Source organism: Cryobacterium sp. TMT1-2-2 (assembly GCF_004403505.1).
Taxonomy (GTDB): Bacteria; Actinomycetota; Actinomycetes; order Actinomycetales; family Microbacteriaceae; genus Cryobacterium; species Cryobacterium flavum.
The window spans coordinates 170,195-227,865 of sequence record NZ_SOGS01000027.1 but is presented as its reverse complement, the minus strand read 5'-3'; the positions used below and the strand labels follow the sequence as shown (position 1 = coordinate 227,865).

44 protein-coding genes, 2 pseudogenes and 1 riboswitch (1 of these 47 cut by a window edge) are annotated in these 57,671 nt (G+C 64.5%); of the genes and pseudogenes, 19 read left to right on the top strand and 27 right to left on the bottom strand.

Going from position 1 to position 57,671, the window contains the following annotated elements:
• The 3 genes and pseudogenes from E3T35_RS18915 to E3T35_RS18905 form a co-directional block, all read right to left on the bottom strand.
• Positions 1-564, bottom strand: the beginning of a protein-coding gene (locus E3T35_RS18915) for an AMP-binding protein (protein WP_134344829.1). 1,083 nt of this gene lie to the left of the window's left edge; 564 of the gene's 1,647 nt are visible here — the first part of the coding sequence; its start codon is at positions 562-564; its stop codon lies beyond the left edge, outside the window.
• Between the two features lie 246 nt (positions 565-810).
• Positions 811-1,080: pseudogene (locus E3T35_RS18910) on the bottom strand (IS30 family transposase); the annotation flags it as partial.
• A complete protein-coding gene (locus E3T35_RS18905) occupies positions 1,068-2,600 on the bottom strand; it encodes a PucR family transcriptional regulator ligand-binding domain-containing protein (protein ID WP_166790012.1) in 1,533 nt (510 codons plus the stop codon). The pseudogene E3T35_RS18910 and the gene E3T35_RS18905, both read right to left, overlap by 13 nt.
• Before the next feature lie 118 nt (positions 2,601-2,718).
• Here E3T35_RS18905 and E3T35_RS18900 point away from each other — a divergent pair, with 118 nt between their 5' ends.
• A complete protein-coding gene (locus tag E3T35_RS18900) occupies positions 2,719-4,098 on the top strand; it encodes an aminotransferase class III-fold pyridoxal phosphate-dependent enzyme (RefSeq protein WP_134344832.1) in 1,380 nt (459 codons plus the stop codon).
• The gene (locus E3T35_RS18895) at positions 4,095-5,645 is read left to right on the top strand and encodes an aldehyde dehydrogenase family protein (protein ID WP_134380690.1); all 1,551 of its coding nucleotides are present in this window, start codon (positions 4,095-4,097) and stop codon (positions 5,643-5,645) included. Before E3T35_RS18900 ends, E3T35_RS18895 begins: the two co-directional genes overlap by 4 nt.
• 126 nt (positions 5,646-5,771) lie before the next feature.
• Here E3T35_RS18895 and E3T35_RS18890 read toward each other — a convergent pair whose 3' ends face one another.
• From E3T35_RS18890 to speB, 4 genes are all read right to left on the bottom strand, one after another.
• On the bottom strand, positions 5,772-6,356 hold the full coding sequence (locus E3T35_RS18890) for a helix-turn-helix domain-containing protein (RefSeq protein WP_134380687.1): 585 nt from the start codon (positions 6,354-6,356) through the stop codon (positions 5,772-5,774).
• A 133-nt stretch (positions 6,357-6,489) separates the two neighbouring features.
• Complete coding sequence (locus tag E3T35_RS18885) at positions 6,490-7,329, bottom strand: nitrilase-related carbon-nitrogen hydrolase (protein ID WP_174777115.1); 840 nt, start codon at positions 7,327-7,329, stop codon at positions 6,490-6,492.
• Between the two features lie 10 nt (positions 7,330-7,339).
• Complete coding sequence (locus E3T35_RS18880) at positions 7,340-8,797, bottom strand: cytosine permease (protein ID WP_198421052.1); 1,458 nt, start codon at positions 8,795-8,797, stop codon at positions 7,340-7,342.
• A 57-nt stretch (positions 8,798-8,854) separates the two neighbouring features.
• Positions 8,855-9,805, bottom strand: a complete 951-nt coding sequence (speB, locus tag E3T35_RS18875) for an agmatinase (protein ID WP_134344837.1) — start codon at positions 9,803-9,805, stop codon at positions 8,855-8,857.
• A gap of 303 nt (positions 9,806-10,108) precedes the next feature.
• On the opposite strand from speB, the gene E3T35_RS18870 reads away from it, so the two are divergent.
• From E3T35_RS18870 to E3T35_RS18855, 4 genes are all read left to right on the top strand, one after another.
• On the top strand, positions 10,109-11,281 hold the full coding sequence (locus E3T35_RS18870) for an extracellular solute-binding protein (protein ID WP_241987687.1): 1,173 nt from the start codon (positions 10,109-10,111) through the stop codon (positions 11,279-11,281).
• 125 nt (positions 11,282-11,406) lie between these two features.
• A complete protein-coding gene (locus E3T35_RS18865; RefSeq protein WP_241987688.1) occupies positions 11,407-12,195 on the top strand; it encodes an ABC transporter permease in 789 nt (262 codons plus the stop codon).
• A complete protein-coding gene (locus E3T35_RS18860; RefSeq protein ID WP_092338466.1) occupies positions 12,192-12,977 on the top strand; it encodes an ABC transporter permease in 786 nt (261 codons plus the stop codon). The genes E3T35_RS18865 and E3T35_RS18860 overlap by 4 nt, the downstream gene beginning before the upstream one ends.
• Positions 12,974-14,161 (top strand): ABC transporter ATP-binding protein, encoded by a 1,188-nt coding sequence (locus E3T35_RS18855; RefSeq protein WP_134344839.1) that lies wholly within the window; start codon positions 12,974-12,976, stop codon positions 14,159-14,161. The genes E3T35_RS18860 and E3T35_RS18855 overlap by 4 nt, the downstream gene beginning before the upstream one ends.
• Before the next feature lie 73 nt (positions 14,162-14,234).
• On the opposite strand, the gene E3T35_RS18850 is transcribed toward E3T35_RS18855, so the two are convergent.
• Both E3T35_RS18850 and E3T35_RS18845 read right to left on the bottom strand, forming a co-directional pair.
• Positions 14,235-15,527 carry an NAD(P)/FAD-dependent oxidoreductase gene (locus E3T35_RS18850; RefSeq protein ID WP_134344840.1) on the bottom strand — a complete coding sequence of 431 codons (1,293 nt, stop codon included), beginning with the start codon at positions 15,525-15,527 and terminating at the stop codon, positions 14,235-14,237.
• 11 nt (positions 15,528-15,538) lie between these two features.
• Positions 15,539-16,777, bottom strand: coding sequence for an NAD(P)/FAD-dependent oxidoreductase (locus tag E3T35_RS18845; RefSeq protein WP_134380681.1), 1,239 nt, complete (start codon positions 16,775-16,777; stop codon positions 15,539-15,541).
• 128 nt (positions 16,778-16,905) lie between these two features.
• Between E3T35_RS18845 and E3T35_RS20345 the strand changes: the two are divergent.
• Positions 16,906-17,094: pseudogene (locus E3T35_RS20345) on the top strand (hypothetical protein); the annotation flags it as partial.
• Here the strand turns inward: E3T35_RS20345 and E3T35_RS19985 are convergent.
• Positions 17,074-17,214: a hypothetical protein gene (locus E3T35_RS19985; RefSeq protein ID WP_241988920.1), complete on the bottom strand. Its 141-nt coding sequence runs from the start codon at positions 17,212-17,214 to the stop codon at positions 17,074-17,076. The pseudogene E3T35_RS20345 and the gene E3T35_RS19985 overlap by 21 nt on opposite strands.
• A 39-nt stretch (positions 17,215-17,253) precedes the next feature.
• Here E3T35_RS19985 and E3T35_RS18840 point away from each other — a divergent pair, with 39 nt between their 5' ends.
• From E3T35_RS18840 to E3T35_RS18830, 3 genes are all read left to right on the top strand, one after another.
• Positions 17,254-17,970 (top strand): Lrp/AsnC family transcriptional regulator, encoded by a 717-nt coding sequence (locus tag E3T35_RS18840; protein ID WP_241988919.1) that lies wholly within the window; start codon positions 17,254-17,256, stop codon positions 17,968-17,970.
• A gap of 78 nt (positions 17,971-18,048) precedes the next feature.
• On the top strand, positions 18,049-18,132 hold the full coding sequence (locus E3T35_RS18835) for a hypothetical protein (protein WP_370449359.1): 84 nt from the start codon (positions 18,049-18,051) through the stop codon (positions 18,130-18,132).
• Positions 18,133-18,303: 171 nt separating this feature from the next.
• Positions 18,304-19,248, top strand: coding sequence for a cytochrome b/b6 domain-containing protein (locus E3T35_RS18830; RefSeq protein WP_134380678.1), 945 nt, complete (start codon positions 18,304-18,306; stop codon positions 19,246-19,248).
• Here the strand turns inward: E3T35_RS18830 and E3T35_RS18825 are convergent.
• From E3T35_RS18825 to mmsB, 3 genes are read right to left on the bottom strand one after another with little or no spacing between them, the layout of a single operon-like run.
• Entirely contained in the window at positions 19,245-20,024 is a 780-nt protein-coding gene (locus E3T35_RS18825; RefSeq protein WP_198421051.1) for an EI24 domain-containing protein, read from the bottom strand. The genes E3T35_RS18830 and E3T35_RS18825 overlap by 4 nt on opposite strands.
• A gap of 56 nt (positions 20,025-20,080) precedes the next feature.
• On the bottom strand, positions 20,081-21,565 hold the full coding sequence (locus E3T35_RS18820; protein WP_134380675.1) for a CoA-acylating methylmalonate-semialdehyde dehydrogenase: 1,485 nt from the start codon (positions 21,563-21,565) through the stop codon (positions 20,081-20,083).
• 30 nt (positions 21,566-21,595) lie between these two features.
• Positions 21,596-22,492, bottom strand: coding sequence for a 3-hydroxyisobutyrate dehydrogenase (gene mmsB, locus E3T35_RS18815; protein WP_134380672.1), 897 nt, complete (start codon positions 22,490-22,492; stop codon positions 21,596-21,598).
• 105 nt (positions 22,493-22,597) lie between these two features.
• Between mmsB and E3T35_RS18810 the strand changes: the two genes are divergently transcribed.
• Positions 22,598-23,509 (top strand): LysR family transcriptional regulator, encoded by a 912-nt coding sequence (locus E3T35_RS18810; RefSeq protein WP_134380669.1) that lies wholly within the window; start codon positions 22,598-22,600, stop codon positions 23,507-23,509.
• Positions 23,510-23,580: 71 nt separating this feature from the next.
• Here the strand turns inward: E3T35_RS18810 and E3T35_RS18805 are convergent, their stop codons facing one another.
• A complete protein-coding gene (locus E3T35_RS18805) occupies positions 23,581-24,969 on the bottom strand; it encodes an MFS transporter (RefSeq protein WP_134344847.1) in 1,389 nt (462 codons plus the stop codon).
• 207 nt (positions 24,970-25,176) lie between these two features.
• Between E3T35_RS18805 and E3T35_RS18800 the strand changes: the two genes are divergently transcribed.
• The gene (locus tag E3T35_RS18800; RefSeq protein ID WP_134380666.1) at positions 25,177-25,812 is read left to right on the top strand and encodes a hypothetical protein; all 636 of its coding nucleotides are present in this window, start codon (positions 25,177-25,179) and stop codon (positions 25,810-25,812) included.
• Position 25,813: 1 nt separating this feature from the next.
• Here E3T35_RS18800 and E3T35_RS18795 read toward each other — a convergent pair whose 3' ends face one another.
• The 7 genes from E3T35_RS18795 to E3T35_RS18765 all read right to left on the bottom strand — a co-directional run bounded on the left by E3T35_RS18795 (position 25,814) and on the right by E3T35_RS18765 (position 36,399).
• On the bottom strand, positions 25,814-27,280 hold the full coding sequence (locus E3T35_RS18795; protein WP_134380663.1) for an MDR family MFS transporter: 1,467 nt from the start codon (positions 27,278-27,280) through the stop codon (positions 25,814-25,816).
• 176 nt (positions 27,281-27,456) lie between these two features.
• Entirely contained in the window at positions 27,457-29,946 is a 2,490-nt protein-coding gene (locus E3T35_RS18790; protein WP_134380660.1) for an excinuclease ABC subunit UvrA, read from the bottom strand.
• Positions 29,947-30,019: 73 nt separating this feature from the next.
• The gene (locus tag E3T35_RS18785; RefSeq protein WP_134380657.1) at positions 30,020-31,075 is read right to left on the bottom strand and encodes a hemolysin family protein; all 1,056 of its coding nucleotides are present in this window, start codon (positions 31,073-31,075) and stop codon (positions 30,020-30,022) included.
• Entirely contained in the window at positions 31,068-32,435 is a 1,368-nt protein-coding gene (locus tag E3T35_RS18780) for a hemolysin family protein (RefSeq protein WP_134380655.1), read from the bottom strand. The genes E3T35_RS18785 and E3T35_RS18780 overlap by 8 nt, the downstream gene beginning before the upstream one ends.
• Positions 32,436-32,706: 271 nt before the next feature.
• Entirely contained in the window at positions 32,707-34,350 is a 1,644-nt protein-coding gene (locus E3T35_RS18775; RefSeq protein ID WP_134380652.1) for an AMP-binding protein, read from the bottom strand.
• Between the two features lie 55 nt (positions 34,351-34,405).
• Complete coding sequence (locus tag E3T35_RS18770) at positions 34,406-35,590, bottom strand: acyl-CoA dehydrogenase family protein (RefSeq protein ID WP_134380649.1); 1,185 nt, start codon at positions 35,588-35,590, stop codon at positions 34,406-34,408.
• 71 nt (positions 35,591-35,661) lie between these two features.
• On the bottom strand, positions 35,662-36,399 hold the full coding sequence (locus E3T35_RS18765) for a TetR/AcrR family transcriptional regulator (RefSeq protein WP_134380646.1): 738 nt from the start codon (positions 36,397-36,399) through the stop codon (positions 35,662-35,664).
• Positions 36,400-36,563: 164 nt separating this feature from the next.
• Here E3T35_RS18765 and E3T35_RS18760 point away from each other — a divergent pair, with 164 nt between their 5' ends.
• From E3T35_RS18760 to E3T35_RS18745, 4 genes are all read left to right on the top strand, one after another.
• Positions 36,564-42,419 (top strand): peroxidase family protein, encoded by a 5,856-nt coding sequence (locus E3T35_RS18760; RefSeq protein WP_134380644.1) that lies wholly within the window; start codon positions 36,564-36,566, stop codon positions 42,417-42,419.
• Between the two features lie 223 nt (positions 42,420-42,642).
• Positions 42,643-45,327 carry an Ig-like domain-containing protein gene (locus tag E3T35_RS18755; protein ID WP_134380641.1) on the top strand — a complete coding sequence of 895 codons (2,685 nt, stop codon included), beginning with the start codon at positions 42,643-42,645 and terminating at the stop codon, positions 45,325-45,327.
• Between the two features lie 106 nt (positions 45,328-45,433).
• Positions 45,434-47,122, top strand: coding sequence for a multicopper oxidase family protein (locus E3T35_RS18750; protein ID WP_134344858.1), 1,689 nt, complete (start codon positions 45,434-45,436; stop codon positions 47,120-47,122).
• Positions 47,123-47,301: 179 nt separating this feature from the next.
• Positions 47,302-48,087 (top strand): hypothetical protein, encoded by a 786-nt coding sequence (locus tag E3T35_RS18745; RefSeq protein ID WP_134380638.1) that lies wholly within the window; start codon positions 47,302-47,304, stop codon positions 48,085-48,087.
• On the opposite strand, the gene E3T35_RS18740 is transcribed toward E3T35_RS18745, so the two are convergent.
• From E3T35_RS18740 to E3T35_RS18715, 6 genes are all read right to left on the bottom strand, one after another.
• Positions 48,044-49,399 carry a sensor histidine kinase gene (locus tag E3T35_RS18740; protein ID WP_134344860.1) on the bottom strand — a complete coding sequence of 452 codons (1,356 nt, stop codon included), beginning with the start codon at positions 49,397-49,399 and terminating at the stop codon, positions 48,044-48,046. The two genes, E3T35_RS18745 and E3T35_RS18740, sit on opposite strands and share 44 nt — an antisense overlap.
• The gene (locus tag E3T35_RS18735; protein ID WP_134344861.1) at positions 49,392-50,135 is read right to left on the bottom strand and encodes a response regulator transcription factor; all 744 of its coding nucleotides are present in this window, start codon (positions 50,133-50,135) and stop codon (positions 49,392-49,394) included. The genes E3T35_RS18740 and E3T35_RS18735 overlap by 8 nt, the downstream gene beginning before the upstream one ends.
• A 153-nt stretch (positions 50,136-50,288) precedes the next feature.
• Positions 50,289-51,281, bottom strand: coding sequence for a BTAD domain-containing putative transcriptional regulator (locus tag E3T35_RS18730; protein WP_241987691.1), 993 nt, complete (start codon positions 51,279-51,281; stop codon positions 50,289-50,291).
• 157 nt (positions 51,282-51,438) lie between these two features.
• Positions 51,439-51,627 carry a hypothetical protein gene (locus E3T35_RS19435; RefSeq protein WP_166790011.1) on the bottom strand — a complete coding sequence of 63 codons (189 nt, stop codon included), beginning with the start codon at positions 51,625-51,627 and terminating at the stop codon, positions 51,439-51,441.
• A gap of 359 nt (positions 51,628-51,986) precedes the next feature.
• Positions 51,987-53,657 carry a phosphomethylpyrimidine synthase ThiC gene (gene thiC / locus E3T35_RS18720; RefSeq protein ID WP_134344863.1) on the bottom strand — a complete coding sequence of 557 codons (1,671 nt, stop codon included), beginning with the start codon at positions 53,655-53,657 and terminating at the stop codon, positions 51,987-51,989.
• Positions 53,651-53,759: riboswitch (TPP riboswitch) on the bottom strand. Its footprint overlaps the gene before it by 7 nt.
• A 79-nt stretch (positions 53,760-53,838) precedes the next feature.
• Positions 53,839-54,666 (bottom strand): LuxR C-terminal-related transcriptional regulator, encoded by an 828-nt coding sequence (locus E3T35_RS18715; protein WP_134344864.1) that lies wholly within the window; start codon positions 54,664-54,666, stop codon positions 53,839-53,841.
• A 113-nt stretch (positions 54,667-54,779) separates the two neighbouring features.
• On the opposite strand from E3T35_RS18715, the gene hxlB reads away from it, so the two are divergent.
• The 3 genes from hxlB (at position 54,780) to E3T35_RS18700 (ending at position 57,667) form a co-directional block, all read left to right on the top strand.
• Positions 54,780-55,367 (top strand): 6-phospho-3-hexuloisomerase, encoded by a 588-nt coding sequence (hxlB, locus tag E3T35_RS18710; RefSeq protein ID WP_092338519.1) that lies wholly within the window; start codon positions 54,780-54,782, stop codon positions 55,365-55,367.
• Between the two features lie 70 nt (positions 55,368-55,437).
• Complete coding sequence (gene hxlA, locus E3T35_RS18705; RefSeq protein ID WP_092338521.1) at positions 55,438-56,061, top strand: 3-hexulose-6-phosphate synthase; 624 nt, start codon at positions 55,438-55,440, stop codon at positions 56,059-56,061.
• 175 nt (positions 56,062-56,236) lie between these two features.
• The gene (locus tag E3T35_RS18700; protein WP_134380635.1) at positions 56,237-57,667 is read left to right on the top strand and encodes an FAD-binding oxidoreductase; all 1,431 of its coding nucleotides are present in this window, start codon (positions 56,237-56,239) and stop codon (positions 57,665-57,667) included.
• The last annotated feature ends 4 nt before the right edge of the window (positions 57,668-57,671 follow it).

Genomic DNA, 57,671 nt, shown 5'->3' with positions numbered 1-57,671 from the left:
CGCTGTCAGTTCGTTCATACGGTGGCGCAGGTCCAGGAGTGACACGGTATGGCCGGCTGTGATGAGGGCGGTGTAGTCGAATTCGCCCGATCGGGTCGGGTCGGTATCGGTGCCGATAAAGACGAGTTCGTGCAGATCTGAACAGCTGATGAAGGCGTCTCGGGCCATGGCTGTATAGTCACTGTTTTTGTCGGATGGGGCGGAGATGAGCATCCGCATTCCGCACTGCCTGATAACGTATTCCAACTCAGAGATGCGAAACGCGGGATTCACGTTCACTAAAATCGCACCGATCTTGGCCGTGGCGTATTGAACGATCGTCCATTCGGCGCAGTTGGGCGACCAGATACCGACTCGGTCTCCGCGTTCGACGCCCAAGCCCATAAGGCCGAGCGCAAAGTCGTCGATTGCTGAATTGAGTTCTGAATAGGACCAGTGTCGTCCGGTTGCTACCTCGATCAGGGCGTCACGGTGGGCGAATCGTTCAACGATTCCCTCAAAATGATCACCGATGGTGCATTCCAGCAGGGGCAGGTCTGAGGACACTTGTGTGTACGACGACATGGCTGATCTCCTTTGATCGCTACTCGTGCACGGTATCACCCACAGTGCTCGACGAGCCAATTTTCACCAGTCGACCGTCCGCCCGACTCTCCATGTCACTTATGCGGCGTCATCATCGCCAATTCCCTGACTGGTCAGGGCTCCGCGTTTACTGAACGTGACTTGATTCGCGAACGCATCCTCGTCGGCTTCACTACCGCCCGAGGCGTGGGCGAGTGTCGGTGGCCATGACAAGCTGGGTGTTTTCTAGCCAACCTCGCAACACTCGATCAAATGTGGGCTGTTTCCTTGTCGAGCGTTGATCTTGGTCGCGACTTCAGCCAGTCGTTCGGGGCTGTGGAGATTCAGGTTGGTGCCCTTGGGGAAGTACTGGCGAATGAGCCCGTTTGTGTTCTCATTCGAGCCTCGTTGCCACGGCGAATGTGGATCGCAGAAGTAGACCGAGATCGTCGTTTCCTCCTTGAACTGAAGGTACTCGACCATCTCCGATCCTTGGTCCCACGTCAGCGATTTCCGGCCCCGACTCTGCGGAGCTCTAGCCAGAGATTCGCCGACACGTCAGGGTCGTCGAGATCGGCGTCCAGTAGTTTCGCTGCAATGCCGATTCGGTGCCGCAGGGAATTGCGATGGAGCTTCAACTCCCGGGCAGCGACCTCCCACTGGCCCTGATTCCGAATGTAACTTTTCACGGTTGCCACGAGATCGGCCCGGGAGTATGCCGTGAGCCGGGCCACCCACTCGACGGCACGAGGATCAGGTAGGCCCGGGCCCGTGGAGATCTGTCCCACCCTTGCGAGCAGGCAAGACCGACGCAGGTCGTCGGCGCTGCCGGGTAACTGGCTGAGCGGCATGGGCCGGCTGAGCGCCGCCGCGAACGGAACAGGTTGGGCGCGTCGGCGCGACACTGCTGCCTCAACCGGGTTCCCGGATTCTTCGGCAGGGTCAGGGTCTGTCCGGGTCTCCAGAATGAGGAAACAGACGCCGTCTTCCATTGAGCGAAGGCGGCATCGGCGGATGCTGTCGCCTAATCGCATCGCTGGCTCACCAGACAGCATGGCTGAGACCTGATCGGCGAGTTCTGAGGTGGTGAGCGCCTCAAGGTTGTCTCCCCGGATGGCCAGGAGCCGGACCCGTTCAGCCAGCGGGGAACCGATCAGATCTCCAGCTACAAGACGCGCAGCATCGACAAAACCGTTCAACGCCAGCGTCGTTGCCGTGGTGCCGAGAACCGAGTTCGCCCGAGTGAGCTGCCACTCTCGCTGGGCAGCCACGGCGAGGAGCATGCATCCCGTGAGCATCAACTGCCGATCCGCCTTTCGCAGGGGCCGACCCGCACAGACAGCCAGGAAACCCGCCGTGCGCCGGTCAGCAATAATGGAGTACTCAACGACGTCCATCCCGTCCAGCGGGAAGGTGGCCGCCGAGTGCGTTCCGGCGAGGCCGAGGCGGGCCGTTTCTTCCCGGAGCTGAGGCAGGACGCGGTTCTCCTCCGGTGGCCAGTACGTTTCCGCTGAACCATCGGCGGGAAGATACACGGCCCAGCCGCCCAGGGCATTGCTCAGAACCTTCACCACCGCGGCGACGGCCTCGGGCCGTGTCGCAGCCTGCGTCAGTGAAGTCTGAAGAGTGAGGCTGGCCGCGAGGTCGGCCTGTTCTGTTTTGCCCACCAGGTCCCAGTAGGTGCGGGAAATGTGCATAAACGGGATGCTCGCAGGCACGATGAGGAGTGTTACTCCGGCTCCCGCACACGCACTTTCAAGTTGGGCGGGCACATCGTCAGTACCAGCACCGAGGCCTAGCCCCAGGGCAAGTACGCCACGAGACGCGAGCCGAGTCACGTAGTCGCGAAGGCTGTCGGGCTCACCGGCCAGAGGAATGCCTGTGGTCAGCAGGAGTTCCCCGCCTTCCAAATACGGTGTCGGGTCTGTGAGCTCGGAGATATGCACGCCGGTGAGGTTGATCCTGGCGACCGGATCTCCGTCGACCGTGCGGAGGGCATTGCCCAACTTCTCACAGAGCTGAGTCAGGCTGATCACGAGGCAAGATCCGTTCTTACGGAGTAGGCGACAATTGTTGGATATTCTAACCAAGAAATGACAATAATTGGGCAATCCATCTGATGTTTCAGAGTCTGCGCGTTGCTAATTTGAGCCCATGACATCAGTACCCGTTCCCCAGTCCCGTCTTCTCGCCACGGCAATTCCTGGCCCGCGCTCTGTTGAACTGCATGCCGAGCGGCTGAAGCACGTCACGAGCGGATTCGGTATTACCCTGCCGGTATTCATCGACCGCGCTGACGGTGCAATCCTCCAGGACGTGGACGGCAACCGCATCATCGACTTCGCCTCGGGGATCGCGGTGACGAGCGTGGGCGCCAGCAACCCGAACGTGCAGGCGCATGTCGGGGATCAGCTGACCAGATTCACCCACACCTGCTTCATGGTGACCGAATACGACTCGTTCACCGCTGTCTGCCGGTGGTTGAACGAGCACACTCCCGGTGAGTTCGAGAAGCGCACGGCGCTGTTCTCCACGGGAGCGGAGGCCATTGAGAATGCCATCAAAATTGCCCGGTCGGCCACCGGTCGACAGAAGGTTCTCGTTTTCGACGACGCCTATCACGGTCGGTCGCTGCTGACGATGGCGATGACAGCCAAGGAGAATCCCTACAAGCTCAACTTCGGGCCATTCCCGACCGAGGTGATTCGAGCCCCGTTCGCAGCGCCGCTGCGCTGGCCGACCGGGGCAGAGAACGCCACTGCGGAAGCGCTCGCCGCCGTGGAGCGCATTCTGGACGCCGAAGGGCCGCAGACGTTTGCCGCCATGGTGATCGAGCCGATCCAAGGTGAGGGCGGCTTCATCGTTGCGTCGCCTGGCTTCCTTCCCGGGCTACGCGAAATTGCGACCCGGCACGGCATCGTGTTCGTGCTCGATGAAATTCAGGCTGGCATGGGACGCACGGGCCTGCTCTTCGCGAGCAACCACGAACAGGTCGCGGGAGACCTCACCGTGACCGCTAAGGCCCTAGCTGGCGGCCTGCCGTTGAGCGCGGTCACCGGCCGTGTCGAACTAATGAACGCGGTGCACGCCGGCGGTCTCGGCGGCACCTACGCGGGAAACCCGCTCGCCTGCGCGGCGGCGCTTGGGGTCTTCGAGGCGTTTGAAGACGGTGCACTCGTTGCCAATGCCTGCCGCATCGAGGCCGTCGCCCGCGAAATGCTGGACCCGCTGCTCTCCGCTGCGGGCATTGTTGTTGATGTTCGCGGCCGGGGAGCGATGCTGGCCGTGGAATTCGCCGACCGGGACACCTTGGCGCCCCGTGCCGAGCTTGCCAAAGAGATCGCTGCCCGGTGTCACGCGCAAGGGCTGCTGGTGCTGGTCTGCGGAACCTATTCGAACGTGATTCGCCTGCTGCCCCCGCTCGTGATTGAGGAAGCGTTGCTACGTGACGGCCTCACGGTTCTTCGGGACGTTGTCGTACAGGTGGATGCCGCCGCGCGCGAGACCGCAACCCGGGAAGATGTCGCCGCGTGAGCACGACTGCGCCGCATGCTGTTGCCGGCGTTGACGCCAGCTTCGACCCGCACACCGGACTGCAGCGCGGGAGCGTTAAACACACGTCGCCGAGCATGGTCGACCGCGTGCTGCTGCGCGCCGTGAATGCGGCCCCCTTGCTCGCAGCGACCGCCCCGGCAGTCCGTGCCCGCTGGCTGGCTGCCGTGGCCGATGCGCTGAGTGCACACCAGGAAGAACTCGCCGTTCTCGGTGACGAGGAGACCGGGCTCGGTCTGTCGCGCCTTCGGGGCGAGATCGCGGGAGCGGGGCGGAGCCTGCTCTTCTATGCCAGTGTCGCGGTCGAGGGTAGCTACCTCGCCGCGAGTATGGACGTGGTTAGCGACACGGTCACCCTGGCGCGCTGGAATGTTCCGGTCGGACCGGTCGCCGTGTTCGGTGCGAGCAACTTTCCCTTTGGTTTCGGGGTGTTCGGTCACGACGTTGCATCCGCGCTCGCGGCTGGCTGTCCCGTCATTGTGAAGGCCCATCCCGCGCACCCACGCTTGAGTGTCAAGGTTGCCTCGATTGCCCGGGACGCACTCCGCGCAGCGGGCGCCCCTGAAGGAACGTATGACTGCGTTACTGGCTTCAACGCTGGACTGCAACTCGTCGATTCCCTCGCTGTAAAGACAATTTCGTTCACCGGAAGCCAGCGCGGCGGAATGGCCCTGCGGGACCGTGCGGCGGCGCGGGGGGTGCCTGTGTTTGCCGAGATGGGCACCATAAACCCTGCGTTCGTTACGTCCGCGGCCGCCGCATCACCGGCCGCGGCCGAAAACATCGCTGCTGGGTTCGTTGCCTCATTCACACTTGGGGCAGGCCAGTTCTGCACGAAACCAGGCCTTATTTTCGTTCCGGCCGGCTCCGGCATGTTCGACGCCGTAGCCCGCCTGGTGGGGGAGGTTGCGCCCGCGCCGCTGCTGACGGCGGGCATCGAAGCCGGATTCACAAGCGGGATTGCTGAGCTTTCGGCTGTCGCCGGGGTGATGGTCGCGGCGCCGTCCGACGACGGCGACGGTTATGCCGCTGCTGCACACGTCTTCCGCGTGGCTCTGGCCGATCTCATGCCAGGGTCGCGGCTGCTCGAGGAATGCTTCGGCCCTGTAGCTCTTGTTTGTGAATATGACTATGCCGGCGAGGTAATGGATGTTCTGGCCGGCCTGCAGGGCTCCCTTGCGGCATCCGTCTTCACTGGCGGCCCCGATGACTCGGAAACAGCCACTGTGGTAGCACGAATGCTCCCGAACGTCGGACGGGTCGCGCTCAACGCCTGGCCCACCGGGGTGGCCAACACGTGGTCCCAGCAACACGGCGGCCCCTGGCCTGCCACGAGTCGGCCCGAGGCCACCAGCGTGGGCGCGGGAGCCCTAGCCCGGTTCGTGCGCCCCGTCGCGCTACAAAACCCGGACCTGCAAACCCTCCCAGTGTTCCTTGCCACAGAAAACCCGTGGAAGATTCCCTGCCGCATTGATGGTGTTCTTCTCCTTCCGGTTTCTTCCTCCCTCGCCCCCAAGGACCGCTCATGACCTACAAATCCGACCTCATCGACTTCGACTACCTGCTCACCGCTGATGAGATCGTGAAGAAGCGCTTGGCATCGCATTCGCTTAATGCGATGCAACCCCGCCCCGAGCCGATGGAGGCCACAGATGCTAGACCGTGCCCTCCCAGGCGGCCGGCGCCAGGATCCACAGGAGCTCGGTCTCGACCTCGAGGTCGGCCTGCCAATTATGGGGCTCGCGGCCGTCGAAAGTGAGCGAATCACCCGCAGCGAGGGTCAACGTGCGGTCGCTGAATTGCACCGTTATGGAACCGGCCAACACGTGCACGACGTCGACGGGCGAGTTGATCGTGTAGAGCTTTCCCCCACCGGACCCCCCCGGGCTCACGGTGGAACGAACGACCTGCAGACGACTCTCGCGCCGGGGGGTGAGCAGCCTCTCGTTGGCACCCTCACCTCCGAGGTTGATGCGCGGCGCGCCCGCGGCGGTCACAAGTTCAACATCAGACGATGCGAACAGGTCGCCGATATCGACATGGAGCACCTCACAGAGGGCAACCAGCGTCGAGACGCTCGGCGAGGTCATGTCGCGTTCGATGCGACTGATGAAGCCTTTGGTGAGGTCGGTGACCGTGGCCAACTGATCAATGGTGAGCTGCTGAGAACGCCGAGCGGCGCGCAATCTGCTGCCGATCGCCGCCCGCTGGTTCGTGGGATCGACAGGCATCGGGCGCATGATCACTCCAGTGGAACGTGGGCGGAACAGGTCACCATTCTGTCAGGGTTGGCAACACCGTCTTGTGTGCAGCAGCGAGACATGCCCGCCGGGCAGCCATTCGCCAGCGCGTCAGCGAGGCGATGGGCGGGGCTCAGCTATCGGTAACCCGGGTGTAGAGCGACGGGCGCCGATCGGCATGCACGTCGTTGCGCGCGCTGATTCCCTTGGCGCGAGCTTTGGCGAGGTTGATATCTGCCAGCAGCATCGTTTCATCGCCGAGTGTGATGCGCGTGAGGGGAAACCCATCGGCGTCGACGATGACGCTGCCACCGAGCCAGTGCTGCCCGCGTTCTAGCCCGGTGCGGTCGGCGACGGCGATGAACATGCGGTTGACTGCAGCATTGGCCTGCACCTTGACGATTTCGCTCGGACGCTCACCAGCCGGGCGCGGATACAGCGGCCAGTTGACGGGGCAGCAGAGCAGCTCGGCACCATCGAGGGCTGCTGAGCGCACCCACTCCGGAAATTCGAGGTCGTAGCAGATGGCCACACCGATGCGACCCCACGCGGTATCAACGACCGGCGGTGCGGCAGATCCGGCGGTGAACAGGTTGCCTTTTTCATGGTCCCACAGGTGAACCTTGCGGTACACGGCACGAAGCCCGGTCTGGTCGACCAGCACCGCGGAGTTGTAGATCAGACCGTCGTCGCCGGCCTCGGCGAAACCGGCCACGATCACCAGATCGCGCTCCTGGGCCAGCAGCTCCCATTCCCGAACGGATGGCCCGGTCGCGGATTCCGCCACGGTTCGCAGCTCCGCCAGATTGGCGAACATGTAGCCCGAGTTCGCCAGCTCCGGCAGCACGATGATGCGCGCTCCAGCATTCGCCGCCGCCTCGATGGCAGCCCGCACCCTGGCGCGGTTGCCGAGAGTCTCGCCCACGGTCACGGAGATTTGGCAGCAGCCCACGCGCACCGGGGAACCAGCCACTGTGGTGTCGCTAATCGGCGGCTCCTTCCAGCTCGAGTTCGCTGCGGACGCGAGCTTCGGCCTCGGCCGCGTGGTCGAGGTTTCGTGAGAATAACAGATAGAGCCCGCCGGAGACGACCAGGCCAACGACGAAGGAGATGTCAGCCCCGCCCAGCACCGCTGAGACCGGTCCGACGTAGAACGACGTGTAGAAGAACGGGATCATGGCAACGAAACCGATAAGGTAGGCGACCATTCCCCGCCAGGCCCAGCGACCGTAGATGCCTCTCGGGTTGAAGATCTCGGCGATTGCGTACTTGCCGCGTCGCACGAGGTAGAAGTCGACCAGGTTGACGGCGGTCCACGGCACGAGGAAGTACAGCATGAGAAGCACGAAGTCGTTGAAGCTGCTCAGGTAGTCGTCGGGGATGAGCAGGGCGATCGCGAGGGTGACCAGACCGACAACGGTGAGCCCGATCACGCGAAGACGCACGGTCGCTGAGACTTTACGAAACCCGTCGACGGCGGTTGTTCCGGTCAGCATCGCCCCATAGGCATTGACGCCCATGATCGAAATCAAGGCCACCGTTGAGACCAGCACGGCAAAGGTGCCGAACCCGGGGAAGAGCATGTCGCCGACGGTCTTGATGGCGCCGATCGCGTCGGCGTCGGGAATATGGCTGCCGAGGAGGGCACCGAGCGACATGAGCCAGGATGCCGACAGCGCCGCGCCGAGGTAGGTCCAACCGATGAGTTTGGGGGCCGAAGCGTTCTGCGGGAGGTAGCGGCTGTAGTCGGAGACATAAATCGCGTAGCTGATGTTGTAACCGGCGGCCAGCGAGAACATCACCAGAAAGGACGCTCCATCCCAGCCCGCGGTGCTCGCGGTTTCGGTGACCGTCGTGGAGTCGAAGTGAACGATGGCCAGCACCGTGATGATGACGAAGACGACGACGAGCAGGCCGGTGAGCCAGCGCTGGATGAAGTGGAGCAGATCGTGGCCCACGACGGCGATCAGGATCGAGAGCGCAATCAGGAACGGATACCAGAACAGCTTGTCGCCCGGAAAGGCCAGCAGGAGGCCCTGGGTGGCCAGGATCGTGTCGAAAACCATGAAGCCGATGTAGACGAAGACGCTCGCCGCGAACGGCACGATGGCACCGCGGCTGCCGAACTGGGCGCGGGACTGGATCATCTGCGGCAGGCCGGTGCGTGGCCCCTGATTGGCATGAAAGGCCATGAAGAAGGTTCCGAAGCAGGCGCCGGTGATGACAGCAAGAACGGTCCACCAGACGCTGAGCCCGATGACCGGTCCGATGAAGCCGATCACCATGGTCGGCAGCACGAAGTTGCCGGTGAACCAGAACGGCCCCTGATGCCATACTTTTCCGTGCCGCTCGGACCTCGGCACGTAGTCGATCGAGCGCTGCTCGATGACAGTACCCCGCCGCTCGGAGTCAGTGCTGGGAGGCGATGCGGGGTTCGTCATGTTGGTCGACATCATTGTCCTTTTGGTGTGCTGAGGCTGCGGGAGGTAGGGCGAGTGCTACGCGGAAGGAGTCATGGCTGAGATGATCTCGTAGGCCACGTGCGAGGCAGCCACGGCCGTGATCTGCGCGTGGTCGTAGGCCGGGGCAACTTCAACCACATCGGCCCCGACCAGGTTCACGGCTCGCAGGGCACGAATCATGGCCAGCAGTTCCCGGCTGGTCATTCCGCCGGCTTCGGGGGTGCCGGTGCCGGGAGCGTGGGCGGGATCGAGCACGTCGATGTCGACGGAGAGATACACGGGGCGGTCACCGAGCCTGGCGAGCATCCGCTCGATTGCGCGGGCCAGTCCCTCGGTTTCGAACTCATGACTGGCGATGATCGCGAAGCCGAGACGTTCATCGTCGCGGAGATCGTCGCGGGAATAGAGCGGGCCGCGGATGCCCACGTGCATGCTGGCCTGCATATCGATCAGGCCTTCCTCCGAGGCACGCCGAAACGGCGTACCGTGCGTGACCGGCGCCCCGAAATATGTGTCCCAGGTGTCGAGATGGGCATCGAAGTGCAGCACGGCGACGGGGCCGTGGCGCTCGGCAACAACCCGAAGCAGGGGAAGCGCGATGGTGTGGTCACCGCCGATGACGACCAGACGTTTGCCGTCGGCCGACAGCTCGGAGGCTGCTTGCTGAATTTGGGCCACAGCCTCGGTCAGGTTGAACGGGTTCGCGGCGATGTCTCCGGCGTCAACAACCTGCTGAGTGGAGAACGGTTCCACGTCCTGCACGGGGTTGTACGGACGGAGCAGTCGGGAGGCCTCGCGCACGTGAGCCGGGCCGAAGCGGGCGCCGGGGCGGTAGCTCACCCCGCTGTCGAAGGGCACGCCCACAACGGCGATATCGGCCTGACGAACATCCTCGAGCCGCGGCAGGCGGGCGAAGGTGGCGATTCCGGCGTAGCGCGGAGTCAGGCTGGCGTCCAGGGGGCCGATTGGCTGCTCATCGTTGGACATCAGCATCCTGCTTTCGTGTGAATCGGTATTTAGTTTTACTAATATGCAACAAAACTTGCCTTTTGTCCAACTATGGGGCGAGCGGTGGCCCACTCGGCCTGCACCGCAATTCGGGCGTGCAGTGCATCGAACTCGCGCATATTTCGTCACAAATGCGTAACGAATTGCCAATTTGAGTGTTCAATACCGGGAACCATTCAAATATTCGCAAATAAATTGCTCAATTATGGAGAATTAGTCGCGCTTGCGGATTTGAATTGCTACCTTGGGGGCTATCGATTCCAGGAGCGTGCGGTGCAGCCAGTGGCTGTGTTGGTCTCTGGGGGTTCACAACGGAGTGAAGAAAGAAGGATGACCATGCGAAATCCGAAATTTAAGCGCCAGCTGGGCGCTCTCGCGTTGGGTGGAGTAGTGACTCTGCTCATCGCCGGCTGCGCGGGGGGCGGTGCGGCTGCACCAGTGGTCGAGCGAGACCTCGGCACGCCGGTGGCGGGCGTTGTTCCCGAAGGAGTCTTTGACGGTGTGACGTTGACCTATGCGGCTTCCGGTGGAATTTTTCAGGATGGTCAACGAGACGCTGCGTGGGATCCGTTTGCGAAGATCTCGGGCGCGACCTTCCTGCAGGACGCATTCGACGCCGGCAAGCTCAAGGCAATGGTCGACAGCGGCAACGTGACCTGGGATGTCACCAACGCGACGCAATTCGACACGGCGCGCGGCTGCGGAACGCTGTACGAGGAGTACGACTACTCGCAGGTGGATATTTCCAAGGTTCCCGAGGGAACGATCACGGACAAGTGCATGGTGCCCAATATTCTTTACGGTCTCGTTGTGGCGTACAACACTGATGCGTTCGGTGACAATCCACCAACGAGCGCCGCTGACTTCTTCGACACCGAGAAGTTTCCGGGCAAGCGCACGGTCAGCCAGTCTCCATACGTCGATCCTCAGACGGTGGAGTTCGCCCTGGCCGCTGACGGAAAAGACATCAATGATGTGAAAGTTTCCGACATCGAGACCGCCTTCGACAAGTACCGTGCCTTGGGCGACGACGTGATCGGCTGGACCTCCGGTGCTCAAGCACAGCAGCAGCTCGAATCCGGCGAAGCCGTCATGGGGCTGGTTTGGTCAGGTCGCGGATACGGTGCGGCTGCGGCTGGTGCCCCGATCGCACCCATGTGGGACGAGTGGATGATCATGGTCGATTCGACTGCGATTCCCAAGGGCGTGAAGGACCCGCAGGCGGCGTTCGCCGCGGTCAATTTCTACCTCGGCGCAGACCAGCAGTCACGCATGACGGAGCTGACCTCGTACGGGCCGGTCAACGTCGACGCGATGCCCAAGGTTGACGCGTTGTTGAACACGTGGCTCACCACGGAACACCTCAAGTCCGGTCACGCTCCGAACATCGATTTCTGGGTGGAGAACTACGATGCTCTGTCGGCGGCATGGGCCGGCTGGGTCACCGGTAGCTAACCCGCATGGTTCATGCAACGTCCACTCACAATCGGGGCAAGCGCTCTGGTGATGGCGGTGACCCGGCGAGACTGGCTCGAGAGCCAAAGAACTGGCGCCCGTTTCTCCTTCTGATCCCCGCCTTCGTGATCGTCTCGTTCTTCTTTCTCGCGCCGCTCGTTGATGTCTTTATCCGAAGCATCAGCGATCCGGTGTTGGGAATCCAGAACTACGTCTGGCTGTTCACCACGCCCACCAACATGGTGGTTGCCCTGCGTACATTCGGAACATCCTTCCTCGTGACGATCGTCTGCTTGCTTATCGCGTACCCGTACGCATATTTGATGACGATCGTGAGTGATCGCACTCGCAACATGTTGCAGTTGTTCATCATGCTGCCGCTATGGACGAGTATTCTGGTGCGCACCCTCGCCTGGTTGGTGCTGCTGCAGGACACCGGCCCGATCAACGGTCTTCTCCAGTCGTTGTTCGGCATCGGCCCGCTGCCCTTGATCCGCAGCACCTTTGGCGTGGCGCTCGGGATGTCCCAGGTGCTGCTCCCGTTCATGGTCTTGCCGATCTACTCGGCGCTGGCCAAGATTGACAAGCGGTTACTGCCCGCTGCGGCCAATCTAGGGGCGCGACCGGTGACGGCATTCTTCACGGTTTATCTGCCGCTGTCTCGACCAGGGATATTTGCAGGTTCCGTGACGGTCTTCATCCTGGGACTCGGCTTCTACATCATTCCCGCGCTGCTGGGCTCGTCAAAGGAAATCATGATGTCTGCCCTGATGTACCAGCAGATCAGCGGGTTCCTCATGTGGGGCCAGGGCACGGCGCTCGGGATCTTCATGCTGACCGCGACAATCGTGGTGCTTGTAGTCGTCGGCCGTTTGGCCAAGGGTACGAGCCTGTTTGCGGGGAGGGTGAAATGACGCTGAAACGTGCACTGGGCGCACTGGCCGCTCTCATCATTCTGTGGTTGCTGCTGCCAACTCTGGTCATCATTCCCATGTCGTTCAACTCCGCGGCGTCGTTCAACTTTCCGCCGCAGGGATTTTCCCTGCAGTGGTACGAGAACTTCTTCACCGACCCGGCCTGGTTGCGCGCCTTGGGCTCATCGCTGCAGGTGGCGCTGGTCACGATGGTGGTCGCGACCTCAGTGGGGATCATGGCGGCGATCGGACTGTCCAAAGTCAGATTCCGCGGAAAGGCCCTGCTGGAGAGCTACTTCCTGACACCCTTGATCGTCCCGGGCATTGTTATCGCTATCGGGCTCTACTCGCTCTTCCTGCGATTCAATCTGCTCGGTACATTGCCCGGATTCGTGCTGGCGCACACGGTCGTGGCACTGCCGCTCGTGATCATCAACGTGACCGCCTCGTTGCAAGGCGTGGACCCGCGATTGGAGCAGGCCTCGGCGACTCTGGGCGCCGGACGGCTGCGCACCTTCTTTAGCATCACGCTCCCGCTGATAATGCCCGGAGTGACCGCGGGAGCACTGTTCGCTTTCGTCACGTCTTTTGACGAAATCATTCTGTCGCTCTTTATTCAGAGTCCGCAGTTGCAGACACTGCCGGTGAAGATCTACAACAGCGTCACACAGGCGAGTGATCCCACGGTCGCAGCTGTCGCCGTGATAGCGATGTTCACATCTGTGCTGGTCATGCTCACCGCACAATTTGCTACCCGCAAGAGAAAGCGAGTTTCGGCATGAAACCGGAAACAACTGCGTCCACACTGGATCACAACGAACGAGAACTCCGGCAATTGCACCTCAACACCGAAGTCATCAGTGTGATCAACGATGCGGGGATCAGCCTGCGCGATGTAACGAAGCGCTATGGCAAGAAGGCCGTCGTCGATGCGATCAACCTCGTGATCGAACCGGGCGAATTCATGACCTTTCTCGGCCCGTCCGGATCGGGCAAGACGACGACACTCAACATGATCGCCGGGTTTGTTACCGCCACGGAGGGGCTGCTCCATATCTATGGCAAACCCGTCGCCAAGCTGCCGGCACATAAACGAGACATCGGAATGGTGTTTCAAAACTACGCATTGTTCCCGCACAAGACCGTTGCCGAGAACATCGCCTATCCGTTGGAGCGACGCAAGATCGGAAAGGCCGAACAAAAAACGATGATCGCGGGCGCGCTCGATATGGTGCGCATGGGAGAGTTCGGTGATCGTTACCCCGCCGACCTGTCGGGCGGTCAGCAGCAGCGCGTGGCGCTCGCTCGCGCGCTCGTCTACAAGCCCCGTGTTTTGCTCATGGACGAGCCGCTCGGCGCACTCGATAAGAAATTGCGCGAATGGCTTCAGAAGGAGATAAAACGAATCCACCGAGAGGTTGGATCAACCTTCGTGTATGTGACACACGACCAGGAGGAGGCGTTGTCGCTTTCTGACCGGATCGCGGTGTTCAACAACGGTCGGATCGAGCAGGTCGGCAGCCCGGCCGAACTCTACCAAAAACCGGAAACACTGTTTGTGGGCCGGTTTCTCGGTGAATCCACGGTGTTGTCCGGCTCGATGGTCGGCACGGTCGATGGAATATCGACACTGGATATTTCCGGACATGCAATCCGCGTTCCCGGCCAGAAGAAGTCGAGTTCTCTGGCAATTCTCATTCGCCCGGAGAACATCACCCTCTACGAAGAGGGAACCGAGCCGGGCTCGTCAGACATGAATACGCTGCCGGTCACCGTTCTGGACGCCAATTATCTCGGTTCGGCCTGGCGCTGTGAGGTGGAATTGCCCGACGGCAGCGTCGGAACCGTTCGCGAAGCACACTCCGCCGCGGTGCGTGAGCCGGGCACTCGTGCCCTGATGCGGTGGAATATCGATGCGGGTGTGCTCCTCGAGGACACCGGCGACGAGGGAGTGTCGCTCACCTAGCCCTTCACCGAGCGCGCGACGCGCGGGTGAACGAGGTGGAAGCGGCCGGGCCCCGATTGGGCGCCCGGCCGCTTCAGCCTGCCAAAGCGGCCGATACCAGTCGGGCCTCGCGCAAGCCGCTCTCGATGGCGCCGTCGATGAACCCGCCCCAGAGATCGGCAGTGTCGCAACCCGCGAAGTGAAGCACACCATCCGCCAGCTGCAATTGCGGGAGGTCGCGAGTGAGCTGTCCGGGGCGGTGGGTCATCCACGTATTCTGCGACAGGGGATCCTTCATCCAATCATGGGCAGCAACACCGAGTACTTCAAGGTCGTCGCGCCACACGCTCAGGGCGGCCTGAACCTGTTCGATACTGGTCACATCGATGGCCGCGTGATCCGGGCCGAAGCCGACCAGAATCGAATGATCCTCCTCGATGAATTCGCTCTTGAGAACCGAGATGGGGTGATGTTGAGACGCGTAGGCGAAAAACCGCGGCAAGCGACCACGCACCTTGATCCAGACCTTGATTCCCTGCGAGGCCACCCGCTCACGGTTGGCTTGCCGCCAAACACCGGGGAGTGCCGGTGTCACCGCAATGGTGTCGACTGCGTTGACGGGCAGGGTCATGACCACGCGCCGTGCCCGAATTTCACCGCCATCGGAAAGAGTGACGGTGGCACCATTCTTCTGGTGGTCGATGGCGGTGACCGTCGAATTCAGGCGGATGTCGCCGCTCACGTCGGCCGCAATGGCCGCGCTGAACGCGGACATGCCTCCCGCCACGCGATAGGTCGCCGAGGCTTCGTGCATCAGCGGCCAGTGGCCGCCGGTCGCACTCGCCCAGCGCAGGGCACTGGAGAGCCCAACCGACTTCAGCGGTGCGTTCACGTGCCCGACCCACACGGATTCGTTTGCCGAGCGGGCCTCATCGTCTAGGTTCAAGTCGTCTATTCGCTGCTGCAGTGACTGGCCGTCGAGCTCAGTGATCGAGCCGACCGTTGGATCGATCGCGCGCGGAATCGCGGTGAGGGCATCCTCAACTATTCGTCGTTGACCGTCGTCGATGAGTGACAGAAAATCGTTGAGCGTGCCCTTTCTGGGCGCGTCCCCGGCACCGAGCCAGTACGCTTCCTCAGCGACCGGGCTACGAACGATGCGCCGGCCGTATCGGGCTATTTCTGCCCACACGTGGGGTTGTATCCAGTGCACCCATGTTCCACCGAGTTCGAGGTCGTGTCCGAGGACATGGTCGGTCCAGGTGCGACCCCCCACCCGGTCTCGCGCTTCGAGCACGATCACTGCGTGACCCGAGCGGCCAAGCTCTCGAGCGGCCACCAGCCCGGCGAATCCCGCGCCGATGACGATAACGTCTGTTGTTTCCACGCTGCCGCCTCTCACAGGTCCCGTTGTCGGGCCAGGTCCACGATGGCGTGGGCTGCCCGGTAGCCCGACACGACAGCACCGTTCAGGGACTGCTGGAGCCCGGTATGCTCACCGGCAATTGCGACCAACCCCGCAGCGGAGTCGAAGGCAGACGCGTCCTCCGGCCTCCAATCGAGGGCCGGTGCGGAGTAGGACCCCCTGGTCCACTCGTCGTTGGTCCAGTCAGTGAGCATGACGTCTCCGTCGATGACCAGTTCCGGACGCATCCTCTTGAGCTGGGTAATCCAACGTTCGGGCCCGTTTGCCGTATCGAGTGCAGCCAGGGCGACGGATCCTCCCGCGAAGCAGGAGAGGGCCGGAATGCGATTCTCCCCGTCGACCGACATTGAACGCCACGACCACCAGGTCTGGTCAGCGTTCTGAAGTGCCACGTCGCCATCGACAGCCGACAGGGGGACGCCCAGCTTCGCCGCCGTGCCCATCGAACGATGGTCAAGAGCAGATTGCTGTGCAACAGGAAGTGTGAACCCGAGAGTGATCTCGCGCAGAATCGGGAGCGGTACGGCGAGTACAGCCGCGTGGGCATCGACCGTGGTGCCATCGCGAAGGGTCACCTGCACGCCGGAGGCAGACTGATCGATGGCGGCGATGGGGGACTCCAGCCTGATGGCCGCGCCCAGTAATCGGGCCACTTCAACGGCGAGTGACTGGTTGCCCCTCAGGAATCGTCCCCCGTCCTCGACGTAGCCTCCGGCGGCGGAAGACTCGTGCATCAGCGCAGCTTCTGCACTGATGCACTGGGGGTCTCCGGCCAGCGACGTTGCAATTCGCCGATATGCCGGGTGGCGCTGAAAATCCACTCCCAAGGTCGCCTGGAACACGGTGTCGACTGAGATTCGGTCCATACCGGATGCGAGCATCGCCGTGAGCGTGGCGTTCAGTCGTTCCCCCACGGCATTGAGCTCAGCGACGGTCAAGTGTGCGCCGTCGACCGTTCGTCGGGCGTAGCGCACGTTGTGCGTGAGGATGGGCACCTCGACCTCCGCCGCTAGACGTCGAATGGCGAACTCAGTCGGAAAGACGTACTCGCCGCCGCGCTCGGTGAGCTGACCGTTGCTGAGCGTCTGGGACCAGGTGCGCCCACCGACCCTGTTGCGGGCCTCAAGAACCACTGGATCATGACCTTGCCGGCGCAGTTTCCATGCGGCGGTGAGGCCCGCGAGCCCAGCGCCGATTACTATAACCTTCACGATTCCCCATCAGTTTGTGGCACGAGGCCCAGCTTCTGCGCTGAGTGACGTTCAACTTCATCGTTGATACTGTTTGCACCTTTACGGCGTCAATAATGAAAAAGAGTATCTGAAACCGGTTGAAGTGTGTGCATATTCCCAAGAATCCCCGATCTGATCGCGAAATTGTGCGTCGGTGTGGCAGTATTCGAGAGACCCGACAGGGAGATGAGGTGACAGTGTCGAACAGTGACGGACCTTCCGTTGAAGAGGATCGTGTCGTCGACTGCCTACGACGAGACGGTCGTGCATCGTACTCATCCATTGCGGAAGAACTCGGTCTCACCAGAAATCGTGTTTCTGAAATCGCGAAATCGGTGGTTGATCGCGGTCAACTGCGATTCACAGCCAGCGCCAATCCACGCATGTTCGGTTTTCGGCTTGAGGGTCATCTGCACGTTGCGCTCCGCGGAGACGCGTCATCGCTCTATGAAGAGATGATCGCCTCATCCTTGACAACGTACGTCTCCACGACGACCGGAGACGCCGGGCTGTGCATTCAGGTGCGCTGTCGCGTCGACACGGAACTCGTCGAGCTGCTGGCCGGAATCCGCGAACACCCGGAGGTGCTGTCCATCCAGGTGCACCATTATCAAGCCATCACCCACAACGTTTATGCGCCCACCCTGCAGACGGAAGACGAATACGCTCTTGATGAGACGGACATTCAGTTGGTCGAGACGCTTGAACGCGACGGCCGCGCTCCGGTGAGGGTGCTCGCTGAGGCCCTCGGTCTTCCCGAAAGCTCCGTGCGCCACCGGATGACACGGCTCATCGAGGGGGAGATCATCCGTGTCGTCGCTGTTCCGCGGCGCGAGTTCGGGCGCGCGCACACGCTGGCTCTCGGACTGGGAATCCGGCACTCCGGCGGTTCCCGCACGGGTCTGGACGCCCTGCGCCGACTCGGCGTGGAGTTCATGGCCTCAACGACCGGCGATTTCGGAATCATCGCCACGGCGGTGTTCAGCACGGTGCGAGAGGCGAACGATTTCGTGGAGGTGCTTCGTCGTGAGCCCTGGGTGACTTCCCTCTCAACATGGCTCCATCTGCAGATTCTTAAAGAGGACTACAGCGTGGCTGCCTACCGCCACGCTCGACAACGTATCGACACTCTCGAGCGCAGTTCTGACGACGCTGTCACGGGCACGGCCTAGGGGCTGGCAGCAAAGGGGTCTCGGACGTCACTCCGGCATGAGGTCACGAGGGGGGCGGGGAGCTGGTCGAGGTTGGATGTGTCCAGCGGCGTCGAGTCGAGCCGTGGGGTCAAAGATCCTGTCCTCCTGCGAGCCTTCGTCGATGCGGTTCGAGCCGCTTGATCGCCTACCGAGACAGATGAAGACAGAGTGAATGCGCAAAGCATCCTGACCCGCGATAAGACAGGGCCGGCTATGTGACCTGCCGCGTCAGCTGCCGCCACCCGGGTCGGGGCCGGGCCAGTATTCTTACGAAGACGCTGCGGCACTCTGCCATCGCGGGAACGGATAACGATGACGACGGGTGGCTCCCGGCCGGGAAAAACTCGGCCGAAACGGCGGCTCCGACTGGCCTGGATCGTTCCCGCCGGTCTCATCGTCGTGGCCCTGATCGTGCTGGCGGCGAACGGGGTGCGCGCCCTGCCGGCGGTCGAGTCCTTCCTGCGCAGCTACCCCGGCGTCTCCACCCACGCGGCAGCCACGCCGGTAGGAGTTCCGGCCTGGCTGGCTTGGCAACACGGGCTCAACGCCTTCTTCATTCTGTTCGTCATTCGCACCGGATGGCAGGTGCGCACGACCAAACGCCCGTCCATTTTCTGGACGCGCAAGAACACCGGGCTGCTCCGCACCAAAAATCCCCCGATTCGGATCACCCTCGACCTCTGGCAGCACATCGTTTTCGACACCCTGTGGGTGATCAACGGCATCCTCTTCTACGTTTTGTTGTTCGTGACCGGTCAATGGCTGCGCGTCGTGCCCACGAACTGGGACATTTTTCCCAACGCGATCTCGGCCGGGCTGCAGTATGCCTCGCTCGACTGGCCGACCGACTCCGGCTGGGTGCACTACAACGCCCTGCAACTGCTCAGCTACTTCGTCGTGGTCTTCATCGCGGCACCGATCGCACTGGTGACCGGCCTGCGCATGTCACCGGGCCTGTCTGCGCGGTTTCGCAGGCTCGACCACGTCTTTCCCCTGCCCGTGGCTCGCAAGCTGCACTTCGCGGTGTTGATCTTCTTCGTGGCATTCATTGTCGTGCACGTGACCCTCGTGCTCACCACCGGCGCTCGCGCCAACCTCAACCACATGTATGCGGCGCGCAACGACACGGGCTGGCTCGGCGTCTGGATCTTCGTCGGCGCACTGCTGGTCACGGCCGCAATCTGGGTCGGCGCGCGTCCCGCCGTCGTGCGTGCGATCGCGGCCCGCAGTGGACGCATCATTCACCGCAAGCGCTAAACCGGTTCCACTCTCGACGCGAGTACGTCTCGGCTGAGCATGGCTGCGCCAGCCACAGCCGCCGGCATGACGATGACGGCCGCGCCCGGAATCAGGAACAACAGGTAGGTGAGCACGCCGAAACCTAGGCTGCGCGGGCGGCGCGTGCGCAGCCTCCGCTTGCGTTGGGTGAGCGTGAAGCCGCGGGCGTCGAAAGCGAAGCCGGTGAGTTCGAGAGTGAGAATCCAGCCGCCGAACAGCGCGCCGAGGACGAGGGCGAGCAGCTGGCCGAGGCCGGGTATCAGGCCGCAGACCAGAAGCAGCAGAGCGACCCCGACGGCCAGGCCAACCAGGCGCAGGGCGTCGGCCACCGCGCGCAGAATGCTGCGCAGCAGGCCGCGTGCGGGTTCGACGGGCGCGTCGCCGAGGCTGGTCTCGACCTCGCGCCAGATTCGCTCATAGAAGGGGTCGCCGACAGTGAGCGTTACCGCCACGAAGGTATATGCCAAGAGGAGAATGCCGGCAGCCGCGACGGCAGCACCGGCCACGACCCGCATGCCGGTGCGCCAGGGCTCCCCCCAGCCGCTCGCGAACGGACTGATCGCCACGGCGATGGCCTGGAGATTGACGAGGAGCAGCACGATGCCGGCGAGGTAGACGATGCCGACGATGAAGGCCGGCAGGGCGCCGAGCAGCATGAGGCGCGGTGAGGTTCCCCACATTCTGAGGCCGCGGGCGAGAAAACCGGCCCCGACGAAGAACTCGCGGGTGGCGGTGGGACGGGTTGAAGGCGGCACCCCCACACCCTAACCCGCCGGTGTCGGGTCCCCGCGAAACCGGGGACCCGCCTCACTCAGGCCATCTGCGGAAAACCGAGGTCGATCTCCGAGGTGGCCGGGTCGGGCCAGCGGGTCGTGACGACCTTGCCGCGGGTATAGAAACGGATGCTGTCCGGTCCATACATATGCGCGTCACCGAACAGCGAGTTCTTCCAGCCGCCGAACGAAAACGATCCGACCGGTACCGGAATGGGCACGTTGATGCCGACCATGCCGGCTTCGATCTCGAACTCGAACTGCCGAGCAGCCCCGCCGTCCCGCGTAAACAGGGCCACACCGTTGCCGAACTCGTGCTCGTTGACGAGTTTCACGGCCTCGTCGAAGGTGTCAACGCGCACGATCGACAGCACCGGGCCGAAGATCTCATCGTCGTAGACCTTCATCCCGGGCGTGACGTGGTCGATCAGGCTGACACCGAGAAAGAACCCGTCACTGTCGAACTTCTGCGCCCGACCGTCGACGACCATGGTGGCGCCGGCCGCCTCGGCGCCGGCCAGGTAGGACGCGACCCGATCGCGGTGTTCTCCGGTGATCAGCGGGCCCATCTGCGAGGTCGGATCGGTTCCCGGGCCGACCCGGAGTGTCGTCATGCGCGACTTGATCGCGGCGACGAGGTCGTCGGCGATGCCGCCGACGGCCACGAGCACGCTCACGGCCATGCAACGCTCCCCGGCAGATCCGTACGCGGCGTTGATTGCGGCATCCGCTGCCATCTCCAGGTCGGCGTCCGGCAGCACGACCATGTGGTTCTTGGCGCCGCCGAGTGCCTGTACCCGCTTGCCGTTGCTGGCAGCCCGGTTGTAGATGGACTTGGCGATCGGGGTGGAGCCGACGAAGCTGATGGCCTTGACCGCCGGGTTGTCGAGCAGTTCGTCAACGGCCTCCTTGTCGCCCTGCACGACGTTGAGCACGCCGGCCGGCAAGCCGGCCTCCGTGAAGATCTCGGCGATGAAAATAGCCGATGACGGGTCTTTTTCACTGGGCTTGAGGAGCACCGTGTTGCCGCAGGCGAGGGCGCTGCCGATCATCCACAGCGGCACCATGGCCGGAAAGTTGAACGGGGTGACGCAGGCGACGACGCCGACGGCCTGGCGCACCGAGTGCACGTCGATTCCGTGGGAGACCTGCTGGGAGAAGTCGCCCTTGAGCATGTGCGCGAGGCCGGTGGCGAATTCGATGTTCTCGAGCCCGCGGGTGATCTCGCCGGCCGCGTCGGAGAGTACCTTGCCGTGCTCACTCGTCAGAATTGCGGCGAGCTCGCTCGTGCGCTCGGCGAGCAGCTCGCGCACCTTGAAGAAGATGGCCGTGCGCTTGGCTAGCGTGCTCGTGCGCCACTCGGGCAGGGCCGCCTGGGCCGATTCGATGGCGTCGATCACGACCGCGCGAGAAGCCAGCACGACCTGTTTCTCCTGCACGCCGGTCGCCGGATTGAATACGGGGCCAAATCGTTCGGACGACTCGACGCGCTGCCCGTTGATGTAGTGGGGAATTGTTTGCATGGAAGAGCTCTCTCTGGTGGATGACATGGTTCAGGCGTGCAGGGAGCCGTCGACGAGTTTGACGATCATGGAGCAGTCCTTGCCGCCCTCGCCCTCATCGATCAGGCGCTGAAAGAGTTCGGCGACGTGTTCGCCGATCTCGAGCGGCGTGTCGGTGGCGCGGGCGGCGGCGATCGCCAGCCCGATGTCCTTGCTCGCGAGCGTTGCGGTGAAGGTCGGGGCGAAATCCCGGTTGGACGCGGCCGTCGCGACGACATCCTTGATCGGATACCAGGTGCGCAGCGCCCAGCTGTCACCCGACGAAACGGATGCGATATCCCAGAACACCTGCTTGTCCAGTCCCAGCCGCTCGGCCAGAACAGCGCCCTCCGCCGTTGCGGCGAGGTTGATGAACAGCATGAGATTGTTGCAGATTTTCGCGGCCTGGCCGGTCGTGGCGCCGCCAGTCGGAATGATGTTCGCCGCCATCGGCTCGATGAACCTGCTGGCGTCAGCGACGGCATCCGCAACGCCTCCGATCATGAAGGTGAGGGTTCCGGCGGTGGCGCCGCTCATGCCGCCAGAGACCGGGGCGTCGACGAAGCGAAAGCCGGCCGCCGCTGCGGTATCGTGCAGGGCCTGGGCGGTCTCGATGTCGATCGTCGACGAGTCCACCAGCAGGGTGGCCGGATCGGCCGTGGCCAGCACGCCGTCGTCGCCGAAGTACACAGCACGGGCGTGTTCACCCTTGGGCAGCATGGTGAAGACGACGTCGGCGCCCGCGACGGCTTCGCTGATGCTCGCGGCGGCTGTGACGCCCGCTGTGACGGCCGTGGCGACGGCATCCGGATTCAAATCGAACCCGCGCACCTCATGGCCGGCGGCCACCATATTGGCGGACATGGGCCCGCCCATGTTGCCCAACCCGATCCATGCGACTACTGACATTCGAAGCTCCTTTGCTTTGTGTCCCTCCACCCTCGCAGCCGGATAGAGTGCAATCAAGGCAATATTTCACAGGGGGTATGTGCGCAGATGCACACGCTCGAAAGGATGCGATCCGTGAGTTCACACCAGCTTCCGAGCCCGAACGATCTGCTCGTGCTGCTCACCGTGGCCAGGCTGGGGCGCTTCAACGCGGTCGCCGAGGCGCTCGGCACCACCCACACGACCATCTCGCGGCGCATCCTCGCACTCGATGCGGAGCTGGGCGGCCGCACGCTCGAGCGCAGCCCGCATGGCTGGGAGCTCACCGAGCTGGGCCGGCACGCGGTCAGTGCTGCCGAGGCGATCGAAGACCGGCTGGGCGCGCTCGCCACGGCTATCAGCCAGACCGACCCGCTCTCCGGGCTGCTGCGCATCAGCACCATCGACGGATTCGGGGCGGAGGTCGTCACGCCAGCCCTCGTGAAACTGCAGCAGAGCCACCCGCGCATCAATATCGAGATGTTCAGCGCCACCCGCAAGGTAAGCCAGAACCGGTCGGGCGTCGACCTGGAGATCGTGGCCGGCCGCAACGATGTCAACAACGCGCAGGCGATGTTTCTCACCAACTACTTTCTACGGCTGTACGCCAGCCGCGAGTATCTGCTTGGCCGCGGCGCGCCCCGCACGCTCGACGACGTTGCGTTGCACAGTTTCGTGTCGTACGTCGAGAGCGCCCTGCTCGTGACCGACCTGGGCTATCGCTCCTCCGAGCTGCCGGAACCGGCCACGACCTTTCAGGCCACCAGCCTGTTCGCCCAGTTGGAGGCGGTGCAGGCCGGCGCCGGAATCGGACTCCTGCCGAACTTTCTCGTGCACGACCGGCCGGAATTCGTGCCCGTGTTGCGCGCAGACTTTCAGCGTCAACTGCCCATCTGGGCCGTCGTGCGGGCCGAATCGCTGCGTTCGCCCGTGGTGCGCGCCGCCATCGAGGCAATCACGCTGGAGATCGCGAATCGACCGACCGCCTTCAGCGAGTGACTTACAAGCGGATGCCCCGCCGGCGCGAAAAAGGGCGGCCCGATCCGTGGGATCGGACCGCCCGCGACGCGCTACCGGCGACCGACCTCGGCGAGGTCGGCCTGGGCGGCGCGATCGGCTGAGTCGGCGGCATCCGCTGCGTCAATGTCGTGCAGGGAGAGCCCGCGCGTTTCCTTGAGGGTGAGCACCACGAGGGCCGTGATCAGGCACGCGGCTGCGAGGTAGATGGCTACCGGCACCGAGGACTCGAAGGTGGAGAGCAGGCTCACGGCGATGATCGGGGCGATCGAGCCCGCGATGACCGAGGTGACCTGGTAGCCGAGGGAGACGCCGGAGTAGCGCATCCGGGTGGGGAACATTTCGGCCATGATCGCGGGCTGGCCGGCGTACATGAGGGCGTGGAAGAGCAGGCCCATCATGATCGCGACAATGATGATGAAGTCGTTCGCGGTGTCCATCATGGGGAAGGCGAAGAATCCCCAGGTGCCCGCGAGCAGGGCGCCCAGGAAGTACACCGGGCGCCGGCCGACCCGGTCGGAGAGGTGTCCGACCAAGGGAATGACAATAAAGTGCAGGGCGTGGGCGAGGAGTAGAAGCAGCAGCACCCGCGCGGTGTCCATCTGCACGATGATCTTCAGGTAGGTGATCGAGAAGACGACGACGAGGTAGTACAGGATATTCTCGGCAAAGCGAAGGCCCATCGCCGTGAAGACGCCGCGCGGGTAGCGGCGGAAGACCTCGACAATGCCGTAGCGTTTGTCACCGGCAATGACTTCTTGCTGCGCCTTGAGGAAGATCGGTGCGTCGCTGACCTTGGTGCGGATGTAGTAGCCGACGAGCACAATGACGGCGGAGAGCCAGAAGGCGACGCGCCAGCCCCAGCTGAGGAAGGCCTCATCGGAGAGGGTGGTCGAGAGCACGAAGAGCACGGCGGTGGCGAGCAGGTTTCCACCGGGCACGGCGGCCTGGGGCCAGCTGGCCCAGAATCCGCGCGACTTCGCGGGGCTGTGCTCGGCGACGAGAAGAACCGCTCCACCCCATTCGCCGCCGACGGCGAAGCCCTGAATGAAGCGCAGGAGGATGAGGAGAACCGGTGCGAGGTAGCCGATCTGCTGGAAGGTCGGCAGGCAGCCCATCAGGAAGGTGGCGACGCCGACGAGAACGAGGCTGAACTGGAGCAGGCGTTTGCGGCCGAACTTGTCGCCGAAGTGTCCGAAGACGATGCCGCCGATGGGGCGGGCCAGGAAGCCGACGGCGTAGGTGGCGAAGGCCGCGATGATGCCCTCGAGTTCGGTGCCGGCGTTCGGAAAGAACAGGGTGCCGAAGACCAGGGTGGCGGCGGAGGCGTAGAGAAAGAATTCGTACCATTCGACGACCGTGCCGGCCATGGAGGCCGCGACGACCTTTTTCAGTCCGGACGTCTGCACGTCGTTTCGGGTATCGGATCTGGTCGTGCTCATAGGATTTCCCCTGGTGTCGTCATTGACACAACGTGCGCCGGTCCCAAGCGGGCGCGCACGTCGTCTGGCTCGTCTTAGCTTGCGCTTCGCGTTGGTGGCTGTCAAAGACGATTCGCACAGGGGCGACGTGCAGAAATGCACACGGTGGCGCGGCGAACGAACGCGGCACGGTTATTCTCGAAGGAACAACAGTGAGGTGGGGCAACAGTGACGCACGCGCATCCGCTGCACGTCGATGTTGAAGTAGCGTGCCTGTGCTGCCTCGCGCCGCAGCCGTTTCACTTCACGTCGCTGAGCGACCACGTGGTCTGCTCGCTCTGCGTGCACCACATCGGGGCCGAGAAATCCGAGCGCCGGGACCTTGAGCACGTGAAGCTGTGGGCTTCTCGCTGGGCTTTGGCTGAGACCGCCCACGCCGACTACATCGCCGAAACGGATGCTTTACTCTTCGGCCGGGACAAGGACCTGACCGCCCTTCGCGACCAGGTCGCCGAGCTCAGCGCCATCGTTGCCGGCCAGTTCACGGCCGGGATCGAGGGGGTGCGGAGCCTGTTGCAGAATGACCTGGTCAAGCGTGCTGAACGCAACACCGAACTGGCCCGGCGGCAGATCGACTGGGCCATGGCCGGCATCTGGCGCATCGAAGCGCTGCACCACGACGCGGCGGCGCAGAAGTGTTCCTGCGGCCGCATGGCGGGCAGCTGCGACGAGAGCGCCGCGATCGACCCGCTCCGGCAGGCGCTGCTCGACTGGGAGAAGAAGAACGTGGCGCTGCTGCAGGGCGGCCGGCGGCACGGACTGCCGGCGGATCATCCCGCGGTGCTGGCCCAGCGCATCCGCTGAATCAGTGAGCGCTGACCGAAGCGCTCTCGACCGCGTCGCCGAGCGGCGGGCGCCGCACAAGGAATGCAGCTGGAATGGCGAACAGCGAGATGATCGCGCCGCACAGGAACGCACCGCGAATTCCGGAGGCCGTCGCCGAGATCTCGGAGACGCCCTGAGCCATGAGGGCGGCCGACTGCGCGGTCATCACGGCGATGAACAGTGCCGTTCCGACGGCGCCGGCGAGTTGCTGGATGGTACCGACGACCGCGCTGCCGTGCGAGTACAGGCTCGGCTTGAGAGAGCCGAGGCCCGACGTGAACAGCGGCGTGAAGAGCAGCGAGAGGCCGGCGCTCATGCCGACGTGGGCGATCAGCAGCATCCACGGCGGGGTGGTCTGCCCCATCATGGTCATCGCCCAGAACGCGGCGCTGACGATAATCGAGCCGGGAACCAGCAGGATGGTCGGGCCCCGCCGGTCGTAGATGCGGCCGACGAACGGCGCGAGGAGCCCCATGGTCAGGCCTCCCGGGAGCAGAAGCAGGCCGGTTTCGAGGGCCGTCAGGCCGAGCACGTTCTGCATGTACAGCGGCAGCAGAATGATGGTGCCGAACAGGGCGAGCATGCTGATGCTGAGCAGGGAGATCGAGAGGGTGAAGGTACGCGAGCTGAACACGCGCAGGTCGAGCAGGGCCCGATCGGTGCGCTGCAGCTGAAGCTGGCGCAGCACGAACACGGCCAGGGCGACCAGGCCGATGCCGAGCGGAATCCAGCCGGCAGCGGATGCCCCACCCAGGTTGCTGAGGCCGTAGACGAACCCGCCGAAGCCGAAGGCCGAGAGGATGACGGAGAGCACGTCGAGCGGCACCTTGCGCGGCGTCGTCACGTTCTGGATGCGCGAGGCACCGAGAATGAGGGCGCCGATGGCGATCGGCAGCACGAGAATGAACATCCATCGCCAGTCGAGCACGCTAAGGATGACGCCGGAGATGGTCGGGCCGATGGCCGGGGCGACCGAGATGACGATGGAGATGTTACCCATGGTCTTGCCACGAGAGGCCGGTGCGACGAGCGTCATCACGGTGGTCATGAGCAGCGGCATCATGATGGCCGTTCCACTGGCCTGCACGATGCGGCCGACCAGCAGCACCTCGAAGCCGGGCGCGAGCGCGGCGATCAGGGTGCCGGTGCTGAACAGTGTCATCGCGGCGATGAAGACCGGCCGGGTGTGGAAGCGCTGGATGAGAAAACCGGTGATCGGAATGACCACGGCCATGGTGAGCATGAACGCCGTCGTCAGCCACTGGGCGGCGGTGGCCGTGATACTGAGGTCCTTCATGAGGTGCGGCAGTGCCACGCCCATGATGGTCTCGTTCAAAATGACGACGAATGCCGAGGCCAGCAGCAGCCGAATCACGAGCTGGTTGCGCCTGGCGTCGGGGTGTTGTGCGGCCTCGGTGATCGTGTCGGTGGCGGCTGGTGCGGTCATTACTGGTCCTGACGGTCGTGCGAAAAGGGGATGTGCCACAAACGGCACGCTAAAATGAGCGGCCGCCCGCCCCGTAGGTCCCCCGGGCCAGCTCGCTGTGTGCGCCTCTAACTGCAGCGTTTTGCAGGGTGTGAATTATTCCGGTGTTGCCGAAGTTCGCTTTCGCGTCACGGGAGTCAGGGGAGGCGGAGCCTCAGATAGGGGGCGGTGCGGCTCGTGGGGTGGGCGGCCACTGTCGCCGGGGTGCCGGCGGCGATGATCTGGCCGCCCTGGTCGCCACCGGAAGGGCCGAGGTCGATCACCCAGTCGGCGGCGGCGACCACGTCCATCTCGTGTTCGACCACAACGACCGTGTTTCCGGCATCGACGAGGCGCCCGAGCTGCTGCATGAGCAGCTCGACGTCGGCCGGGTGCAGGCCGGTCGTCGGCTCATCGAGCAGGTAGAGGGTGTGGCCGCGGCGGGCCCGTTGCAACTCCGTGGCGAGCTTGATGCGCTGCGCCTCCCCGCCGGAGAGCTCGGTGGCCGGCTGCCCGAGGCGCAGATAGCCAAGGCCCACCTCACGCAGGGTGTCGAGGCTGCGTGCGGCGACGGTGACGTCTTCGAGAAAGAGGAGTGCGGCATCCACTGTGAGGCCGAGAACTTCGGCCACGTTCTTGCCGCGGTAGCTGACCTCGAGGGTCTCGGGGTTATAGCGCGACCCACCGCAGTCGGGGCAGGGCGCGTAACTGCCCGGCAGAAAGAGCAATCCGACCGCCACGAAACCCTCGCCGAGGCAGGTTTCACAGCGGCCGCCAGCCACGTTAAACGAGAACCGGGAGGTGGTGAAGCCGCGAGAACGGGCCTCGTCGGTGGCGGCGAAGGTAGCCCGCACAGCGTCGAACAGGCCGGTGTAGGTGGCGAGGTTGGAGCGCGGCGTGCGCCCGATCGGCTTCTGGTCCACCTGCACCAGCCGGTCCACGGCGTCGAGCCCGGTGACCGTGGGCAGGTCGGAGCGCTCGGCCAGCTCGATCTCAGCGTCGGGGTCGTCGAGGTCCAGCACCGGCACATCGTCGGGGTCTGGGTGCAGGTGACGACCGACGGCTTCGGCGAGCACCTGGCTGACCAGGGTCGACTTGCCAGACCCGCTGACGCCGGTGACCGCCGTCAACACCCCGAGCGGAATCTGCGCGTCGATACCCTTGAGGTTATGCCGGGTCACGTCGGTCAGTCCCAACCAGCCAAGCGGATGCCGCAGCGCGCCGCGCGCCACCGGCTCGCGTTCCGCAGCAAACAGGTATTCGCGGGTGACTGACATCTCGACTTCGGCCAGTCCGCCTGTCGGCCCGCTGTAGAGCACCTCACCACCGCCCTCGCCGGCTCGGGGGCCGACGTCGACGACCCAGTCGGCGCTCCGTACGACATCCATATTGTGTTCGACCACGAAGACCGAGTTGCCCGAGAGTTTGAGCTGCTCGAGCACGAGCAGCAGCGGCTCGGCATCTGCCGGGTGCAGGCCGGCCGAGGGCTCGTCCAGCACGTAGATGACCCCGAACAAGCCAGAGCGCAGCTGGGTGGCGATGCGCAGCCGCTGCATTTCGCCCGGAGACAGTGTGGGGGTGGAGCGGCCGAGGGCCAGATAGCCGAGGCCGAGTTCAAGCAGCACGTCGATGCGGCGCAGCAGGTCGCCGGCCAGGGTGACGGCTACCTCTGTCGACGCGGCGTCAGCAACGATCGGCCGCAGCACCTCGGCGAGAGCCGTCATCGGCAGCGCGTTGAGCGCGGCAATCGACTGCCCGGCCACGGTCACGGCGAGGGCTTCGGGCTTGAGGCCGCTGCCGGCGCAGTCCGGGCAGGGGCCGGTATCGACATACCGCAGCACCCGCTGCCTTACGTTCGCGCTTTTGCTGTCGGCCAGGGTGTGCAGCACGAAACTCTTCGCGCTCCAGAATCGGCCCTGATACGGCTTGGCGATGCGGTCACGCTGCGGCACGACCTCCACCACCGGTTGTTCTTCGGTGAACAGAATCCAGTCGCGGTCGGCGCGGGACAGTTCCTGCCAGGGACGGTCAATGTCGTAGCCGAGCACGGCGACGATGTCGCGCAGGTTCTTGCCCTGCCAAGCGCCGGGCCAGGCGGCGATAGCGCCGTCCCGAATGCTGAGGGTGGCGTCCTGCACCATCGACGCCTCGCTCACGGTGTGCGCCATACCGAGGCCGTGGCAGCGCGGGCAGGCGCCCATCGCGGTGTTCGGGCTGAAGGAGTCCGATTCGAGGCGACCGGCGGCATCCGCTGGGTATATGCCGGCACGGGAATACATCATGCGCAGCGAGTTCGAGAGGGTGGTGACCGTACCCACACTCGACCGGGAACTCGGTGTTCCGCGGCGCTGCTGCAGGGCAACGGCCGGCGGCAGCCCGGTGATCTCGTCGACGTGCGGGGTGTGTCCCTGCTGAATGAGGCGGCGGGCGTAGGGCGCGACCGATTCGAAGAATCGTCGTTGGGCCTCAGCGAAGATGGTGCCGAAAGCCAGCGAGGACTTGCCAGAACCAGACACCCCGGTGAAAGCGACGATGGCGTCCCGGGGCACGTCGACGTCGACATTGCGCAGGTTGTTTTCGCGGGCACCGCGCACCCGCACGAACCCATCACCGGGTGCGGCGGGGGTGTCTGGCTGGTCTGAGGTCATCTGATTGGAATCGTCGCTAAGCACCCAAACAACAGTACGTTGCTTGCGTGTGCGGTGCCCGGTTTCCGGCGGGTCAGATCGAGGTGGCGTCCTCGACCTGACCGACGAGCTCCTCGATGATGTCCTCGAGAAAGAGCACTCCGGTCACGGTGCCGTTCGCATCGAACGCGGTAGCGACGTGGGCGCCCAGGCGGCGCATCGAGGCGAGCGCGTCTTCGAGTTCGCTGTCACACGAAACGGAAGCGAGGCGGCGCAACCGTTTTCCCGGCACCGGCTCGGTGAAGCTGTCGCCGCCGGTGAGGTCCAGGACGTCTTTCAGGTGCAGGTAACCGCTTGGCTGCCCGTCGTCGTCGGTCAGAATGTAGCGGGAGAAGCCGTGGCGGCCGACCGCCTGCTGGATGTCGGCCGGGGAGGCGGTCGATGGCAGGCAGACCATGGATTCGATGGTCACCTGCACGTCGGTCACCTTCTTCGACGTGAACTCAAACGCTGCGCTGAGTGTGCCCGATGCATCCTGCAGCATGCCCTCGCGGGTGGACTGCTCCACGATGCTCGCGACCTCGTCGAGGGTGAACGCGCTCGTCGCCTCGTTCTTGGGCTCGACCTTGCACAGGCGCAACACCCCGTTGGCCAGCCAGTTGAGGCTGAAGATGATTGGGTTGAAGACGCGGGCGACGAACACGAGCGGCGGCGCCAAAATCAGGGCGGCCCTTTCGGGAACGGAGAACGAGATATTCTTCGGAATCATTTCGCCGAAGACCACGTGCAAAAAGGTCACCAGGACGAGCGCGAAAGTGAACGCGATCGTGCTGATCATGCCTTCAGAGAGGCCGGTACCCGCGAGCGGGAATTCGAGCAGTCCGTGGATGGCCGGCTCGGAGACGTTCAAGATAAGCAGCGAACACACCGTGATGCCGAGCTGGCTGGTGGCGAGCATCAGGGTCGAGTGTTCCATCGCCCACAGGGTGGTCCTGGCCGCTTTGCTGCCCCGGTCGGCCAGCGGCTCTATCTGGGAGCGCCGAGCCGAGATCACAGCGAACTCGGCACCGACGAAGAACGCGTTCACGACCAGCAGCACGACGAGCCAGGCCAGGCCGGGGAGGTACGCGGTTAAATCGGCGCTACTCATGGATCAGGTCTTTCTTGATTTCAGTCACGATTCGGTCGTGTGTGGTGGTCAGGCTGGGATCGGTCTCGGGATTAGCGGGCGTATAGCGGACGCGGTGCACGCGCACCCCGTCGACGCGGTCGATGCGCAGCACGCCGCCGTCGATGGCGACCTCGTCGCCGAGTTCGGGAATGCGGTCGAGCTGGTCGGCGAGGAATCCGCCGACCGTGTCGTAGCCCCCGTCATCGGGGACGGTGACTCCGGTACGGTCGAACAGTTCGTCGGGGCGCCAGGCGGCGTCGAAGACGACCGAGCGGCCGGAGCGGACGACGCCAGCCTTGGCCCGGTCGTGTTCGTCTTCGAGTTCACCGACTAGTTCTTCGACCAGGTCCTCGAGGGTGACGATGCCGGCGGTTCCGCCGTACTCGTCGGCGACGACGGCGATCTGGAATCCCTGCTGGCGCAGAGCGGCAAGCAGGGAGTCGACGCCCATGGTTTCGGGAACGCGCAGGGCGTCCACCTTCAGGTCGGAGGCGGTGACTGTGGCACGCTCACTCAACGCGACAGCGAAGGCCTGTTTCACGTGCAACACCCCGACGATGTCGTCGGAGTTCTTGTCGATCACCGGAAACCTCGAGTAGCCGCTGGTCGTCGCGAGGCGCACAATGCTCTCAGCGGAGTCGGTGACGCGGACCGAAGCCATGCGCACCCGCGGGGTCATGACATCGGCGGCGGAGTGCTCGGAGAAGCGCAGGGTACGGTGCAGCATGGCGGCGTGGTCGTCGTCCAGCACGCCTTCAAGGGCGGAGCGGCGCACCAGAAAGCTCAGCTCTTCGGCGCTGCGGGCACCGGAGAGTTCTTCTTTTGGCTCAATGCCGAACCGACGAATGATCGCGTTGGCCGTGTTGTTGAAGAGCAGAATGACGGGTTTGAACACGGCTGTGAATGCGGCCTGGGCCGGCACCACGATCTTTGCCGTCGCGAGCGGTACGGCGAGGGCGAAGTTCTTGGGAACGAGTTCGCCGATCACCATGGAGAACAGCGTCGCGAGCGAGATCGCCACGATGGTTCCCACCAGCGGCACGATGCCGGTAGGCACGCCGACGCTCGTCAGCGGCCCGCTGAGCAGTGAGCGGATGGCCGGCTCGAAGGTGAACCCGGTCAGTAGCGTGGTGAGGGTGATGCCCAGCTGGGCGCTCGATAGGTGCGTCGAGGTGATCTTGAGCGCTTTGATGGTCGGACCGAGGTGTTTCTCGCCACGATCACGCCGAGCTTCGAGCTCATTGCGGTCGAGCGTGACGAGGGCAAACTCGGAGGCTACGAAAATTCCCGTTCCGACGGTGAGGAGGAGTCCTGCGCCCACCATGATCCACTCATACATGTTGAGGTCCTCTCAGTGAAAGAGGCATGTCGGTGGTGGCGGGCGAGGGTTTATGCGAGGGAGGGTCTTCCATTGTGCTTATAAGGCTATAGACGGATGCTGGCAAACTGCCTGCCCGCCGCGTTTCGGTCACGCACGGGCACCGCGTCCGGGCTGCGGGCCTTGGCTGTCCGGGTGTGCGTGCGTAAACGCGGAGAAATTCGAGTTAGGGGCGCATTCCGACTGGGGTGGCCAGTATCGGGGCGAATCTCCGCGGTTGTGCACACTCGCCCTATGACACGACGGGTTCGACGACCTCTTCTGGCAGTTCGCGCAGCACGACCTTCATGATCTTGCCGGTGGCCGTGCGCGGCAGGGCGTCGACGAAGGTGACGTAGTCGGGCACCTTGAATGCCGCGATCAGGTAGCGAGTATGCGTGAGCAGGTCGACCTCGGTCACGAGGGCGTCCGGGCGGAGCACGACGTAGGCCTTGGGCCGCTCGCCCCACTTCGGATGCGGCATGCCGACCACGGCGACGTCGAGCACGGTCGGATGGGTGAGCATGGCGTTTTCGACCTCGATCGTCGAAATGTTCTCGCCGCCGGAGATGATGATGTCCTTGGCGCGGTCCTTGATCTCGATGTAGCCGTCCGGGTGCATGACGCCGAGGTCGCCGGTGTGGAACCAGCCGCCGCGAAAGGCATCCGCTGTGGCCTGCGGGTCTTTGAAGTAGCCGAGCATGATGTTGTTGCCGCGCAGCACGACTTCGCCGATGGTCGCGGCGTCGGCCGGAACGTCGGTCATGGCCGAGTCGACGATGCGAGCCGATTCGGCCTGCACCATGCCCACTCCCTGGCGGGAGATCTTGCGGGCACGCTCGTCGGCGGGCAGGTCATCCCACTCGCGCTGGTATTCGCAGATCGTGTACGGACCGTAGACCTCGGTGAGGCCGTAGACGTGCACGACCGTGATGCCGAGGGCGTCGAGCTGTTCGATCACGCTCGGCGACGGCGGGGCACCGGCTGTGGTGATCGAGAGCGGCGTCTCGAGCACGTGCTTCATGGGAGCGTTGGCGATCACGCCGCACACCGTGGGGGCGCCGCACAGGTTGGTCACGCCGAGGGTGTCGATGGCCGACCAGACCGATTCGGCCCGCACCGTGCGCAGGCAGACGTGGGTGGCACCGGCCGCGGTGACCGCCCAGGGTGTGCACCAGCCGTTGCAGTGGAACATGGGCAGCGTCCACAGGTAGACGGAGTCGCTCGTGAACTTGTTGTGGAACACCTCGCCGAAGGAGTTGAGGTAGGCACCGCGGTGCGAGTACATGACGCCCTTCGGCTTGCCCGTCGTGCCCGAGGTGTAGTTGATCGAGATCACCGATCGCTCGTCGGAAACCTCCCAGGCCAGCGGCTCGGCGGAGTCGTTGTCGGCATCGGCCAGAAAGGACTCCAGCGTCTGCTGGCCCACATCGAGTCCGCTCTCGGTGATGCCGAACTCGCCGTCGGCGATTTCGATCACGCCCTTCAGGGCAGCGGATGCCGCGAAAGCGTCACCGACACCGGCGACCAGTTCGGCGTCAATGAACAGCAGGGTGGCCTCTGAATGCTCGAGGACGTAGTGCACCTCCGGCCCGGCCAGCCGTGAGTTCAGCGCGACGAGCACGCCGCCGGCCAAGGGCACGGCGTAGTGCGCGATGAGCATCTCGGGTATATTCGGCGCGAGGAATATGACCCGGTCGCCAGGCGTGATGCGCGAGCGGATGGCGTGGGCCAGCTCTTCCGCAGCCTGCGAAAATTCCTGGTAACTGTAGCGACGAGATCCGTAGATGATCGCATCCTTGTTTGGGAATACTTCAGCGCTGCGCTGCAGGAACCGCATGGGTGTGAGCGGTGAGTCGTTGGGTGAGTTTGTGGTGCTCAGGGTCAGGTCGATCATGCGGGACTCCTTTGTCCGAAAAGATGATGCAAGCGAAAGCTCGTGCAGGTCGAACCTAGTGGAAGGCGCTGACCCCGGTCAGGTCGCGACCGATGAGCAACGACTGGATGCTCTCGGTGCCCTCGTAGGTGTGGATGGACTCGATGTCGGCAAGGTGCCGAATGACGTGGTTCTCCAGCAGGATGCCGTTGCCGCCGAGCATGTCGCGGGCGAGGGAGGCGAGCGAACGCGCAGCGCGGGTGTTGTGGAACTTGGCGAGGCTGGCCTGGATGGGCCGCAGGGTGCCGGCGGCGTCCAGTTCGGCCAGCCGAATACAGTGCAGCTGCATCGAGGTGAGCTCGGAGAGCATGAGGGTGAGCCGCTCCTGAACGATCTGAAAACCGGCAATCGGCTTGCCGAACTGCACGCGCTGCTGCGCATAGTTGAGGGCAGCCTCAAACACGGCTGTGGCGTGACCGAGCGCCGACCAGGCGACCCCGAGCCGGGTCGCGAACAGAACGACCGCCGTGTCTTTGAAGGTGTGGGTGCCGGGCAGAACAGCGTCGAGGGGAATCCGCACATCGGTCAGGGTGATGCGCGCCTGGTGTACCGCGCGCAGCGAGCCTTTGCCGAGCATCGTCTCGCCGTGGTAGCCGGGCAGGGCCTGGTCGACCAGGAAGCCGCGTACATTGCCGTCGTCGTCGCGGGCCCAGACCACGGTGACGTCGCCGACCGAGCCGTTGCCGATCCACTTCTTCTCGCCGTTGATGACCCATTCGTCGCCGTCGCGGTGTGCGGTGGTCTCGAGGCCCACCGAGTCCGAGCCGTGGTCGGGTTCGGTCAGCGCAAAGGCACCCAGCTTCTCGGCGCGGGCCAGCGGCACCAGCCAGGTGGCCTTTTGCTCGTCGCTGCCGAACATGGCGATACTGCGCAGGGCGAGCCCGCCCTGCACAGCCACGACGGTGCCCATCGAGCCGTCGCCGCGGGAGATCTCCATGTTCACCAGGCCGGCCGCGAGCGGGGACATGGGGGTGAGGCCCGGCCCCTCGACTCCGTCGGTGAGCAGATCGAGTTCGCCCAGGCGGCGAGCCAGGTGCAACGGGTACTCCGCCTTGTCCCAGGCCTCGCTCAGCTCGTCGAGGGTCTCCACCGCGAAGGTGCGAGCCCGGCTCCAGAACGCTCGATCAGCTTCGGGCACATCGGCGAAAACACCGTAGTAGTCGGTGTCGAGCGGGGCGGAGACATCGTAATCGGGCATCATTACCTTTCGCAGTAGCAGGTGTGACTTCAGTTCTATCTGACACTGAGTCTCACGTCAAGTGACACTTGGTGTCAAATTGCTGTGGATCGAAGTCGGTTCTCGATCACGCGGGCGACGTCTGCCGGCAGGGCAGAGGCGGAAAAGACCGCGACGAGCAGCTCGCTCGCGCCCCTGGCCGATTCGCCGACGGGTGCAAAGCGATTGCGCACGGCGTGCAGCTGCGCCGCCAGACCGGCCGAATCGAGCACCGCGCTGGCGTCGCTGGCGCGAATCATGCGCCGCAACTCGAAGTTGTGCGTGGCCGTGACGGCCGCCGCAAATTGAATCGCCACCACCGGGTCGACGCCCGGCAGACAGCGGCGCAGATAGGCCGAGAACGTTTTCTCGTAGCGGGACACCATCACCGTTTCGCGGTCGCGCAGAACGGATGTCTGGCGCACGACCAGGTCGCGCACCCGCACGATCTCGAGGCGCTCCCGAAACCGCTCGAATACGAGCGCGGCGGCATCGCACACAGCCAGCCAGGGGTCGGGGTGCGAGGCGGCGAAAAACTCGTCGATCTGCTCGAGCAACTCGTCGTGGTCGGCGAAGATCACATCGTCTTTCGAGCGGAACTGACGAAAGAATGTGCTGCGGGAGACGCCAGCGGCTGCGGCGATCTGCGCGGTACTGGTGGCTTCGTAGCCCTGGGCCTGAAACAGACCGACAGCGATGTCGGCGACGGCCACGCGGCCGCGGGCATCCGTTTGGCGGGGGGCGGAATCGCGCGCGAGATCTGTGGACGCGGTGAGTGCAGACGGATCAGACATGGTCTGGCGAAAGTAGCACGGAATGAAGTGGGCGGACGCCGGGAGTGCTGGCCCAAAGTGTCCCAGTGGAAGGCGGGCGGGGGGACGGGCGAATGCACAAGGTTTCCATAAGGCCCACATCGCACTCTTACAGCATTCGCTCACCCTGAAGAGATAGGTGCGTCATGAGCAGGTTCGAAGGTCAAGGAATCATTCGCAGCGACAGCAATGCCAGCGGAATGCGAGGTAGCCCACCGCCCAAGGACCATGGAAAACCACGAAGGGTCTTCGGTAAGCCCATGCGCATGCTCGCCGCCGGCATGGCCGCCGTGCTCTACGCCGGACTCGGCCTAACGGCCGCGCTCCCGGCCCAGGCAGCGACGGTCGGCCAGGGGTTCGCCGTCACTCCCTCCGACCTCGCCTACATCCTCAAGCAGATCAAGATCGCTGAAGCCCACGTGGCCAACACCACCTCCGCTACCGGCCCCTGCGGCGCGCTCGTCGGCACCGGCACCAACCAGATAGCCAGCCCGCTCCTTTCGCTCGGACTGCGCACGGTCGACGGCTCCTGCAACAACCTGCAGCCCGGCCAGGACCAGTTCGGCGCCGCCGACCAGGTCTTCCCGCGCCTCGCGACGCCGGTTTTCTCCCCAGCGGATGTCACTCCCGCCGGCTTCGGACCGCCAAACCCAACCTCCTACGCCCAGAAGCAGGGCCTGGTCTTCGACTCGGAGCCGCGCACGGTGAGCAACCTGATCGTCGATCAGACCTCGACCAACCCGGCCGCTATCGCCGCCGCCGGTAACCCGGTGCGCACCCAGGGCAATGAGGGTGTCGTGGCCTGCACGACCGACCCGAGCCCGACCGTGCCGTTCGGGATTCCGGCCGGCTGCATCCCGTCTCACGAGACGCTGTTCATGCCGAACGTGACGACCGATGTCGGCCTGTCGCCGCCGTACAACTCGCTGTTCACGCTGTTCGGCCAGTTCTTCGACCACGGCATTGACCAAACGGTCAAGGGCGGCGGCACGGTATTCGTACCGCTGCAGGCCGATGACCCGCTGGTCGCCGGCCCGGACCACGTCTTCGGCAACGGTGACGACCTCGACCCGAGCCTGCGCTTCATGGTGCTGACCCGCGGGCAGAACCAGCCCGGTGTCGATGGCGTGCTCGGCACGGCCGACGACGTGCAGGACGCCCTCAACACGGACTCGCCCTGGGTCGACCAGAGCCAGACCTACAGCTCGCACGCCTCGCACCAGGTCTTCCTGCGCGAGTACGTGACCGAGGGCGGGCGCCCAGTTGCCACCGGCAAGCTGCTCGGCGGACCGGCCGGACCGACCGCCGGCGGCATGGCGACCTGGGCCACCACCAAGGACCAGGCCGCGAACGTGCTTGGGCTGCTGCTGGCCGACAAGGATGTGCTCAACGTTCCGATGCTCGCAGCGGATGCCTACGGCAAGTTCATCCCCGGACCGCTGCGCGGAATGCCGCAGTACGTCACTGCGACCGGCCTGGTCGAGGGTGATACCGCCAACCCCGTATCAGTACCGGGCGACGTGCTCTACTTCAAAACCCCGTTCTTGACCGACATCGCGCACAACGCGGAGCCGAAGGCCGGACTGACCCCGGATGCCAACACCACGGCATCCGCTGATTTCGCCGGCCAGCCAGCCGGAACCTACGACGATGAGATGCTCAATGCACACTTCATCGCGGGAGACGGTCGCGTCAACGAGAACATCGGCCTGACCGCCGTTCACCAGGTGTTCCACTCGGAGCACGACCGCCTTATCAACAACATCGAGAACACCCTCACCAACGACACCTCAGCCAGGGGTGTTGCCGCTCTGGCCGAGTGGAAGCTGGCCAGTGGGGCTGGCGGCTGGAACGGCGACCGCCTGTTCCAGGCTGCCCGGTTCGTCACAGAGATGGAGTACCAGCACCTCGTGTTCGAAGAGTTCGCGCGCAAGGTGCAGCCCGGTATCAACCCGTTCGAACCGTTTGCGTTCACTCAGACCGAGATCAACCCGGCCGTCACAGCGGAATTCGCCCACGCGGTGTATCGCTTCGGTCACTCCATGCTGACCGAGACGATCTCGCGAACCAATGCGGGCAAGCCGGGTGCTGACGGCGTGTTCGGCACGAGTGACGATGTGGCGGGAAGTCAGAACGATATCTCCCTGCTCGATGGGTTCCTCAACCCGCCCGCGTACACCGACGGTGGCCCCGATGGGCAGCTGACCTCGGAGGAAGCCGCGGGCAGCGTCATCATGGGTATGAGCGACCAGGTCGGCAACGAACTCGACGAGTTCGTCACTGACACCCTGCGCAATAACCTGCTGGGCCTGCCGCTCGACCTGGCCTCGATCAACATGACCCGTGCACGATCAGAAGGCGTGCCGCGGTTGAACGTGTTCCGTCGTGACCTGTTCAACAAGACCAACGACGGGGCGCTCAGGCCGTACACGAACTGGATCGACTTCGGGGAGAACCTCAAGCACCCGGAATCGCTGATCAACTTCGTGGCCGCCTATGGTCAGTTCGACACCATCACGAGCGCGACCACGCTCGACGGCAAGCGCGACGCCGCGCGACTGATCGTGAGCCCTGACGCCCTCGCGGGAGAATTTTCTCCGGACGGAGCCATGGACTTCATGAACAGCATGGGAGCGTGGGCCAACTCGGGCACGCACTCGATCACGGGTCTCGACGAGGTCGACCTCTGGGTCGGCGGACTCGCGGAGATGACGACACCCTTCGGGGGTCTGCTCGGCACGACGTTCAACTACGTGTTCGAGAAACAGATGACCGATCTGCAAAACGGTGACCGGCTGTACTACCTGGCCCGCACGCCCGGCATGAACCTCCGCACCCAGCTGGAGGGTAACTCCTTTGCTGAGCTGATGATGCGCAACACGAACGCGCACACCCTGAAGGCCGACCCCTTCGCAACGGCCGACTGCAAGTTCGAGTTGAAGAACCTGGCTGGAACCGTCGCAGGGTTCTCGGCTTCGGGCAACACCGTCGCCAATGACCCGCAGTCCGAGTGTGATGAGACGGCGCTGCTGATTCGCATGCCCGACGGCACGATCAAGTACCGTGCCCGCAACGCGGTCGACCCCGCTGGTATCAACGGCCAGGCGGTCTACAACGGAACGAGCGGAAGCGACCGGGCCTACGGCGGCAACGACAACGACACCTTCTGGGGTGGCCTCGGTGACGACGTCATTGACGGCGGTGGCGGTGCCGACGTGGCTCTCGGTGGTGAAGGCGACGACATCATCACCGACTTCGCCGGAGACGATGTTCCCAAGGGCGGCCCCGGCAACGACGCGATCGATGCCGGTCCCGGACTTGACATCATCATGGGTGGCGAGGGCAAGGACTTCACGAACGGTGGAGCCAACGCCAACGAAACCTTCGGTGGTGCCGGCGACGACTTCATCATGCTCGGTGAAAGTCTCGACGCAGCCTTCGGTGACGGTGGCGACGACTGGGAAGAGGGTGGCAACCAGCCCGACCTCATGATTGGAGACAGCAGCAACCTGTTCTTCCTGGACGACTCACAAAAGCCCGGGAACGACTTCATGATTGGCCAGGGCGGCGATGACGACTACGACATGGAGGGTGGCGACGACATTGGCGTTGCAGGTCCGGGAATCGAAAAGAACGCTGGCGGTTCCGGCTACGACTGGTCGACCGGCCAGGGTGACCCGCAGGCGCAGGACGCCGATCTGGCCCTGCCGATCGCGCCCCTCGACATTCTGCAGGTCGGTGTGCGCGACAAGTTCAATGAAGTCGAGGCACTTTCCGGCTGGAAGCTGAATGACATCCTGCGTGGTGACGACCTTGTTCCCAGTGCTGTGGGTGGCGGCGGCTTCATCGGCTGTGACGTTCTAGACCAGGCCGGAGTTGACCGCATTGCGGGCTTCGACGCGCTGATTCCGGAATTCACGACCACGCTGGCATCCGTTGTGGCGCTGTCGGCCCAGGGCGATTGCCCGATCCTGACCGGCCCGAACGTCTGGGGCAGCGGCAACGTTCTCCTGGGTGGCGGCGGCGGCGACCTGATCGAGGGACGAGGAGCTGACGACATCATCGACGGTGACGCCTACCTCAGCCTTCGCCTGAGCGTTCGGACCAACCCGAACGATGCGGCGACGGAGATTGGCAGTGCCAGCATCAACGGCACGAACCAGAGCGCGATGACCAGCCAGTACCTCTCTGACGGCGCCGGTGGACTCACCGGACCGACTCTGCAGGAAGCTGTCTTCGCCGGCACCGTCAACCCGGGTAACATCGTGGCGGTTCGCGAGATCCTCTACGGAACGGGTGGTGTCGACACCGCGCAGTTCTCTGGTCTGACCAGCGACTACGAGGTGACGACGACCGGCGGCGACGGCACGCTCGGTTCGGCGGGATCGACCACTACGGTGATCGACAACCGCGGCACCGACGGCACCGACACCCTGCGCAACATCGAACGCCTGCAGTTCAGCGACACCGTGGCTCCGGGAACCCCGACCGTCGTCGCTGCCGTTGCCGGTAACGGTCAGGCAACCGTTGACTGGGTAGCCTCGCTGACCGGTATCCCCACCAGCTTCTCGGTGAAGGTGCTCGACTCGGCCGGAGCACAGGTGGGCGCACTGCGCACCGCACCCGGAACCGCGTTCAACCTGGTTGTCACCGGGCTGAACAACGGCTCCAGCTACACCTTCCAGGTATCGGCGACCAACGCGGAAGGAACGAGCGCATTCTCGGCATCGTCCAACGCGGTGACTCCGTCGGCACCGGTGGTGCAGGTGGTTGCTGGGGCTCCGACGATCGGTACCCCGGTCGCCGGTAACGCTCAGGTGACCGTCAACTGGACGGCCCCGGCACCGGTGGCCAACCAGGCGACGATCACGGGCTACCGGGTTCGCACCTACGAAGGAACGAGCGCCACGGTGTTCCGAACCTCGCTGGTCGCTGACGTCTCTACCGTCACGATTACCGCTCTGACCAACGGAACCGGGTACTCCTTCGATGTCGCCGCGATCAACTTGGTCGGCACCGGAGCAGCCTCGGCTCGTTCGGAGGTCGTTACACCGACCGCCCCCGTTGTGCAGGTGGTGGCTGGTGCTCCGGTAATCGGAACCCCGGTCGCTGGGAACGCGTCGGTGACCGTCAACTGGGCAGCCCCGGCCGCGGTGGCCAATCAGGCACCGGTTACGGGCTACCGGATTCGCACCTTTATCGGTGCGGGTGCGACGGCAACCGGCACGACGACGGTGGCTAACGTCACCAGCGCCGTGATCGGGTCGCTGACGAACCGCACCGGGTACACCTTCGATGTCGCCGCGATCAACTCTGTCGGCACCGGAGCGGCCTCGGCCCGTTCGGTCGCGGTCACCCCGCGCACGGAGTTCGTGCTCCCCACGGTGACCGCACGCACACCGGCCTCCGGCGCCCGCTCGGTCAGCCAGACCGGAAACCTGACGGCAACGTTCAGTGAGCCGGTCAACGGGGTCAATGGCACGACGTTCGTGCTGCGGCGCGGCACCACGGTGATTGCCGCCGTGGTCTCGTATAACGCCACGACGCGAGTCGCGACGCTGAACCCGAGCGTGACGCTGCTCACCGACCGCATCTACACGGCCACCCTTTCGGGCATCCGTGATGCGGCCGGCAACACGATGGCGACGAGCACCTGGTCGTTCACCACCGGTCCGGCTCCGACGATCACCGCGAGGACTCCCGCCGCGGGAACCACCGGGGTGCGCCGGAACGCCAACGTGACCGCGACCTTCAGTGAAGACATCACCGGAGTCAGCGCGAGCACGGTTGTGATCACCCGGGTTTCCACCGGAGCGGTTGTCGCATCGGCGGCGGCGTTCAACGCCACCACCAACGTGCTGACGATCAACCCCTCGGTGACCCTGACCTCGAACGTGCAATACCGGGTGACCATCACCGGTGGAAACACGAGTGTTCGAGATCTCGCGGGCAACCCCCTAGTGACGAGTACGTGGACCTTCACGACCGGCACCGTGCTCTAGGCCAGGGAACCTGAACCATCCCTCGACCGACCGGCCGGCAACTCTTCCCGAGTTGTCGGCCGGTTCGTGTACGCCGGCGATCTTCCGTCACTGGAGCCTTGAGAATCGCAGACAATCTCCTGCGCGCCACCCTGGCGCCAACCCCAGTATTTTTACAAGCTCCGGCTGACATCGTTCCTACAGGCGTGAAGAGTTCTTCACCTTATGGAATGGAAGGGGCACCATGAAAAAATCATCTGACCGGTCGGAACGAGTCGGATTGTGGTTGCCGGGTCGGCGCCAGACGGCGCTGGCGGGGCTCGCTGTCGCCGTGCTGTGCTCCAGCCTCGTGCTCGCCATCCCAGCGGCCCAGGCGGCCGTTCCGACCTTTCCCGACAACATCGTGGTCTTTCCCAACCGGGACTTCGTCGTTCTCGAGGGCTACCAAGACCATCTGGGTGAGACGGCGACCGTAGAGGTCAGCCGCGCCGGTGTCGGTGTGATTGGCTCAGCCGAAGCTGTTGTCCAGGCCGGCGACGTAGCCTTTGAGATCAACCATCCCGGCGGCGTGTGCTGGGGTGCCGGGACCGGCCTCCAGGTAACCCCCGATATCCTCCCGGCGGACACCGTATCCGTCAAATTTGGTGCCACCGCTTCCGGGGACACCCTGGTCCAAGACCTGTTCGTGACCGGCCGTGCTGTGCAGAGCGGCACCACCGTCACGGTTACCGGCCATATCGGCGCGACGGTAAATCGGGCACAAGTTGAACAGCGCATCATCGAGCCGGCGTTGGTGCCAACGACCGTGCAGCGCCGTGATGTGCGTGCAGTGCCGGGTCCGATGGCCCGCGCACCCAAGGGCGGCTACGACTCCAGCCTGGAATTTGACCTGGATGGACCGAACACCTTCACTGCCACGTATGTTTTCGACCAACTTGATGCGGCGCAGCTCGCAGCCGATGCGGGCGGCGAGCGAGCCATGGGATGGCAGGCCGAAGACCTCGACGCCAACCGCCAGGGCCTGACCATCGCCGAGTTTGGTGAACTGGGCGGCCCCGGCATGGGCGGCTGCCCCAACGGCCCGCTCCTGTCGGGCCCTCCCGGACCGACGAACGTCGCAGCCACCAAGGTAGGCAACGGGATCGCGGTCACGTGGACCCCCGCGCAGACGATCCCCGGAACAGCAGCTATTACCGGGTACCGGGTCGTTGCCGTGGGGCAAACCGTCACGAACAACGAGCAAATTGAAATCGGAAAGCGCATCACCGGTCAGAGTGCAACCGGCGCCACTCTCACTTCTCTGGTCGCTGGGGAAACCTACGACGTGTATGTGGTCGCGGTCAGCAGCGTTGGAGAAACTTTCCCGGCCGTTCATGCCATCCCGGCAACCGACAACACGGCGCCTACCGTCGCGGCAACGCCGGCCGGCGGCACGTTCAATACCGCACAATCGGTCACGCTGAACGCCAACGAGACCGGAGCGGATATCTACTACACCGTCGACGGTTCCGACGTGGTTCTCGCCGGCGGTGTCATCTCCGACTCCGCCACGCTCTACAGCGGAGCGATACCCGTCGCCACCTCCACAACGCTCACGTTCAATGCCTTCGATCCCGCCGGAAACGTTTCGGCCACAGGGCACGCGGTATTCACGATCACTGTGGTCAATCCGGAACCTGATGTCGTTGCCCCCACGGTGACGGCGAGGACACCGCTGGCGGGCGCCAGCGCGGTCAGTGCGACCGACGACCTGACGGCAACGTTCAGCGAAGCGGTCACGGGAGTCGGCGACACCACATTCGTGCTCGCCAACGGTGCCACGACCGTTCCCGCCGTAGTGTCATACGACGCCAGCACTCGGGTTGCGACCCTGAACCCGAGCGCGACGTTGTCGGCCGACACGTCCTATACGGTGGCGCTGTCGGGAATTGCGGATGTTGCGGGTAACCTGATAGCTCCCGACGGCTGGTCGTTCACGACAGCCCCGACCGCACCCGTGGTGCAGGTTGTGGCTGGAGCGCCAGTGATCGGAACCTCGGTTGCGGGAAATGCTTCGGCGACCGTGAATTGGACGGCCCCAGTGCCGGTGGCCAATGCCGCCGCGATCACGGGCTACCTGGTGCGCACCTTCATCGGAGCGGATGCAACGGCAACTGGAACGACGACGGTGGCCGATGTCACCAGCGCGGTGATCGGGTCGCTGATCAATGGCACTGGGTATACCTTCGATGTCGCGGCGATCAATTCGGTCGGTACCGGGACGGCATCTGCTCGTTCGGTGGTGGTCACGCCGCGCACGGAGTTCGTGCTCCCCACGGTGACCGCACGCACACCGGCAGCCGATGCTCGATCGGTCAGCCAGACCGGCAATCTGACAGCAACGTTCAGTGAACCGGTCACCGGGGTGAGCGGTACGACGTTTGTGTTGCGGCGTGGTGCCACGGTGATTGCTGCCGTGGTCTCGTACAACGCCACGACACGAGTCGCGACGCTGAACCCGAGCGTGACGCTGCTCGCTGACCGCACCTACACGGCCACCCTCTCGGGCATCCGTGACGCGGCCGGCAACACGATGGCGACGAGCACCTGGTCGTTCATTACCGGCCCGGCTCCGACGATCACCGCGCTGACTCCTGCGGCGGGAGCGACGGCAGTTGGACGGCTGGTGAGCCCGACCGCGACCTTCAGTGAAGCCATCACTGGATTCACGGCAACGTCGGTGACTGTCACCCGTCCCGGCACGACGATCGCTTCGACCCTGTCGTTCAACGCGACTACCCGCGTACTGACGATCAACCCGAACGCCACACTCCTGGCGAACACGACGTACACGGTGACCATCACCGGTGGTACGGGTGCCGTGCGAGACCTCGCCGGCAACCCGGTGGCCACCCGCTCGTGGTCGTACACGACGGGAGCGGTGAACTAAAACAATCAACCGAATGACCCGGCTGGCGACCTTCGTATGGGTCGTCAGCCGGTCACCAAGACACCCCAACCAGGCAGTGTGGTCCAGAAAATCAGCAGGAGACGTCATGACATCACGTAGGGAAGTATTACAGCTGGGCGCATTCAGTGCTCTCGGCGCCATCGGAATGAGTGGAGGAGACGACCCGGTTTCCACTACCCCGCTCATAACGAAAAGCCTGCTGGCACCTGCGAACATGCCGGTGCCCTACGCCGGCGTGTTCCGTCGTCCCCCGGTATTATTGCCGTATGAGACAGGATTCGATGACGGAGACCCGTCGCGTCCCTTTGCCCGTTACGCACTCACCCAGAAGCTCGGTCAGGCCCAGTTTGTTCCCGGGTTAGCCACGACGGTCGCTGGCTATAACGGGATCTTCCCCGGCCCGACCATCCGGCTGTCCCAGGGCACCCGGAGCGAGGTGCGCATTCGCAACGCCCTGTCAACCAACGGTCTGCTACACCCGAGTGCGTTCAACACCGTCACCCACCTGCACGGCTCGGCGTCGCTGCCGCAGTACGACGGCTACGCTAACGACTTCACCGCCGTCGGCAAAGTCAAGAACTATCACTACCCCAACTGGCAGTCGGCGCGCACGCTGTGGTATCACGACCACAACATGCACATGACCGCGCAGAACGTGTACTCCGGGTTGGCTGGCATCTATGCCCTGCACGACCCGTTCGAACGGGCGCAGCTGCCCCAGGGTGAATTCGATGTGCCGATCATGATCTCGGATGCCATGTTCAAAGCCGACGGCTCCCTCGGCTACAACGACAACGGTCACAAGGGAGTGTGGGGTGACATCATCATGGTCAACGGTGTGCCGTGGCCCACGATGAAGGTCAAGCCCCGCATTTACCGGTTTCGAGTGCTGATCGCCTCAGTCGGACGCTCTTACCGGCCGACCCTCTCGACCGGTGAGCCGATGTACATCGTCGGCACCGACGGCGGTATGACGCCTACCGTTCAAGCGGTGAGATCGTGGCGTCAGGGCACGGCCGAACGCTACGAGATTCTGATCGACTTTCGCCGGTACAAGCCGGGGCAAGCAGTCGAGCTGCGCAACCTCAGCAACAAGAACAACGTGGACTTCGTCAACACCGGCAAGATCATGAAATTCGAGGTCGTAGCCGACTCCGGTTCGAACGTCGGTTCCATCTCTGCCATCCCCACCTCCCTCGACGACGGCGGCGCGATCCATTCCGCTTTGGGCGGCCTGGCCACTATGAGCCTCACCCCCGACATGGCCAAGGTGAAGCGGAAAATGGTGGTGGCGCGCGGTAACGGCCTGTGGAAAATCAACGATACGACCTGGGCCGATGTGGAGGCATCAAACTTCACCAAGCTGTTCGGTAATCCTCAGCCCTACGACGTGGAGCAGTGGACCATCACCAACTCCTCGGGCGGCTGGTTCCACCCGGTGCACGTCCACCTGGTGGACGGCAAGATCATCGGTCGCAATATCAACGGAGGCAAACCGTTTGCCTGGGAGAAGGGGCCGAAGGACGTCTTCTATGTCGGTGAGAATGAATCCGTCACGGTGCTGATGCAATTCGATACCGGGAAGGAGGCCGGCGGCCGTTACATGATTCACTGTCACAATCTCTCGCACGAGGACCATGACATGATGATTCAGTTTGCCGTGGGCGATTACCGGGTGAACGATCCGATCACCTCGGACGTTCCCGTGGTTGACAGCACGCCGATGGGCTCACTCCCGCCGGTCTACCGGCCGGAACTGCCGGCGGGCAGCTGATGTTCTCCGGGAACCGACTGGCTCCGGCGGTGTTGCTTGTGCTCATTCTGAGCGGCTGCACCGCCGGGGTAGCGGCCCCGGATTCGTTACCTAAGTCCACCGTTGCACCTGAACCCGGTGCCGACCTAGGCAACGACAGGCCGGTCGTGACCTTTGACGGCCTCATGGTGCGTCGAAGAGTGGCGCTCGCGGTGCGGGCTGACGAAAATACCGACATCCCCGTTCTGCGCGCCGAGCTCGAGCGGCGGGCGACGGATGCCAGCCTGACGTTGTCAGATATCGCTTCTGAGGTGCTCCCGGTGGGGCTCCTCGATCAGGCCGTGCCCGCGCCGACAATGCTGCTGCCCGCTGGTACGGAGGCTGCCCAAGCGCGTGCCTTGGTCGGGCCAGCCGTGATCAGACCGGAAGAATCCGTTTCGACAGAATCGGCTACTGAGGATCCAACCTATTTCGTGGTCGACGTGCTGGTACACGATCTTCGGTTTGAGGTCGAGGCGGATGAACCGGCCCAAGCGGCCGATTTGATCGCGACGGAAGGCATAGTTGCGGACGCGATCGGCAGCTACGGCACGGCTCTCGGCGACGGCCTGCTCGCGGTCGACTATGTCGGACCGCTGCTCAGTGATCGCTTGATTGAGTCTGTGCGGATTGAAATCGCCCGCGGGGCCGGTACTGCCGCGTCCCAGGTAGCCGTGCGGCCCGAGTCGCTGACCGGGGTTGGTGTGGACATGGCAACCGAGCCGTTTCCAGCTCCCGCTGTCATCGCCCAAACTATGGTGGACCACGTTACCGACGTGATGGCCCCGGTGCCCGTCACACCCAGCCCGTGGATCGGGTACTGGATCGGCCTTTCAGTGCTGCTGTCTGCGACCATGGCAATCGTATTATGGAGCGGGTTTCAGCGGCGGCGTCGAACCCTGGTTACCGTATTCGAGCAGGAGCAATCCGATCAAGGGTCGCCATGACCGAGGTGCCGCCGCCCATCCAGGAGCGCACCTCGAGCGAGCCCCCGGCGACCTGGATGGTGTCGCGCATGATGCGCAGCCCGAGATGATTGTCGGGGGCGTCCGCGGACAGGTTAAACCCGCAGCCGTTGTCGTGAATCAGCAGGATGGTGCGGTCGTCATCCTGCATCAGGGTGAGTTCGAGGACGCCGGCCCTGGCATGCTTCATGGTGTTGGCGAGCACCTCGCGGGCCACCCGGTAGAACATGGCGGCACGGTCGCGGTCGAGGTCGCAGTCGTCCGGAATATGGAGTTTGACGACGATGCCCCGCTCGATCAGCGGTGCGGTCAGCCGGGTCAAGGCGGCGGGCAGGCCGAGTTCTTCGAGGTCGGGCGGGTACAGCTCGGTGGTCATGGCGCGCAGGGTTTGCACGTTTTTCTGCAGGATGGCTTTGGCCTGGCCGAACAACGCCCGGTTCTCGAGGGCGGAATGTCGTTCCTCGGCCTCGAGGGCGTAGGACAGCCCTGCAAGGTCCTGAATGACATCGTCGTGCAGGTCGCGCGCGATGCGCTGGCGCTCGAGGTCGGATGCCTCGATGGCGTGCTGCAGGAGCTGGCGCTTGGTTGATTGATGGTTTTGGATGCGTCGGGCCAGTTGCACCGCCGGAAACAACTGGGCCAGTTGCAGGGCACCGAGGGACAGCAGGAAGGCGGGGATGAGGCCGACGACGAGAGCGCTCTGTTCGTCGCGGACCGCGTCGTCGTTGAAGTAGGCCTCGAAGATGAGAGGGTCACCCCTCGCCGATGAAGCGCGCACATAGACCTCGACCAGCTCACCGGCCTCTTTCTCGTTCTCGTCGCCGGGATCGGTCTGTATCCCCAGGGTGGCCCGCCCCTTTCCGCTGGCGAGCAGCTCGGGCGCCCACGATGGAAGAGTGAATTCCTGGCCGATCAACTTCGGGACGTCAGAATACACGATGCGGCCTGAGGGATCCCATACCTTGACGCGCACGATCGATCCGTCGGAGATGCGGGGGGCCAATCGGTCATCCAGCCGCCGGGTCGCGCCGGGGTCACCCGCAATAATCGCATCGGAGAGGAGCGGCCCGACGGAGTAGTCGGCGAGGCGTTGGGCGTGCTGAATAGCATTGTCCATGGCATTGCGTACAGAGAGTTCACGTACCCAGAGGGCAGCCGGTATAGCCACGAAGACCATGGCCACTATGCCCACGGCCAGAAAACGGCCGACCGCGCTGCGCACCTCAGAGCGCTCAGCCGACCGGGTGCGGTCGATGCTACTGGCACGAGGCTGCGCAGGCGTCCACTTAGACATGCTGCGCCGGCACCAGACCAAGTCGGGTCGCGATAACCACTGCTTCGAGTTGCGAGTGTGCCCCAAGCTTGCCCAGGATCGCCTTGACGTAGCCGCGGCAGGTGTTCTCGGAAATTCCGAGAACCCTCGCGTTGGCCCGCACGTCGGAGCCCTCGCCCATCAGTCGAAGCACGGCGAGCTCACGCTTGGTCAGCTCGGGAAAGGGGATCTCTTCGCTGCGCTGCCGCCGCCGGGCACTCAGCAGGCTAACGAGGGACGGATGCACGAGGAAACCGCCGATGCGCGCGTGCCGCAGGGTGTCGAGCACCGTCGCGAGGGAGCCGTCTTTGGGTAGGAACGCGCAGACCCCGATCGCGGCGGCCTGCTCGAGAGCCTCGAGGGCCGGGTCGCCGGTGAGGATGACAATTCGGGTATGAGGAGCGCGGGCGAGGATGGCTGTGGCCGCGACGAGACCGCTGCCGTCGGGAAGGTGATAGTCCATGACGACGACGTCGGGGACCAATTCCAGGCAGGCGGCGATGCCGGTGGCCACGCTGTTGGCCGAGCCGACGCTGCACAAATCGGGTTCGCGATTGAGCGAACCAGTGAGAAGCTCGGCGAAGGTGGTGTGGTCGTCGACGATGAGAATACGAATTTGCCCCATCGGGGTTGTGCCGACCGTGGCCGAACCGGGAAGTGACGCGGTCGCCGTGGTCCCCTGCATGCCGGGTTCCATCGGGGACGTCTGCGCGCTCATCTGCGGGAACCTCTCTGCCCGTTCCTGAGCCTCGATGCTGACGGAGCACACCGTGCTATTCCGGTTGGCGCAATAAGTATCAGGACAACATGAGTTTTTGTCGAGTCCTGTCTCTTTGGCCCCCCATATGGTATAAAGGCCGACAGAGTCAGCTCAAGCGCGAGCGACGGCGCGTCGCAGAAATGACGTGACAACATCAGTAGCCTCCCGGAGGGAATCCGCGACCGGCTCTGGTCGCGAAGAAGAAGTAGTGGTGGCAGTGTGCCCAGGCTCGTTCGTCGGCGACAGGCGAAGCTGGTCGTGCAGCATGAGCAGGGCGGACAGCACGTCGGCCAGGTCGCCGTCCCCGTCTGCGGTCGCGTGCAGCAACCGGAGCTGGGCCGCGCGCAGAATCGGGCCGGGAGCGCAGCCCAACTCGTCCTGCATCGCGCGACGACAGCGGTTGTAGGCCTGCAGGCCTTCGGCGTGACGCCCGCTCGTCTCCAATCCGAGAATGAGGGCCGTCCAGGCTCGTTCGTTCAACGGCTCGTCGGCCAGTGCGAGGTTCGCGAAATCGAGGGCGTCATCGATGCGGTGCAGGGCTGCAGCTGTTTCCGAAGCGAGAATGCGGGCGCTGGTGAGGCGGGCGGCGTGCAGATCGCGGGCTTCCATTGCCCAGGCCGGCAGAAGTTCGTCGCCGAGCAGCGGTGCGGCGGCGAGGTCCAGAGCGCGCAGCAACAGGGGATACGCGAGGCCGGGAATGGTCTTCTGCGCACGCTGCAGGAGTATGTCGAACTGGTCGAGGTCGACGTCGACGAGCTCACGGTCCAACACGTAGCCGCCGGTCGTTGTTTGCAGCGGGCCGAATTTTCCCGCGCCGGGCTGCAGGTGGCGACGGAGAAGGCTCACATAGCTTTCGAGGGTGGGCAGGGCTTCGAGCGGAGCGCTGGCGCCCCAGAGCAGTTCGATGAGGCGGTCTTTGGAGACCGGCAAGCCGAGGTGCACGAGCAGAATTTCAAGGATCTGGCGGGGCTTGGGCCCGCCCAGCTCATGGGCGTGCAGCACGACAGACCCCCGTCGAACGCTGAGGTTTCCAAAGACGTGCACGCTCAAGTGGGCCATTGGTGTCGCGGTGGGCTGTTCTCGGGTGACGAATCCAGTTGTCATGCTGACCTCCACTGTTGGAATGTAACCATGGTGCCCGCATGCCGATGGGCGGGGTAGCCGCGTGTGGAGTAGACATTTACCCCCAATCTCGGGGGATATTCTCAGGGTGCGGTGTGGTGCCCCGTTCCGAGCGATAACCGCGCGCCCTGCGGGCCGTTCAGAACCAGGGCGATGGCCTGATTCGGGATCTCAAAGACCAGGGTTGCCAGAACGGATGTTCCGGCCGCCGCCTCCCGCTGATGCGGGCGAGCCCGCCGGGGACGGCGGTCGTGTCGCCAAACGCGGTGCTGGGCTTCGCGCCGTCGTCGAGGCGAACCAAACGCAGCGTCGCGTTTGTGGGAGTCATGGCGGAATCTTGGTGCCGGCACCATGGGAAAACCCTGCTGGGGTGATTGGGTCACCGCTTAGCTACTGATGGTTTCCGGGCCCGGGCCGGGAACGGGTTGGACGTTGCAGTGGGGGTTAGTGGTGCGGCGGCGGGGCGGGGGCGAGAATGGCGAGAACCATGAGACGGAGTGTACCCGGGTGCGCGCCAGACCTGACCGGGCCCGGTCCCGGAAACTGGGCCCATATTCTAGGCCGGGCCCGGGACTCACGGATTGGTGTCCACCGTCAAACTGTGCGTGCCGGCCGATCGCGCTGGCCCGCACGCACAATTCGGCCAGCGCCGGCGCGTGCCGCTGGCCGCGCCATCAGCTTCCGCGATCAGTGCTCGTCGGCTCCGAGTACGCGCAACGGCAGGTAGACCGAGCTACCCATCCTGGTGAACTCAGCCGATTTCTCCGCCATCCCGGCCTCGATCGCCTCGAGGCTGGTGAGGCCGTTCTCTGCGGCGTACACCCGAACATCTGCTGAAATGCGCATGGAACAGAATTTGGGACCGCACATGCTGCAGAAATGGGCGGCCTTGGCCGGGCCGGCGGGCAGCGTCTCGTCGTGAAAGCTTTGCGCGGTGTCGGGGTCGAGCGAGAGCGCGAACTGGTCGGTCCAACGAAACTCGAAGCGGGCCCGGCTGAGGGCGTCGTCGCGTTCCTGCGCGCGCGGATGCTGCTTGGCCAGGTCGGCGGAGTGGGCGGCGATCTTGTAGGTGATCACTCCGGTCTTCACGTCGTCGCGGCCCGGCAGGCCGAGGTGTTCCTTGGGGGTGACGTAACAGAGCATGGCGGTGCCGGCCTGGGCGATGATGGCCGCGCCGATCGCGCTCGTGATGTGGTCGTAGGCCGGGGCGATGTCGGTGGCGAGCGGGCCGAGCGTGTAGAACGGGGCTTCCTCGCAAAGTTCCTCCTCGAGGCGCACATTTTCGACGATCTTATGCATCGGCACGTGGCCGGGGCCTTCGATCATCACCTGCACGCCGTAGGATTTGGCGACTTTGGTGAGCTCGCCGAGGGTGCGCAGCTCGGCGAACTGGGCCTCGTCGTTGGCGTCGGCGATGGAGCCGGGACGCAGCCCGTCGCCGAGCGAGAAGGTCACGTCGTAGCGGCGCAGAATCTCGCACAGCTCCACGAAATGGGTGTAGAGAAAGCTCTCCTGATGGTGGGCGAGGCACCAGGCGGCCATGATCGAGCCGCCGCGGGAGACGATTCCGGTCACCCGATTGGCGGTGAGCGGCACGTAGCGCAGCAGCACTCCGGCGTGCACGGTCATGTAGTCCACGCCCTGCTCGCACTGCTCGATCACGGTGTCGCGGTAGATCTCCCAGGTGAGCAGGGCCGGGTCGCCGTTGACTTTTTCGACGGCCTGGTAGAGCGGAACGGTGCCCACCGGAATGGGCGAGTTGCGCATGATCCACTCGCGGGTGAGGTGGATGTCCTTGCCGGTGGAGAGGTCCATCAGGGTGTCGGCGCCCCAGCGGGCGGCCCAGACCATTTTTTCGACCTCTTCGGCGATCGACGAGGTCACGGCGGAGTTGCCGATGTTCGCGTTGATCTTCACGGTGAAGGCCTTGCCGATGATCATCGGCTCGCTCTCGGGGTGCATGCGGTTGGCCGGAATGACCGCGCGGCCGCGGGCTACCTCGTCGCGCACGAGCTCGACAGAGACGCCCTCGCGGGCGGCGATGTAGGCCATCTCCGGGGTGACGATGCCGGCCCGGGCCCAGACCAGCTGGGTCGCAGCGCCGTCGATGGGCAGCGGATGCTCCCACCCGGCCCGGGTCTTCGGCAGCCCCTTCTCGAGGTCGATCGTGGCCGTGTCATCGGTGTATGGGCCGGACGTGTCGTACAGGTCGAAGTGTTCGCCGTTGCTGAGGTTCACCCGGCGAACCGGAATTTCGAGCCCTGGCCAGGCCGGCACCGGTTCGTAGCGTTTGCTGCTGCCCTGGATCGGGCCGGTGGTGACGGTTTCAGACATGGAGATTTCGTCAAGTGTGCGCATGTTCTCGAACTTCCTACGCCGGCATTACCCGGACAGGTTCAACGGTCGACGGCCCTGGCCGTCCTCTCAGCTCGCTGGTGCGCGCTCCCGTGGGTTGTGTGTCTTCTGACTCCTTCACCCTAGCGTGAGTCCTGTCCATGCTCGCGGCGGCCGGCGTGCTGGCGGCGCGCCGGGCATCCGTTCAGCGGGCGAGGGAGGCGAGTTCGGCGCGGGTCGAGGCGCCGACCTTGCGCAGCAGGTTGGCCACGTGAAACTTCACGGTGTTCTCGCTGATGGTCAGCGCCTCGGCAATCGCCTTGTTGCGCGCGCCCGACGCCACAAGCTCGAGCACGCCGCGCTCGCGCGGGCTGAGGCCCCAGGCTGCCGCCGCCGAAACGGATGCCGTGGGCGCGTCGAGCGGCAGCGACACCGCCATCTCCGACCCCCAGCCGGCGGTCGCCTCGACACCCAGCGTTCCGCTGAGCGCCACGACGCGGGCGGCCAGCTGGCGAACGCTCGGAACCTCGGCGTCGAGGTCGCCCGGTCCGTCGTCGCGAATGCGAATCAGCAGGTTGCTGCCGTCGCAGTCCCACTGAACGCGCACCCGCGCGACCCCGGTCTGCTCGACTAGGGCGAGCACGGCGCCGCGCACGATGGCCCTGGCCTCGTGGGCGACTTCGCCGGGCAGCGCGCGGCCGTTGACCGGCGGCTCGATGAACTGCACGTCGAGGTCGCCGAAGCGCACCAGCGGACGCAGGTCATTTTTGAGACGTTCGAAGGCGCGGGCAACAGGTTCTTCGGTGAGGCTCCGGTCGAGGTCGCTCACCGCGCGCAGGGCGACCATCGCCGCGGCGGCGAGTTCGGTGGCCTTCTGGCGGGCAGCGGTGTCACTCGTGCTGCTCGAGCGCAGCACGGCGAGCAGGGATTCCAGCGTGGTCGCGTGCGCGTCCGTGAGGTCGGCGATGAGCTTGGAGCGTTCGGCGGCCATGCTGCGCGCGGTCTGCACGGGTGAATCGGCGAGGAAGGTCATACGGATAGCCTATCCGAACCGTCCGTGGAGCCTGCCCGGAGCCATTCGTTTGGGTAGTAAAACCATTCGTTTGGCGGGCCGCACGCCCACTCGAAAGAGTGAAGTATTGACCCATGACCGAAACTACAACCACCCCCACCACAGCGGATGCCCTCGGTCTCATTTTCGCCGAGAATGGCCGCGTCGTGGACGCGCTGCGGGCGGCATCCGCTTCTGTGGTGCTGGATGACGCGGCGAGTCTGCTCGCTGTGGCACCGCGGGTGTTCGTGCTGGGAGCCGGCCGTTCCGGGCTGGCATTGAAGATGACCGCGATGCGGCTCATGCACCTGGGCCTTGACGTGCACGTGGTCGGCGAGGTCACCAGCCCGGCGATTGCGCAGGGCGACCTGCTGCTGGTGGCCAGCGGATCCGGAACGACGGGCGCCATCGTGCGCGCCGCCGAGACGGCTCACGGTGTGGGTGCGAACATTCTCGCGCTGACCACGGCGCCGGAGTCGCCCCTCGGGCACCTCGCCGCGGTGACCGTGGTCATCCCCGCGGCCGCCAAGCAGGACCACGCCGGGCAGGTGTCGGCGCAGTACTCGGGCGGGCTGTTCGAACAGTCCGTGCTGCTGGTGGGCGACGCCCTATTCCACACGCTCTGGCAGCGAAGCGGTGCGACGGCCGCCGAGCTCTGGCCGCGTCACGCCAACCTCGAGTAACAAACCGGATAGGGCCCAGGCCCCGTCCCGAAAACCACAGACCGCTTACCCCAACTGAAAGTAGAACCCCATGAAGCTTCAGGTAGCAATGGACGTACTGACCACCGACGCCGCGCTCGCGCTCGCCGCGCAGGTCGCCCCGCACGTCGACATCATCGAGCTCGGCACCCCGCTGATCAAGGCCGAGGGCCTGCGCGCCGTCACCGCGATCAAAGCCGCGCACCCCGACAAGATCGTCTTCGCCGACCTCAAGACGATGGATGCCGGCGAGCTCGAAGCCGACATCGCCTTCGCCGCCGGCGCCGACCTCGTGACGGTGCTCGGCACGGCCGGAGACAGCACCATCATCGGAGCCGTCGCCGCCGCGACCAAGCACGGTAAGGGCATCGTCGTCGACCTGATCGGCGTTGCCGACAAGGTCACCCGCGCCCGCGAGGTCACCGCGCTCGGTGCCCAGTTCGTCGAAATGCACGCCGGACTCGACGAGCAGGCCGAGCCCGGATTCTCGCTCGCGAAGCTGCTCAACCAGGGCGAAACCGCCAAGGTTCCGTTCTCGCTGGCCGGTGGCGTGAGCCTGGCGACCATCGCCTCGGTGCAGCGCGCCGGCGCATCCGTTGCCGTCGCAGGCGGCGCCATCTACGGCGCCGATGACCCGGCCGCCGCCGCTGCCGCCCTGCGCGCCGCGATCATCTAGAGTCGCGTCTTCTCGGTGCCGTCCCGCTTCGCGCGGGGCGGCACTTTCGCGTTAACGTCCCGGTCGCATCAAGCGGATGCCCGCGCCACGCGCCGGAATCTCGGTGGGCGCCGCTAGGCTGGTGGCGCCCAGACCAGGTGGCGGCATCGTCGCCGCGAGAGGACGCGCACCCCGCATGACCAGCACAATTTTCGACCGAGCCCGGCCCGCGGCATCCGTTGTCGCAGCCTCACTCGTCGGCACCCGGCAGGGCTCCTTCTGGCTCGACGACCTCGCGCCGCGTGCGAACTACCCTCGGCTCTCCGGCAACCTCAACTGCGACCTGGCGATCGTCGGCGGCGGCTACCTCGGCTTGTGGAGCGCGGTGCTGGCCAAACAACAGAATCCGGCGGCGCGCGTGGTGCTGCTGGAGGCGCGCACGGTCGGCTGGGCGGCATCCGGTCGCAACGGCGGTTTCTGCGAGGCGAGCCTCACCCACGGCGAAGAGAACGGGCGCACGCGCTGGCCGCAGGAGATCGACCGGCTGACCGAGCTCGGTAATGAGAACCTCGACGAAATCGAGCGAGCCGTGGCCGCACTCGGCCTGGACTGTGATTTCGAGCGCACCGGCGCCATCGACCTCGCCATCGAGGAGCACCAGGTGGAGTGGCTGCGCGAGGAGACGGCCGACGAGAACACCGTGTTTCTCGACCAGGCGGCCGTGCAGGCCGAGGTCGCGTCTCCGACCTACCTGGCCGGGGTCTGGCACAAGCGCAGCAATGCTCTCGTGCATCCGGGCAAGCTCGCCGCCGAGCTGGCTCGCGTGGCCACCTCCAGCGGGGTCGAAATCTTCGAGAACTCGCTCGTGCAAAACCTCGACACGACCGGACTGACCGCGGCGCAGGGCACCCGGGTTGTGACGGCGGGCGGCTCCGTGACTGCCCAGAAGACGGCTCTGGCCACAAACGTCTTTCCGTCGCTACTCAAGCGCAACAAACTCGCAACCGTGCCGGTCTACGACTACGTGCTCATGACCGAACCACTGAATGCCGACCAACTCGCCGCGATCGGCTGGCAGCACCGGCAGGGGCTCAGTGACCTGGCTAACCAGTTTCACTACTACCGGCTGAGCGCCGACAACCGCATTCTGTTCGGGGGCTACGACGCCGTCTATCACTATGGGCGTAAAGTACGCAGCGGGTATGAGAACCGCCCCGAGACCTTCGCCAAGCTCGCGAGCCACTTCTTCACGACGTTTCCGCAGCTGGCCGGGGTGCGTTTCAGCCATAAGTGGGCCGGTGCCATCGACACCTCCACGCAGTTCTGCGCGTTCTTCGGCCAGGCGCGCGGCGGGCGCATCAGCTACGCGGCCGGATTCACCGGCCTCGGGGTCGGCGCCACGCACTTCGCCGCTCAGGTCATGCTCGACCAGCTGGCTGGCCGCGCCACCGAGCGCACTGAACTGGCCATGGTGCGCGGTCGTCCGCTGCCGTTTCCGCCGGAGCCGATCGCATCCGCTGGGATTCAGGCCACGCGCTGGGCGCTCAACCGGGCCGACCACAACCGCGGCAAGCGCAATGCCTTGCTGAAAACCCTCGACGCGCTGGGCCTCGGCTTTGACTCCTAGCCGC

Coding starts and splice junctions, on each gene's coding strand:
- E3T35_RS18740 (WP_134344860.1), bottom strand. CDS start 49,399: ATGTCTAAGTGGACGCCTGCGCAGCCTCGTGCCAGTAGCATCGACCGC.
- E3T35_RS18795 (WP_134380663.1), bottom strand. CDS start 27,280: ATGACCGCACCAGCCGCCACCGACACGATCACCGAGGCCGCACAACAC.
- E3T35_RS18830 (WP_134380678.1), top strand. CDS start 18,304: ATGACGACGGGTGGCTCCCGGCCGGGAAAAACTCGGCCGAAACGGCGG.
- E3T35_RS18880 (WP_198421052.1), bottom strand. CDS start 8,797: ATGACGAACCCCGCATCGCCTCCCAGCACTGACTCCGAGCGGCGGGGT.
- E3T35_RS18730 (WP_241987691.1), bottom strand. CDS start 51,281: ATGACAACTGGATTCGTCACCCGAGAACAGCCCACCGCGACACCAATG.
- E3T35_RS18900 (WP_134344832.1), top strand. CDS start 2,719: ATGACATCAGTACCCGTTCCCCAGTCCCGTCTTCTCGCCACGGCAATT.
- E3T35_RS18860 (WP_092338466.1), top strand. CDS start 12,192: ATGACGCTGAAACGTGCACTGGGCGCACTGGCCGCTCTCATCATTCTG.
- E3T35_RS18770 (WP_134380649.1), bottom strand. CDS start 35,590: ATGATGCCCGATTACGATGTCTCCGCCCCGCTCGACACCGACTACTAC.
- E3T35_RS18765 (WP_134380646.1), bottom strand. CDS start 36,399: ATGTCTGATCCGTCTGCACTCACCGCGTCCACAGATCTCGCGCGCGAT.
- E3T35_RS18775 (WP_134380652.1), bottom strand. CDS start 34,350: ATGATCGACCTGACCCTGAGCACCACAAACTCACCCAACGACTCACCG.
- hxlB (WP_092338519.1), top strand. CDS start 54,780: ATGACCGAAACTACAACCACCCCCACCACAGCGGATGCCCTCGGTCTC.
- E3T35_RS18735 (WP_134344861.1), bottom strand. CDS start 50,135: ATGAGCGCGCAGACGTCCCCGATGGAACCCGGCATGCAGGGGACCACG.
- E3T35_RS18785 (WP_134380657.1), bottom strand. CDS start 31,075: ATGAGTAGCGCCGATTTAACCGCGTACCTCCCCGGCCTGGCCTGGCTC.
- E3T35_RS18790 (WP_134380660.1), bottom strand. CDS start 29,946: ATGACCTCAGACCAGCCAGACACCCCCGCCGCACCCGGTGATGGGTTC.
- E3T35_RS19435 (WP_166790011.1), bottom strand. CDS start 51,627: ATGACTCCCACAAACGCGACGCTGCGTTTGGTTCGCCTCGACGACGGC.
- E3T35_RS18890 (WP_134380687.1), bottom strand. CDS start 6,356: ATGCGCCCGATGCCTGTCGATCCCACGAACCAGCGGGCGGCGATCGGC.
- E3T35_RS18755 (WP_134380641.1), top strand. CDS start 42,643: ATGAAAAAATCATCTGACCGGTCGGAACGAGTCGGATTGTGGTTGCCG.
- E3T35_RS18805 (WP_134344847.1), bottom strand. CDS start 24,969: ATGAGCACGACCAGATCCGATACCCGAAACGACGTGCAGACGTCCGGA.
- E3T35_RS18820 (WP_134380675.1), bottom strand. CDS start 21,565: ATGCAAACAATTCCCCACTACATCAACGGGCAGCGCGTCGAGTCGTCC.
- speB (WP_134344837.1), bottom strand. CDS start 9,805: ATGTCCAACGATGAGCAGCCAATCGGCCCCCTGGACGCCAGCCTGACT.
- mmsB (WP_134380672.1), bottom strand. CDS start 22,492: ATGTCAGTAGTCGCATGGATCGGGTTGGGCAACATGGGCGGGCCCATG.
- E3T35_RS18780 (WP_134380655.1), bottom strand. CDS start 32,435: ATGTATGAGTGGATCATGGTGGGCGCAGGACTCCTCCTCACCGTCGGA.
- E3T35_RS18700 (WP_134380635.1), top strand. CDS start 56,237: ATGACCAGCACAATTTTCGACCGAGCCCGGCCCGCGGCATCCGTTGTC.
- E3T35_RS18760 (WP_134380644.1), top strand. CDS start 36,564: ATGAGCAGGTTCGAAGGTCAAGGAATCATTCGCAGCGACAGCAATGCC.
- hxlA (WP_092338521.1), top strand. CDS start 55,438: ATGAAGCTTCAGGTAGCAATGGACGTACTGACCACCGACGCCGCGCTC.
- E3T35_RS18855 (WP_134344839.1), top strand. CDS start 12,974: ATGAAACCGGAAACAACTGCGTCCACACTGGATCACAACGAACGAGAA.
- E3T35_RS18715 (WP_134344864.1), bottom strand. CDS start 54,666: ATGACCTTCCTCGCCGATTCACCCGTGCAGACCGCGCGCAGCATGGCC.
- E3T35_RS18840 (WP_241988919.1), top strand. CDS start 17,254: ATGATCGCCTCATCCTTGACAACGTACGTCTCCACGACGACCGGAGAC.
- E3T35_RS18750 (WP_134344858.1), top strand. CDS start 45,434: ATGACATCACGTAGGGAAGTATTACAGCTGGGCGCATTCAGTGCTCTC.
- thiC (WP_134344863.1), bottom strand. CDS start 53,657: ATGCGCACACTTGACGAAATCTCCATGTCTGAAACCGTCACCACCGGC.
- E3T35_RS18810 (WP_134380669.1), top strand. CDS start 22,598: ATGCGATCCGTGAGTTCACACCAGCTTCCGAGCCCGAACGATCTGCTC.